This window comes from Pseudoxanthomonas sp. CF385, from assembly GCF_900104255.1.
Taxonomy (GTDB): domain Bacteria; phylum Pseudomonadota; class Gammaproteobacteria; order Xanthomonadales; family Xanthomonadaceae; genus Pseudoxanthomonas_A.
In genome coordinates this window covers 1-56621 of the sequence record NZ_FNKZ01000003.1, presented here as the reverse complement: position 1 = coordinate 56621, position 56621 = coordinate 1, and the positions used below count along the sequence as shown (strand labels likewise).

Sequence of the window (56621 nt, the reverse complement as noted above, 5' to 3'; positions counted from 1 at the left end):
CCGTTGCCGCGCCGCTCCGCGTGCGCCGGCCCCCGGTGGTCGCTTCGTGCGGCTCCGCACTTCTTCCTCTGGTTGCCTCTCCATGTTTCCCCTCGTAGCCCTGGTCGGTCGTCCCAACGTCGGCAAGTCCACCCTGTTCAACGCGCTGACCCGCAGTCGCGACGCCCTGGTGCACGACCAGCCCGGCGTGACCCGCGACCGCAACTACGGCGTCTGCCGCCTGGATGAGGAAGATCCCTTCCTGGTGGTCGATACCGGCGGCATCGCGGGTGAAGAAGAGGGCCTGGCCGGCGCCACTGCGCGCCAGGCGCGTGCGGCCGCGGAAGAAGCGGACCTGGTGCTGTTCATCGTCGACGGTCGCGAGGGCGCCTCCGCGCTCGATGACGACATCCTCGCCTGGCTGCGCAAGACCGCGCGCCCCACGCTGCTCGTCATCAACAAGATCGACGGCATCAACGAGACCACGGCGATCGCGGACTTCGCGCGTTATGGCTTCGCCGATGTCATCACCATTTCGGCCTCGCACCGCCAGGGCATCGACGACCTGCTGGAAGAAGTGCACGCGCGTCTGCCCGAAGAGGGCGCGACCGTCGGCCTGGACAACGATCCCGACCGCATGCGCGTGGCGTTCGTCGGCCGACCGAACGTGGGCAAGTCCACGCTGGTGAACCGCCTGCTGGGCGAGGAGCGGATGATCGCCTCCGAAGTGCCGGGTACCACCCGCGACTCGATCGCCGTGGACATGGAGCGCGACGGTCGTCAGTACCGCCTGATCGACACTGCCGGCCTGCGGCGCAAGGGCAAGGTGGAAGAAGCGGTCGAGAAGTTCAGCGTGGTCAAGACGCTGCAGGCCATCGAGCAGTGCCAGGTGGCCGTGCTGTTGCTGGATGCCACTGAAGGCGTCACCGACCAGGACGCCAGCGTGCTGGGCGCCGTGCTCGACGCCGGTCGCGCCCTGGTGGTGGGTATCAACAAGTGGGACGGGCTGACCACCTACCAGCGTGAGCAGGCCGAAGCCCTGCTGGCCCGCAAGCTCGGCTTCGTCGAGTGGGCCGAAGTGGTGCGCATCTCCGCGCTGCATGGTTCCGGCATGCGCGAACTGTTCAAGGCGGTCCATCGCGCGCACGCCTCGGCGACCAAGGAATTCGGCACCAGCGAAGTCAACAAGGCGCTGGAGATCGCGTACGAAACCAATCCGCCACCGAGCATCCGCGGACACGTCTCCAAGTTGCGCTACGTGCACCCGGGCGGCGCCAATCCGCCGACCTTCATCGTGCATGGCACGCGCCTGAAGGTGCTGCCGGAGTCGTACAAGCGCTATCTCGAGAACTTCTTCCGCAAACGCTTCAAGCTGGTGGGTACGCCGGTGCGCTTCATCTTCCGGGAAGGCGCCAATCCGTACGAAGGCAAGAAGAACGTGCTGACGGAGAAGCAGATCGCCAAGAAGCGCCGCCTGATCCGGCACGTCAAGCGCGGCAAGTGACCCCGTATCCCTCCCGCATCGCCGTCGATGACGCCATCGCGCTGATCCGGGAGGCTGCGCACTCGCACCGCACGGGCACCGAATCCCTCGCATTCAACCGGGCCGGTGGCCGCGTACTCGCGGATGCCGTCAACGCCCCGATCGCTCTGCCATCGTTCGACAACAGTCGCATGGATGGTGTCGCGTTCGCGCATGCCAGCCTGACGGCAGAGGGCACGACCTGGCTGCGCCTGGTCGGCGAACAGTACGCCGGCGTGCTGGGCGGGCTGCATGTCGGACCCGGCGAATGCGTGCGCATCACCACGGGCGCGCCCATGCCCGAGGGTACCGATACGGTGGCGATCCGGGAGGACATCGTCGAACGCGACGGCGGCATCGAGATCCCGTCCGGGCTGCGTGCCGGTGCGGACGTACGCCGCGTCGGCGAGGACGTCCCGGCGGGTGCCGGGGTGCTGCGTGCAGGTCAGGTGCTGACGCCCGCGCGGATCGGATTGGCCGCGGCGCTCGGATTGCCGACCCTGACGGTGGCGCGACGACCGACGGTGGCCGTGTTCACCACCGGCGACGAGCTGGTCGAGCCCGGTCTTCCGCTGTTGCCCGGACAGGTCTACAACAGCAACCGCGACCTGCTGATGGGGCTGTTGCGCGCCGAGGGGCTGGAGCCCACCGCATGGCCCACGCTGCCCGACGACCCGGAACGCATGCAGACGATGTTGGGCGATGCCGCGTCGGCGTTCGATGTCGTCATCACCAGCGGCGGCGTATCGGCAGGCCAGAAGGACCATCTTCCGGGTCTGCTGAAGGCCCACGGGCGCATCGGGTTCTGGAAAGTGCGGATGAAGCCCGGCATGCCCGTGCTGTTCGGCGCATGGGATCGCGCTTTGTTCCTCTGTCTGCCCGGTAATCCGGTGTCGACCCTGGCCACGTTCCTGACCCTGGGGCGTGCGCTGCTGGATGGGCTGCAGGGACGGGACGACCCACGACCCGTCTGGCAGGCGCGGCTGGGCGGGGACTGGCGCAAGGCGCATGCGCGGCTCGAGTTCCTGCGGGGCCAGTTAGCGCCCGATGGCGAGGGTGGGCTGCGGGTGGTGCCGAACGCGGCCGACGCGTCCCACCAGCTGCGTGCCGCCGCGGACAGCAACGCCCTGATCGTGCTGGCGGAAGGTCTGCGCGACTACGCCGACGGCGACATCGTCGACGTCCTGCCGTACTGAAGCGACACCGCGTTCCAGCCGGGACGCCGCCATCGTGTGCGCGGTGCGTGATAATCACGGCATGCCGATCCGAGACATTCCCCCCGCCGACGTCGCCCAGTGGCTGGCGGACGGTGCGATCTTCGTCGATGTGCGCGAAGACCATGAGCGCGCCAGCGGCCAGGCCGAAGGCACCCAGGGCGTCGCGAAGGCGCTCCTGCTGGCCGAACCCACTCGCCATCTTCCCGACCGCGACGCGGCCATCGTCCTGATCTGCCAGAAGGGCGGGCGCTCGATGGATGCCGCGCGGGCGCTCGAAGCCGCCGGCTACACGCGGCTCGCTTCCGTCACCGGCGGCACGTCGCGCTGGCAGGAGGAAGGGCGACCGACCGTGCGTCCCGACTTGCCTGCCGAGGCGGTGGACTTCAACGAACGCTATTCGCGGCACCTGCTGCTGCAGGAAGTCGGCGTGGAAGGGCAGCGGCGACTCGAGGGTTCGCGGGTGCTGATGATCGGTGCGGGCGGCCTCGGATCGCCTGCGGCGTTCTACCTCGCGGCCGCGGGCGTGGGCCATCTGCGCATCGCCGACGACGACGTCGTGGACCGCAGCAACCTGCAGCGGCAGATCCTGCATACCGAGGCACGCATCGGCGCGCCGAAAGTGGCCTCGGCGCAGGCGACGCTGGGCGCACTCAATCCGCGCACGCAGGTGGAAGCGGTGCAGACGCGGGTCACGTCCGAGAACGTGGAGCAGCTGCTGGAAGGCGTGGACGTCGTGCTGGACGGCGCGGACAACTTTCCGGTGCGCTACCTGCTCAACGATGCCTGCGTGAAGCTGCGCATCCCGCTGGTGTACGGCGCGGTGCAGCGGTTCGAAGGGCAGGTGAGCGTGTTCGACGCCGGTCGCCATCGCGGCGAACAGCCCTGTTACCGCTGCCTGTTCCCGGAGCCGCCGCCGCCCGAGTTCGCGCCCAACTGCGCCGAAGCCGGCGTGCTGGGCGTCCTGCCGGGCGTGATCGGCCTGTTGCAGGCGACGGAAGTGGTCAAGCTCCTGCTCGGCATCGGCGAACCGCTGTCGGGTCGCCTGCTGCAGTTCGATGCGCTGGCCATGCGCTTCCGCGAGACACGCTTGCGGCACGACCCGGAGTGCGTGGTCTGCGCCAAGGGTAGGGACTTCCCCGGGTACATCGACTACGCGGCGTTCTGCCGCGCAGGCTAGTCAATCCAGCGGACGCACCCGCAGGCCGTCGCGGAACTGGCGCGGCGTGATGCCGGTGTCCCGTTTGAACGCGGCGCTGAGATGGCTGTGGCTGGCGAAGCCGCAGGCGAGGGCGATGACGGTGATGTCGTCGTCGCGGTTGAGCAGATGCCAACGCGCACGACGCAAGCGCTGCGCCAGGATGTACTGGGCCGGTGTGGTGCCGAACGTGCGACGGAAGGCCACGAGCAACTGGTGCACGCTCATGCCGGCGAGCGCCGCGAGGTCCGACAGTGCGATGCGCTGGCCCAGGCCGTCTTCGATATGGTCGCTGAGCTGGCGCGCGACGCGTGGTGGCAGCGTCATGGGGCCCGGCACCTTCGCGGCAGGCAGCCGGTAACCCTCATACAGGTGCTGGCGCAGCAGCAGCTGCAGCCGTTCGGCCATCATTCCCGACAGGTCGTCGGCCTGCTGGCTCAAGCGGCCCAACCTTGAAACGCTGTAGTGGAGGAACTCGTCCCGGTGCCCCAAGCGCGGCATCAGGCCCTCCATGGGGACGCGGCGATCGATGCCCACATCGACATCGGCATCGGGCGACACGCGCAACTCGGCGTAGGTAATGACCTGTCCGGTCGCCTGGCTCGCGTAACGCTTGCCGGCCGGGACCAGCCAGATGTCGCCGGGTGAGGGTGGCATGTGGGTGGCGCCCACGCCATCGATCTCGGTATCGAGTTCGCGCATCGTGCCGCCGAGATGGACGATGACCGTATGCCGCGGCTGATCGATCGCCCACAGGGTGCGCTGGCGGATGTCCTCGCGGCAGAGCAGCAGTTCCACGCCGGGCCAATGGGATTGCGCGAGCACGCTGTACTGCACGCTGCCCGCCGATGCGGGATCGACGGCCGGGGCGCTCGCGTCACGCGGCTCACTAATGTGAGTTGAACGCGGAGAATTTGATAGCGGTTCGGACATCGTGAAAGCCCGCCGTGTGACTTTCGCCGCATCTTAGACGCGCCTCGCGGCGTTGTGCTACCGGCGCATCGAACGTAAGCCATCCACGCGGTCGAGGCGTTGTCTTCGTTCCCTAAGGAGCTGTCCATGATCGACCATTCCATCCAGGGCAAAGTCGCCCTCATCGCCGGCGGCGCCAAGAATCTGGGCGGCCTGATCGCCCGCGATCTGGCGCAGCACGGCGCCGCCGCCGTCGCCATCCACTACAACAGCGACGCGAGCCATGCCGACGCCGAGAAGACCCTCGCCGCGATCCGCGAGACCGGCACCCTCGCGGTGGCGTTGCAGGGCGACCTGACCACGGCCGCGGGCATGGAGAAGCTGTTCGCCGATGCCATTGCAGCCGTCGGCAAGCCGGACATTGCGATCAACACGGTCGGCAAGGTCCTCAAGAAGCCGATCACCGAGATCAGCGAGGCCGAGTACGACGAGATGACCGCGGTGAATGCCAAGGCGGCGTTCTTCTTCCTGAAGGAAGCCGGCACGCACCTCAACGACAACGGCAAGGTGGTCACCCTGGTCACCTCGTTGCTCGGCGCGTTCACGCCCTTCTACGCGTCGTACGCCGGCACAAAGGCGCCGGTGGAGCACTTCACCCGGGCCGCGGCCAAGGAGTTCGGCGCGCGCGGCATCTCGGTGACCGCCGTGGGTCCTGGCCCGATGGATACCTCGTTCTTCTATCCCGCCGAGGGGCAGGATGCGGTGGCGTACCACAAGACGGCGGCCGCTCTTTCGCCTTTCAGCAAGACCGGGTTGACCGACATCCAGGACGTGGTGCCTTTCATTCGCCACCTCGTGAGCGATGGCTGGTGGATCACCGGGCAGACCATCCTCATCAACGGTGGCTACACCACCAAGTAAGCCTTGCGCGGCGGGGCGCCCGGCGCCCTGCCGCACCCCGTTCACCGGCCGCCTCGTTTGCGCTACCTTCGCGTGGCGCGTATCCACTACCGGGAGTCGCAACATGCGGACCTTGATCTTCATCCTCGTGGGACTGGCGATCGCAGGTATCGCCATGGGCGTGGTCGGTGCCGCACGGCGCCGCATCGCGGCGGCAATCTTCACCGTGGGCTGGGCAGCCGCCGTGCTGTGGAACCTGCGCACCGGCATGTCGCACGGGTACTCGCTGCAGGAAGAGCTGCCCATCCAGTTGCTGATCTTCGTGGTGCCGGTGGCAGCGGCGTGGTGGCTGGCGCTGAAGTCGCGCAGGGGCTGACGTGCCAGGACCCACGGAATTCACGCCATGACCACCCATCCCCATCCGCTGCTGCGCGTAGCTGGGCAGCCGGCGAAAGTGGCCAACATCGAGCTGTTCTTCGACCTGGTGTACGTCTTCGCCGTCACCCAACTGTCCCACCATCTTCTGGAACACCTGACACCGCTGGGCGTGCTGCAGACCGCGATCCTCTGGTTCGCCGTCTGGTTGGGATGGCAGTACACGGCGTGGGTCAGCAACTGGTTCAATCCCGAACATCTCGTCATCCGCACCATGCTGATGGTGCTGATGGGGCTGGCATTGCTGGTGTCGGCGGCGATCCCCGAAGCGTTCGGCGAACGCGGGCTGCTGTTCGCGATCAGTTTCGTGGCCATCCAGGTGGGGCGCACGCTGTTCGTGCTCGGCAGTCTCGGCCGCGGGCACGCGTTGACACCCAACTTCCTGCGGATGTTGTGCTGGTTGCTGGTGTCGGCCACGCTCTGGATCGCCGGCGGCGTCAACGAGGGCTCGACGCGCCTGGCCCTGTGGCTGTTGGCGATCGCCTGCGAATACGTATCGCCGATGGCGGGTTTCTCCGTGCCGGGGCTTGGGCGTTCAAGGACTTCGGATTGGACGATCGATGGCGGCCATCTGGCCGAGCGATGCCAGCTCTTCGTCATCATCGCGCTGGGAGAATCGGTGCTGGCCACGGGCGCGTCGTTCGCGCACGCGCATCATCCCGGGCTCGCCGTCTGGATCGCGTTCGCGGTCTCCTTCGTGGGGTGCGTCGCGATGTGGTGGATGTACTTCGATACCTCCAGTGGCGATGCGGCGCACGTGATCGAGCACTCCGACGATCCCGGCCGCCTCGGCGCTTACTTCCACTATGTCCACGTCGTCCTGATCGCGGGCGTCATCGTCAGCGCGGTCGCGGATGACCTGGTGGTGGCGCATCCCCTCGATCCTGTTTCGGCGAAGTACGCCGCCGTCCTCGTCGGCGGGCCCCTGGTGTACCTGCTGGGCAACGCGCTGTTCAAGCGCGTCGTCTACGGTCGCTTCCCGCTCTCGCATCTGATCGGCATGGCGGTGCTGGTGGCGGCCTGGCCGGTGCTGCCCCGGATCAATCTGCTCGCGGCAGGCGCGGTGACCACGGCGGTTCTGGTGCTGGTGACGGTGTGGGCGGCGTTCTATCGCCGTCGTGGCCATCATGCAACGGTGATGGAGCACGGCTGAGACATTCGCGTCGGGCGACATCCGGTAGACTCGCGGCATGAGTGCAGAATCCGGTGCCAGCCAACTGGTGAGTGTCGTCGCCCTGCTGGGCGCGGCGGTGGTGACAGTGCCGATCTTCCGGCGCCTGGGTTTGGGCTCGGTGCTGGGTTACCTGGCCGCCGGCCTTGCGATCGGTCCGTTCGGACTGAAATGGTTCAACGATCCGCAGTCCATTCTGCACGTCGCCGAGCTGGGCGTGGTGATGTTCCTGTTCGTCATCGGCCTGGAGATGCGGCCCAGCCACCTGTGGAGCCTGCGCAAGCAGATCTTCGGCCTCGGCGCCCTGCAGATCACCGTCTGCACCGTGCTGCTGACCGGCGTGGGACTGGCGTTCGGCTATCCGCTGGCCGTCTCGTTCATCGGTGGCATGGGCTTCGTGCTGACGTCCACGGCCGTGGTGATGCAGCTGCTGGCCGAGCGGGGCGACGTCGCCTTGCCGCACGGGCAGAAGGTCGTCTCCATCCTGCTGTTCGAAGACCTGTTGATTGTGCCGCTGTTGGTGCTGGTCGCCTTCATGTCGCCCCAAGTCGTGCAGCCGGAGGAAGGGTCGCGCTGGATCGCCATCGGCATCGGCGTGGCCTCGCTGGCCGGCCTGATCGCGGCGGGCATCTGGCTGCTCAATCCCTTGTTCCGGGTGCTGGCGGCGGCGAAGGCGCGCGAGGTGATGACCGCGGCGGCGCTGCTCGTGGTGCTGGGCGCGGCGCTGCTGATGCAGCTCGGTGGCCTGTCGATGGCGATGGGCGCCTTCCTCGCCGGCGTACTGCTGTCGGAATCGACCTTCCGGCACCAGATCGAGGCCGACATCGAGCCGTTCCGCGGCATCCTGCTGGGCCTGTTCTTCCTGGGCGTGGGCATGGCGCTCGACCTGGGCGTGGTGGCGAGCAACTGGCCGCTGATCGTCAGCGCCGTGCTGGCGATGATGGTGGTCAAGGCCGCCTGCATCTACGCGGTGGCGCGGGTGACCCGCAGCCCGCACGCCGAAGCGCTGGACCGTGCGGTGCTGATGGCGCAGGGCGGCGAGTTCGCGTTCGTGCTGTTCGCGGCGGCCGCGGCCGCCGGCATCATCGACGCGACCGTCAATGCCAACCTCACCGCTATCGTGGTGCTGTCGATGGCGCTGACGCCGTTGTTCGTGCTGCTGCTGCGCCGCTTCACCCACCCCGCCGCGCCCTCGATGGAGGGGATCGAAGAGGCCAAGGGCCTGAGCGGGAGCGTGCTGATCATCGGCTTCGGCCGCTTCGGCCAGGTCATGAGCCAGTCGCTGCTGGCGCGCGACGTGGACGTGACCATCATCGATACCGACATCGAGATGATCCGCAGCGCCGAGGAGTTCGGCTTCAAGATCTATTACGGCGACGGTACCCGGTTAGATGTGCTGCGTGCTTGCGGCGCGCAGACCGCCCAGTCCATCGCGATCTGCATCGACGACAAGGAAGCGGCGAACCGGATCGTCGAACTGGTCAAGCACGAGTTCCCGCAGGCCCAGGTGCTGGTGCGCTCGTTCGATCGCGAGCATTCGCTGGCCCTGATCGGGGCCGGGGTCGACTACCAGATCCGCGAAACCTTCGAGTCCGCGGTGGAGTTCGGCAAGGCGGCGCTGATGAGTGTGGGCATCTCGCGCGAGGACGCGGAGACCATCGCCCTGGAAATCCGCCGGCGCGATGCCGAGCGTCTGGAACTGGAGATCGCCGGAGGCGATCTGCGGTCGGGTATCCCGGCGGTGTACGGCAATGCGAAGCCCACCAAGCCGACGCCGACGCCGTTCACCAAGCCCAAGCGCGAGGCGAAGGCGCTGAACGAGGAAGCCGCCGAAGTTATCGGCGAGGAAGAAGAGGAATAGCCGGCGCGCTCACTCTACGTCGGCGTCGAGGAAGGACCCGATGGCGGGCCAGTACGCCGGGTCCAGCGACAGGTCGTCGTGGCCGGCAGCAGGAAAGTCTTGTACCTGTGTCGGGCCCTTGAAGGCGGTCAGCAGCCGATCGGTATGCAGCGGTGGGACCACGGTGTCTCGCCCCGCGCGCAGGACCAGCAGTTTTCCCCGGTGACGAGGCAGGCGCGCCGTCGAATCGTAGCGATCATCGAGCAGCAGGCGTACCGGGAAGATCGGGTAGTGCGCCTGCGCGACCGCGACCAGGCTGTCGAAGGGCGTGATGAGGATCAAGGACGACACGTCGCGTTCGGCCGCGACATGGGTCGCCACGCCGCTGCCCAGGCTGCGGCCGGCCACGGCGACTTGGCCGTCGGGGTGCCGCGTCGCCACCTCGTCGTGCAAGGCCAAGGCATCCGCGAGCAGCGCGGTTTCCGTAGGCGCTCCATCGCTGGCGCCGTAACCGCGATACGCCACGAGGTAGACCGTGTGCGACGGCAGGGCGCGCGCGAACGCTTCACGGTTTGCGTCCACGGATTCGGCATTGCCACCGAAGTACAGCAGCGCGTGCGTTCGGCCGGGGTTGACCACCCAACCGCGCAGCACGGCATCCGGACGGGCCAGCGAAAAGTCCGTCTGGCCCGCATCGACCCGCGTGAACTGCGGGTAGTAGATCAGGCGTCGTTGCTGCAGGTACAGCAGGACGCACAGGGCGAGATAGGTGGCGAGGAGGGCGCCTGCGATCCAGGCCAGCATCCGCCGCGTCCTAGCCATGCCGTTCCTGCGCCGCCTTGAACGCGACGAGCTGCTCCGGCGTCGCCTCGCGCTGGTGGCGTGCCTTCCACTCGGCGAACGGCATGCCGTAGATGCGCTCGCGCGCCTGTTCCTTGTCCATCGGCACGCCCGCGGCATCGGCGGCGTCCTTGTACCAGTCGGCGAGGCAGTTGCGGCAGAAGCCGGCGAGGATCATCAGGTCGATGTTCTGCACGTCGTGCCGGTCTTCATTGAGGTGCTTGAGCAAGCGGCGGAAGGCGGCGGCTTCGAGGGCGGTCGTGTCGGTCATCGGTGTATCCGGAGAAAAGGGTGGAGGGCGCGACATCGGTCGCGGAACCGGCCCCCACGCGGTAGGCGTGGTGCGTGCGTCAAAGACACCCATGCCGGAATCGGGGACAATACGCGCCGACTCTACACCCCACGTTCCCATGACTGCCCGAATCCTGGACGGCCGCCGCATCGCCGAGAACCTGCTGGACGAACTCAAGGTCCGGGTGGACGCGCGCGTCGCCCGCGGCCAGGCGCGGCCCGGGCTGGCGGTGGTGCTGGTGGGCGGCGATCCGGCGTCGACCGTCTATGTGCGCAACAAGCGCCGGGCGGCGGAGAAGGTCGGGATCGAGGCCTTCGACTACGACCTGCCGGCGGGGACGACCGAGGCGCAGCTGCTTGCCCTGATCGACCAGCTGAATGCCGACCCCAAGATCCACGGCATCCTCATCCAGTTGCCGCTGCCGGGCATCCCGGACGCGACCCGGCTGATCGAGCGCATCGACCCGCTCAAGGACGTGGACGGCTTCCATCCGGCCAACGTGGGCCATCTGGCGCTGCGCCAGTTCGGTCTGCGCCCGTGCACGCCGCGTGGCATCACCACGCTGCTGGGCTATACGGACCAGCCCGTGCGGGGCCGCAACGCCACCATCGTGGGGGTCAGCAACCATGTGGGCCGTCCGATGGCGCTGGAGCTCCTGATCGCCGGCTGCACGGTCACCAGCTGCCACAAGTTCACCCCACGCGAGGTGCTGCAGGCCCGGGTCGGCGACGCCGACATCCTGGTGGTGGCGGCCGGCAAGCCAGGGTTGATCCCCGGCGAATGGGTGAAGCCGGGCGCGGTGGTCATCGACGTGGGCATCAACCGGCTGGACGACGGTCGCCTGGTGGGCGACGTGGGCTTCGAAGCGGCCGCAGAGCGGGCCAGCTGGATCACCCCGGTCCCCGGCGGCGTCGGACCGATGACGGTGGCCACCCTGATGCAGAACACCCTGGAAGCAGCCGAAGCGACAGGCTGAAAAGGCTTGGGAGAGCCGTGGGAGCGACGTAAGTCGCGATAGCGGCGCCAGGAAAGCCTCGCGACTTACGTCGCTCCCACAGCTGCCCCGATGATGCCTGCGGGAAAGCATTGTTCCGCCGATGACGGCAGGCGGAAGTCTCGCCAATCAGGGTATAATGCCGCGCTTCCCCAACTATCCGGGCCCGCCGATGCTGCGCATCCAGGCTGAAGCACTGACGTACGACGACGTCTCCCTCGTCCCCGCCCATTCCACCGTCCTGCCCAAGGATGTCAGCCTGGAAACGCGCCTGACGCGCGACCTGCGGCTGAAGCTGCCGATCGTCTCGGCCGCCATGGATACCGTCACCGAGGCCCGCCTGGCCATCGCCATGGCCCAGCTGGGCGGCATAGGCATCCTGCACAAGAACCTGACCGTCGAACAGCAGGCCGCCGAAGTGGCCAAGGTCAAGAAGTTCGAAGCCGGTGTCATCAAGGAGCCCTTCACCGTCGGGCCCGAAACGACGATTGCCGAGGTGCTCAAGCTCACCCGCGCCCGCAACATCTCCGGCGTGCCGGTGGTGGATGGCGGCCAGCTGGTCGGCATCGTCACCAGCCGCGACATGCGCTTCGAGACCAAGCTGGACGATCCGGTCCGCCACATCATGACCAAGAAGGATCGCCTGATCACCGTGCGCGAAGGCGCCAGCGACGGCGAAGTGCTGCAGCTGCTGCACAAGCACCGCATCGAGAAGGTGCTGGTGGTCAACGACGGCTTCGAGCTGCGCGGGCTGATCACCGTCAAGGACATCCAGAAGAAGACCGACAACCCCAACGCCGCGAAGGACAGCGCCAGCCGTCTCGTCGTCGGCGCCGCGGTCGGCGTGGGCGGTGATACCGACCAGCGCGTCGAAGCCCTGGTCGCCGCGGGCGTGGACGTGATCATCGTCGACACCGCGCACGGCCACTCGCAGGGCGTGCTGGACCGCGTCACTTGGGTCAAGAAGCGCTTCCCGTCGCTGCAGGTCATCGGCGGCAACATCGTCACCGGCGATGCCGCGCTGGCGCTGATGGACGCCGGTGCCGACGCGGTGAAGGTCGGCGTGGGCCCGGGCTCCATCTGCACCACCCGCATGGTGGCCGGCGTGGGCGTACCGCAGATCACCGCGATCGACATGGTCGCCGAGGCGCTGCAGGACCGCATCCCGCTGATCGCCGACGGCGGCATCCGCTATTCCGGCGACATCGGCAAGGCGATCGCCGCGGGCGCGTCCACGGTGATGATCGGCGGCCTGTTCGCCGGTACCGAGGAAGCCCCGGGCGAAGTCGAACTCTTCCAGGGCCGCAGCTACAAGAGCTACCGCGGCATGGGCAGCCTGGGCGCGATGGAGAAGGGGTCCAAGGACCGCTATTTCCAGGACGCCAGCGACGCGGACAAGCTGGTGCCGGAAGGCATCGAAGGCCGCGTGCCGTATCGCGGCTCGGTCGGCGGCATCGTCCACCAGCTGGTCGGCGGCCTGCGCGCCACGATGGGTTACGTGGGCTGCGCCACCATCGAGGACATGCGCAGCAAGCCGAAGTTTGTGGTCATCACGGGCGCCGGCCAGCGCGAGAGCCACGTCCATGACGTGCAGATCACCAAGGAACCACCGAACTACCGGATGGGCTGATCGTTGCCAGAGAAGGGAGACGCCAGCGTTTCCCTTCTTCGTTTATAGCCGCAGGACACCATGACGAATATCCACACCGACAAGATCCTCATCCTCGACTTCGGCGCGCAGTACACGCAGCTGATCGCCCGCCGCATCCGCGAGATCGGCGTCTACTGCGAAATCTGGGCGTGGGACCACGACCCGGAGGAAATCGCGAAGTTCGGCGCCAAGGGCATCATCCTGTCCGGCGGCCCGGAATCGACGACCCAGCATGGCGCGCCCGCGGCGCCCCAGCAGGTCTTCGACAGCGGCCTGCCGATCCTCGGCATCTGCTACGGCATGCAGACGTTGGCCGCACAGCTGGGCGGTGCGACGGAAGCGGCCGATGCGCGCGAATTCGGCCATGCCGAAGTGCAGCTGGTCGCGCACGACGCATTGCTGGGCGGCCTGAGCGACCACCAGGGCGCGCCGCGCATCGACGTGTGGATGAGCCACGGCGACCACGTCGCCAAGGCGCCGCCGGGATGGACGATCACCGCCACCACCGACCGCATCCCGGTCGCGGCGATGGCGCTGGAAGAGAAGCGCTGGTACGGCGTGCAGTTTCATCCGGAAGTCACCCACACCAAGCAGGGCCAGACGCTGCTGCGCCGATTCGTGGCGGAGATCTGCGGCTGCAAGACGTTGTGGACGGCCGCCAACATCATCGAGGACCAGATCGCCCGCGTGCGCGAGCAGGTCGGTTCGGATGAGGTCATCCTCGGTCTGTCCGGCGGCGTCGATTCGTCCGTGGTCGCGGCGCTGCTGCACAAGGCGATTGGCGAGCAGCTGACCTGCGTGTTCGTCGACACCGGCCTGCTGCGCTGGCAGGAAGGCGACCAGGTAATGGCGATGTTCGCCGAGCACATGGGCGTGAAGGTCGTGCGCGTGAACGCTGCGGACCGCTACTTCAAGGCATTGGAAGGCGTCGCCGATCCGGAAGCCAAGCGCAAGATCATCGGCAACCTGTTCGTCGAGATCTTCGAGGAAGAATCGAACAAACTGAAGAATGCCAAGTGGCTGGCGCAGGGCACGATCTATCCGGACGTGATCGAGTCCGCCGGCAGCAAGACCGGCAAGGCGCACGTCATCAAGAGCCACCACAACGTCGGCGGCCTGCCCGAGCACATGAAGCTGGGCCTGGTCGAGCCGTTGCGCGAGCTCTTCAAGGACGAAGTGCGTCGCCTCGGCGTCGAGCTCGGCCTGCCGCGTACGATGGTCTATCGCCATCCGTTCCCGGGCCCCGGCCTGGGCGTGCGCATCCTGGGCGAAGTGAAGCCGGAGTACGCCGAGCTGCTGGCCAAGGCGGACGCGATCTTCATCGACGAACTGCGCAAGGCCGACCTGTACGACAAGACTTCGCAGGCATTCGCGGTGTTCCTGCCGGTGAAATCGGTGGGCGTGGTCGGCGATGCGCGCGCTTACGAATGGGTGATCGCGCTGCGTGCGGTCGACACGATCGACTTCATGACCGCGCATTGGGCGCACTTGCCGTACGACTTCCTCGGCACCGTGTCCAACCGCATCATCAACGAGCTGCGCGGCGTTTCGCGCGTGGTCTACGACATCTCGGGCAAGCCGCCGGCCACCATCGAGTGGGAGTGATGGCGGCCCGCGACGACGAGCACTGGATGCGCCACGCGTTCACGCTGGCGGACCGGGCCGAGCGCGAGTTCGACGAGATCCCCGTGGGCGCCGTGCTGGTCGGCGCCGACGGCCAAGTGCTCGGCGAAGGCTGGAACCGCAACATCCTCGATCACGACCCCACGGCGCATGCCGAGATCGTGGCGATGCGCGAAGCGGGCAGGGCGACGGGCAACCACCGCCTGGTCGACTGCACGCTGTATGTCACCCTCGAACCCTGCGCAATGTGCGCGATGGCGCTGGTGCACGCGCGCGTGGCGCGCGTGGTCTATGGCGCCACCGATCCGAAGACGGGCGCCTGCGGCAGCGTGTTCGACCTGATCGCCGATCCCCGCCACAACCACCGGATCGAGGTCGAAGGCGGCGTGCTGGGCGAGGAGGCAGGACGCCGCTTGACCAACTACTTCCGCGCCAAGCGCGGGCGCCCGCTGGTCTAGGCCTGCGAGGCAGGGATCTTCCGCTTCACTTTGCGGTGGTCCATTTCTTCGTTGATGGCGGTGACCGCCAACGTCGACTCGCGCGCCAGCAGCAGGCTGGCCGCCAGCATGGCGACCACGCCCAGCGCGGCGAGCCAGGTGGGCAACGAGCCGAGGCGATGTCCGGTGAACGTGTCTACCGCGACCGCCAGGCTGGTGCCGACGAAGCAGCTGATCGCCGCGTACAGCAGCTGGCCCGCGCGCAGGATGATCAGGCTGCGCAGGCGTTGCAGCCCGATCCGCTTCTCCAGCAGGCCGCGCTCCGTGTCGTCCTCCACGTCCGCCAGTTCGCGCAGCAGCGTGCGGGCGCGATCGATGATGCGGGCCAGGCGATTGTTGGCCGAGAGCAGCAGGGAGGCCGTCGCCGTGAGGAAGAACGCCGGTGCCAGCATCGCGGTGAGGACGGCGTGATCGGTCGAAGGATTCATGGGCCGGTCGCGGGAGGGGTCTGCGTTATCATGACATGATGCGGCAGGCCCGCATTCCCGGCGAGGATGTCCGGGCTTTCCTTCCGCCACGGACCACCGCATGACCTCGAACCACGCGCACAACGACCGCCTGATCTGGATCGACCTGGAAATGACCGGGCTGGATACGGACCGCGATTCGATCCTCGAGATCGCCACGGTGGTCACCGATTCCAAGTTGAACGTGCTGGCCGAGGGCCCGGAATTCGCGATCGCGCATCCGGTCGCGGTGCTGGAAGCCATGGACGACTGGAACCGCAACCAGCACGGCAAGTCAGGCCTGTGGAAGCGCGTGGTGGAAAGCGAGGTGACGCTGGGGCAGGCCGAGGCGCAGACCGTGGCGTTCCTCAACGAATGGCTGCCGGCGGGCGCCTCGCCGATGTGCGGCAATTCGATCTGCCAGGACCGCCGCTTCCTGCATCGCCTGATGCCGCGCCTGGAGAAGTACTTCCACTACCGCAACCTCGACGTCAGCACGCTCAAGGAGCTGGCGCGCCGCTGGGCGCCGCAGGTGCTGGAGGGCGTACGCAAGCAGGCCAGCCATACCGCGCTGAGCGATGTGCGCGATTCGATCGACGAACTGCGCCACTACCGCAAGCACATGGCGGCGCTGGCCGGCGAGTAAGCCGGCAGGCGTTTACGGGGCCGGCTTGGCCACGTCGCCGTCGTCGACCACGCCCTTGGTGACGATATCGCCCAATGGGGCGCCGTCGCCGTTGTGGTGGTACACGTGCAGGTCTCGCTGTGGATAGGGGATGTTGAGCCCCTGGCCGATGATCTCGGTGCGTACGGCTTCGGTGAGATCGCTCTTGGTCGGGCCAAAATCCGGCGTCTTCGTCCACGCCAGCAGGATCAGGTCCACGCTGCTTTCGCTCAGCTTGTTGACGACCACGCTCGGCGCGGGTTCGTCCAGCACGTGGGGATGGTCCTGGGCGATCTTCAGCAGGATGGCCTTCGCCTGCTTGAGGTCGTCGTCGTAGCCCACGCCCACCGGGATGTCGATGCGGCGGCGAGGCTTGGCGGTGAAGTTGATGATCGGCGCGGTCGTGATCAGGCTGTTCGGCAGCACGATCAGGCGGTTGTCGAGCGTGCGCATCCGCGTCTGGAAGATGCGGACTTCCTCGACGATGCCTTCCAGCCCGGCCGCCTGCACATAGTCGCCGTCGCGGAACGGGCGCAGCACGATCAGCATCACGCCCGAGGCGATGTTGGACAGCGAATCCTTCAGCGCCAGGCCCACGGCCAGGCCGGCGGCGCCGAGCACCGCCAACATCGAGGTGGGGTTCACGCCCAGCGACGTGAGCGCGGTGATGATGACGAGCACCATCATCGCGGCGTAGCTGGCGCGACGAAGGAAGCCGCCCAGCGTGGCGTCCGCATGGGTGCGTCCCAACACGCGCTCCAACCCGGCGCTCAGACGCTTGGCCAGCCACATGCCGACCAGGAAGATGACGACGGCTGCGAGCAGCTTCATGCCCCAGGCCTGCCAATCGAATCTCTGCAATGCGCTGACGATCGCGGCCGGCTCCATCGGGATTTCAGGCAGGGTCTGCGGCGTTTTCGCGGGGGCGGACATCGGAACTCCTGAAATGCAGCACGCCCCGTCAGGGGCGTGCAGTATGTTTCAACGATGGTAACCGTCTTCGCGTGAAGAAGGGACGGCTGTATCAGCCCGCCTTGGTCTTCGCCAGGCGCAGCCAGGTATCCACAACCGTGTCGGGATTCAGCGAAACGGACTCGATGCCTTCGGCCATCAGCCATTCCGCCAGGTCCGGATGGTCGCTGGGACCCTGACCGCAGATGCCGATGTACTTGCCCTTGGTGCGCGCGGCCTTGATGGCCATCGACAGCATCTTCTTGACCGCGGGATTCCGCTCGTCGAAGAGGTTGGCGACGATCGAGGAGTCGCGGTCCAGGCCCAGGGTCAGCTGGGTCAGGTCGTTGGAGCCGATCGAGAAGCCGTCGAAGATGTCGAGGAATTCCTCGGCGAGCAGCGCGTTCGACGGCACTTCGCACATCATGATGATCTTCAGGCCGTTCTCGCCCTGGCGCAGGCCGTGCTTGGCCAGCACGTCGATGACCTTGCGGCCTTCCTCCAGCGTGCGCACGAACGGGATCATTACCCACAGGTTGTCCAAGCCCATCTCGTCGCGCACGCGGCGGACGGCCTGGCACTCGAGGGCGAATGCCGGTTCGAACGACGCATCGACGTAGCGGCTCGCCCCACGGAAACCGATCATCGGGTTCTCTTCGTGCGGCTCGTAGCGGCTGCCGCCGATGAGGTTGGCGTACTCGTTCGACTTGAAGTCCGACAGGCGCACGATCACCGGGTTCGGCGCCACCGAGGCGGTGATCGTGGCGATGCCTTCGGCCAGGCGATCGACATAGAAGCTCACCGGATCGGCATAGCCCGCGGTCTTGGCGTCGATCTTCTTGCGGACGTCCAGGTCCTGGCGGTCGTATTCCAGCAGGGCGAGCGGATGCACGCCGATGTGGCTGGCGATGATCATCTCCAGCCGCGCCAGGCCGATGCCGGCGTTCGGCAACTGGCCGAAGTCGAACGCGCGCTCCGGGTTGGCCACGTTCATCATGATCTTCAGCGGCGCCGCCGGCATCGCCGCCAGGTCGGTGGTGGTGCGCTCGAAGGGCAGGGCGCCGGCATAGATGAAGCCGGTGTCGCCTTCGGCGCAGCTGACGGTGACTTCGGCGCCGTCCGTGATGTGGTCCAGTGCGTTGCCGGTACCGACGACGGCGGGCACGCCCAGCTCACGCGCGATGATCGCGGCGTGGCAGGTACGGCCACCGCGATTGGTGACGATGGCACTGGCGCGCTTCATCACCGGTTCCCAATCCGGGTCGGTCATGTCGGCGACCAGCACGTCGCCGGGCTGCACGCGGGCCATGTCGTCCAGCGAGCGCACCACGCGGGCCACGCCGCTGCCGATCTTCTGGCCGATCGCACGGCCTTCGGCGATCACCTCGCCGCGCTTCTCCAGCGCATAGCGTTCGATCTGCGTCGCCTTGGCGCGCGACTTCACCGTCTCAGGGCGGGCCTGCACGATGAACAGCTTGCCGGTGACGCCATCCTTCGCCCACTCGATGTCCATCGGGCGGCCGTAGTGCTTCTCGATGACGAGCGCCTGCTTGGAGAGCTCGTGCACGTCTTCATCGGTGATCGAGAAGCGATTGCGCTGGTCGGCCGGTGTGTCCTCGATCCTCACGCGTTCGCCGGGCACGTCGGAATAGACCATGCGCAGCAGCTTGCTGCCGAGCGCACGGCGCAGGATCGCGGGCTTGCCCTGCGCCAGCGTGGGCTTGTAGACGTAGAACTCGTCCGGGTTCACCGCGCCCTGCACGACCATCTCGCCCAGGCCGAAGGACGAGGTGACGAACACTACGTCGCGGAAGCCGGACTCGGTATCCAGCGTGAAAAGTACGCCGGAAGCGCCCACGCCGGAGCGCACCATCAGCTGCACGCCGGCGGACAGGAACACGTCCTCGTGCTTGAAGCCATGGTGCACGCGGTAGGCGATGGCGCGGTCGTTGTAGAGGCTGGCGAAGACTTCCTTGACCTTGTGCACGACGTCGTCGGCGCCGGTGACGTTGAGGAAGGTTTCCTGCTGGCCGGCGAAGCTGGCATCCGGCAGGTCTTCCGCCGTCGCCGACGAGCGCACGGCCACGGCCACGTCACCACCGCCGTTCTCGGCGCAGAGCTTCTCGTAGGCGGTGCGGATATCGCGGTCCAGGTCAGGCTGCAGCGGGGCGTCGATGACCCAGCCGCGGATTTCCTTGCCGGCCGCGGTCAGGGCGGGCACGTCTTCCACGTCCAGCGTGGCCAGCTTGTCGAAGATGCGCTGGGAGAGGTCGTTGTGGGCGATGAAGGCCTTGAACGCCTCGGCCGTGGTCGCATAGCCGCCGGGGACCGAGACCCCCAGGTTGGCCAGGTGCCCGATCATCTCGCCCAGCGACGAATTCTTGCCGCCGACGCGGGCCAGGTCGGCCAGGCGCAGCTCGTGCAGCCACAGGATGTTCTCGTTCAAGCGCATTGCTCCGAAATGGACCGCGCCGCGCCGAGGACCGTCGGCGTGGGGCCGTGTCTAGGGGGAAGAAGCGATATGATGCAGTGCATACCAATTGCAGACAAGCTTGATTTGACAGGGGTTTCCATGGTGAAGCGGGGGAAGAGTGGCCATGTCTGAATTGCGCCCGGTGTTCTACGTGTCCGATGGCACCGGTATCACGGCCGAGACCATCGGCCACAGCCTGCTGACCCAGTTCGCGGGCATGCGGTTCCAGACGGACCGGCTGTCATTCGTCGACGACGAGGAGAAGGCGAGGGACGCTGCGGACCGCATCCGCCGCACGGGCGAACGCCTGGGCGCACGGCCCATCGTGGTGAGCTCCTGCGTGGATCCGGCCCTGAGCGCGCTGATCGCAGAGAGCGGGGCGTTGATGTTGGACGTGTTCGCACCCTTCATCGAGCCGCTGGAACGCGAACTCGGCGAACAACGCCAGTCGCGCGTCGGCCAGGCGCATGGCCTGGTGGATTTCGAGACCTACCACCGTCGTATCAACGCGATGAATTTCGCGCTGACCCACGACGACGGCATGGCGGTGAATTACGACGAAGCCGACGTGATCCTGGTCGCGGTATCGCGCGCGGGCAAGACGCCGACCTGCGTCTACCTGGCCCTGCATTACGGCATCCGCGCGGCGAACTACCCGCTCACCGACGGCGATCTCGAAACCGATCGCCTGCCGGCGCGGCTGCGTCCTTACCGTCGCAAGCTGTTCGCGCTGACCATCGATCCGGAGCGGCTGCAGCAGATCCGGCAGGAGCGGCGTCCCAATTCGACGTACTCGAAACTGGAGACCTGCAAGCGCGAGGTCGCGGCCGCGGAGGCGATGTTCCAGGTGGAGCGCCTGCCCACGCTGAGCACGACGAACAAGTCGATCGAGGAGATCTCCAGCAAGGTGCTCTCCACGCTGGGCCTGCAGCGCGAGATGTACTGAGCGGGGAGGGTGCGGCGACAACCCGGAAATCCACGGGCGTCAGATCCTTAACTTAGGCCGCACGATGGTGCGCGTCAATGCTGCCGCGCGGGGATTTCCACGTGTAGGATCAGGCCATGTCCCAGGCCCTGGCCCGCACCGCACGCATCCCCCGGCTCAGCCGTTTCGGCTGGCTGATGGCGCTGTACGCGGAGAACCATGCGCGGCTGCTCCGCCTGTTCGCGCCGGACCATCTGGCGCCCGGCGTCTACATGTCCTCGATCGGCGATGGGCTGGATGTCCGCCTGGAAGTCATCGAAACCCACCGCTACACGGTGGAACTGCGGCTGACCTACGACCTGTGCGATCCGCTGACCGGCGAGCCGGATCCGTCGGCCTTCGTCCGGCTGTACCGGGACGCGCACCAGGCCGAGGCGACGCACTGCTACGTGGGCCGGCGCTGGCAGGACGTGATCGGGTTGTATCCGCCCCCGGCCGAGGTGATCAGCCACCGCATGCGGATGAACACCTTCCTCGGCAAGTGGCTGGAGTATCTGGCGGAGCAGGGGCATGGCGTGGCGACGCTACGGCCCATCGAGCCCGCGCGCGCCATCGCCTGAGTCCAGCAGTCAGGCCACCCGCATGAAGCGGATGGCATTCAGTCGCCGCAGCCCGTGGTTGGCATCCCGCGACAGGTTCATCACGTCGACGGCCCCCAGCGTCTCCAGCTCCAGCAGGCGTTGGGCGACGGCGTCGAACGCGACGTCGTCCAGTCCCAACGATCCTGCGGTCCAGCGCGTATCGCGATGGATGGGCAGTTGCGAAACCAGTTCATCGGCGAGCGAATCGTGGGTCATGACGGCAGGCTCCGGGCAAGGGGGCACCAGCTTCGACTGCACTTGTCTCAGGACGTGCGCCCGGCCAGGGACGACGCGAAGGCGGGGCACACTCCGCTTCTACGCCGTTCGTCGTCAGATTCTTGTAAATGCCTGCGAAAGCGGCGTTACGATCGATCAGGCAAAAAAAAGGCCCGGTTTCCCGGGCCTTCGATAAAAGTGGCGTCCCCACGGGGATTCGAACCCCGGTCGCTACCGTGAAAGGGTAATGTCCTAGGCCTCTAGACGATGGGGACACACGAAAGTTTCGCCAGATTTTCATTCCAGACGGCCTATTGTCCGGAAGTTGGTGGAGCCAGGCGGGATCGAACCGCCGACCTCCTGCATGCCATGCAGGCGCTCTCCCAGCTGAGCTATGGCCCCACGTGCTGGCAGGAGCGGAATAATAGCCAGCCTCTTTCCGATGCGCAAGCATTCGTTACGAAAATATTCACGACTGGCGAACGTTGCGGCATGCGGGTGAAATACCACGCTTGAAGAACGACGGGACCACACGCGGCGCATGATCGGTTTGTCGGTGAAGGAGTGGGCGGCGTGGGCGCCGGGCCTGGTGGATCAGACCGCGTGGACGGCATGGGCACAGGCGCCGTGGCTGCCCGCGGGAGACGGAACGCCGGCGTTGTCCGAAGTGCCGGCCATGCAGCGCCGGCGGATCGAACGGCTGGGGCGCATGGCCATCCAGACCGCGTTCTGGTGCCAGCGCGCCGACGAGGGTGGCGTGCCGCTGGTCTTCGCCTCGCGGCACGGCGATGTGGCGCGTTCGATGGAACTGCTCGAGGCGCTGGTGGCGGGGGAGTCGCCTTCGCCGACGACGTTCGGCCTGTCGGTGCACAACGCCATCGCCGCGCTGTATTCCATCCTGCGGGGCGAGCGTGGCAACTACGTGGCCACGGCGGGCGGCAAGGCCACCGTCGAGACCGCCTGCATCGAAGCCGCGGCATTGCTCGCTGACGGAGCCCCGGAGGTGCTGCTGGTCGTCTACGACGCACCGCTGCCTGCGGTATATGCCGGTTTCGCGGACGAGCCGGATGCCGGGTTCGCGTGGTGCTGGCGGCTGGTCGCCACCGACACCGCGTGGCCGACCCTGCGCCTGACGTGGACGGCCGACGGCGCGGATGATGCCGCCACCGCGTTGCCCCACGGGCTGGACGTGTTGCGCTTCCTGCTCGCCGGCGATGCGGCGCTCGAATGGCGCGGCGATGGCGTCCACTGGCATTGGCGACGCGATGCGTGAGCGGTTGGGCCACGCCTGGCGTGTCGCGGGAACGGGACTGAGCTTCCTCGCGTTCGGCGTGGGCGGCCTGTTCCTGGGCGTCTGCGTGCTGCCGCCGCTGCTGTGGCTGGTACGCGATCCCGACCGCCGCCGACGCTGGTCGCGGCGTCTCGTGCAGCGCAGTTTCGCCGCCCATGTGGAACTGATGCGCCGGCTGCGCGTGATGACGTATGAGATCCGGGGGCGGGAGCGGCTGGCGCGCGACGGGTTGCTGGTGCTCGCCAACCATCCGACGCTGATCGATGTCGTGCTGCTGATCTCCCTGCTGCCGAACGCCGATTGCGTGGTGAAGTCGGCGGTGGCGCGCAATCCGTTCATGCGGGGGCCGGTCCGGGCCGCGGGTTACGTGTCCAACGACGACGGTGCGGGCCTGGTCGAGGACTGCATCGCCGCGGTCCGTGCGGGCGGCACCCTGGTGATCTTTCCCGAAGGCACGCGGACCACGCCGGGGCAGCCCCTGAAACTCCAGCGCGGTGCGGCGAACATCGCCGTGCGCGGCGCGCTGGACGTCACGCCGGTACGCATCACCTGCACGCCGCTGACGCTGGGGAAAGGTGAGAAGTGGTATCGTGTGCCGCCGATGCGGTTCCATATGGTGATCGATGTTCAGGAAGACCTGCCGATCGCCCCGTTCCTGAACGGAACGGAGGGGGGGGATCCGTCGGCGGGGGGAGAGGCGCTGGCAGCCCGGCGACTCACGGACTATCTGGCCAACTACTTTGCGGGAGATCCATCGCGTGCAGGCACTTGAGCACGAGATCAAGGAATTGATCATTTCTTCGTTGTCGCTGGAAGACATCACGCCCGACGACATCGATACCACCGCGCCGTTGTTCGTGGAGGGGCTGGGCCTGGATTCGATCGATGCGCTCGAGCTCGGCCTGGCGCTGCAGAAGCGTTACGGGGTCAGCCTCTCGGCCGACTCGCAGGAGACCCGCCGGCACTTCGCCAGCGTGCGCGCACTGGCGGATTTCGTCGTCGCCCAGGGCAAGGCCTGAGCAACGGCAGGACTGGCAAGATGACCAAGAACGAACTCTTTGAACGGATCGTCACGATCCTGCACGACAGCTTCGAGATCGAACCGGCGCGTATCACGCCCGAGGCGAGGCTCTACGACGACCTCGACATCGACAGCATCGATGCGGTGGACCTGATCGTGCAACTCAAGCCGCTGCTGGGGCGGAGCCTCCAGCCGGACGCGTTCAAGTCGGTGCGCACGGTGCAGGACATCGTCGACGTGCTGTACGGACTGATCCGCGACGAAGCCGCCTGACGCAGGTCGCCCCGTGTCCCGGATTGGCGCGGCCATCTTCGTGATGCTGTCAGTGGCATATCCCCTGGTGGTGTACTGGGCGATGGGCCGCTTCGAGCCCCGCTGGCTGGCGGTGCTGCTGCTCGTGCTCGCTTTGCTGCGGGCCCTGGCGACGCGGCAGGCCGTCTGGCTGGCGGCTGCGGGCGGAGCCGCACTGCTCGCGACCCTGGCGACGGTGTTCAATGAAGCCCTGCCGCTGAAGCTTTATCCCGCGTTGGTGAACGCGGTACTGCTGGTGGTGTTCGCCACCAGCCTGGCGTTCCCGCCGTCGGCCGTGGAGCGCATCGCCCGGCTGACCGAGCCGGACCTGCCGCCGGAAGGCGTGGCCTACACGCGGCGGGTGACCCAGGTGTGGTGCATGTTCTTCGTCTTCAACGGCACGCTGGCGCTGATTACCGCCCTATGGATGTCCGACCGTGCATGGGCGCTTTACAACGGACTGATCGCGTACGTCTTGATCGGCGCATTGTTCAGCGTCGAATGGCTGGTGCGCCGGCGGGTGCGGGCGAGGCATTCGCATGGCTGAGTGGCATCCGCTCACCGAGGTGGCCTTGCAACCGCTGGCCGGGCGCACGTTCGCGCGCACCGGTGGGGCCCTGATCGACCACGCTTCATTCCATCGCGAGGTCCTGCGCTGGCACGCCGCGTTCGACGCGCTGCCGGGCCACGCGTTCGCGCTTCATTTCGATGACGCCACGCGCTTCGCCTCGGCGCTGTTCGGCGCCTGGCATGCCGGCAAGACCGTGGTGTTGCCGGGCGACGCCCTGTCCGGTACGCAGACGCGGCTGCAATCGCGTGTGGACGGATTCGCGGGCGATTGGCCCGGTGCGTCCGCCCTGCGTGAAAGCGAGGCCGGCGAGGGGCCGCTCACGCCCCTGGATCCGGACGCGACCCGGCTGGTCGTGTTCACCTCCGGCAGCACCGGCGAACCTGTGGCGATCGAGAAGCGTCTTCGCCAGCTCGATGCCGAAGTGCACGCGCTGGAATCCGCACTCGGTGAAGGGATGGGCGATGTCGCGATCCACGGCACCGTGTCGCATCAGCACATCTACGGCCTGCTGTTCCGCGTGCTGTGGCCGCTGGCGGCGGGGCGGGCGATCGTGCCACGGGCGTTCTTCCCCGAGGATCTGCTGGCGGCGATGGAGGGCCATGAGGCGATCCTGGTCGCGAGCCCCGCGCATCTGAAGCGCCTCCCGGCGCAACTCGACTGGCCCTCGGTGCGCGGCCGCCTGCGCGCGGTGTTCTCGTCCGGCGGTGCGCTGCCTGCGGAAGCCGCGCATGAGGTGGCGCGCCTGCTCGGCGTGCCGCCGGTGGAAATCCTCGGCAGCAGCGAGACGGGTGGCATCGCCTGGCGCCGCTGGGACGAAGAACAACCCGCCTGGAAGCCCCTGCCGGGCGTCGACTGGCGGCTGGCGGAGGGCGTGCTGGAAGTCCGGTCGCCGCATCTGGCCGAACCGGCGTGGTGGCGCAGTCAGGATCGCGCCGAGGCCGACGGCGCCGGTGGCTTCCGGCTGTTGGGCCGTGCCGACCGGATCGTGAAGGTGGAGGAGCGCCGCGTATCGCTGGATGCGCTGGAGCGCCAGATCCAGGCCCATCCCGCGGTCCGCGAGGCGCGTGTCCTGCTACTGGGCGGCCAACGCAGTGCGCTGGCGGCCGTCGTCGTGATGGACGCGGATGCTACCGGCGTGCCTGACGATGCCGCCGGCCGCCGGGCCCTGGCGAACACGCTCTCGCGCCATCTGGCCGGCGCGCAGGATGCGGTCACCCGGCCGCGCCGCTGGCGGTTCGTCCCGGCAATGCCGACGAACGCCCAGGGCAAGGTCACCGAAGCGGCGCTGACGGCGCTGTTCCGTCCGGAGCGTCCGCCGGCGCACTGGACGTTGCGCGAACCCGCGCATGCGCGCGTCGAGTTGCCGCTGGACGCATCGCTGGCCGTGTTCGAAGGCCATTTCGCCCAGGCCGCGATCCTGCCTGGCGTCGCGCAGTTGGACTGGGCCGTGCAGCTGGCGCGCGAGGTGTTTCCGTTGCCGGCGACGTTCCTGCGCATGGAGGCGCTGAAGTTCCAGCGCGTCGCGCGGCCCGGCGACCTGATCCGGCTGGATCTGGAGTGGCAGGCCGAACGCAGCACCCTGGTGTTCCGCTACGTGTCGGAACACGGCCCGCACGCCAGCGGGCGCGTGGTGTTCGCCGATGGGGAATGACGTCATGGCCGCGGCGAACGGGTTCCGTCCGCTCGTGGTGATCCCGGTCTTCGACCATGAGCACGCCATCGCGATGATGGTGGACGGCGTGCGGGCGTCCGGCGTGCCGTGTCTGCTGGTCGACGACGGTTCGGGGCAATCCTGTGCAGGCGAGCTGGATCGTCTGGCGACGCTGCATGCCCCCGACGTGACGCTACTGCGCCTGCCGGTGAACCAAGGCAAGGGCGGGGCGGTGCTGGCGGGCTTCCGCGAGGCGGGCGCGGCGGGCTACACCCACGTGCTGCAGATCGATGCCGACGGCCAGCACGACCCGCGCGACATCCCCGGCTTCCTCGAGGAAGCGCGCGCGCATCCGGATGCCGTCATCTGCGGTGTGCCGCTGTACGACGCGAGCGTGCCGAAGGGCCGCCTGTACGGTCGTTACCTGACCCACGTCTGGGTCTGGATCAACACCCTGTCGTTCACGATCCGAGACTCCATGTGCGGGTTCCGCGTCTATCCGCTGCCCCCGGTGCTGCGCCTGATGGACGAAGAGACCATCGGTCGCCGGATGGATTTCGACGTCGAAGTGCTGGTGCGGCTGTTCTGGCGCGGCATCGAAGTGCGCAGCCGGCCCACGCGGGTGACGTATCCGCTGGACGGCGTCTCCCACTTCGACGTCTGGCGCGACAACGTGCGGATCAGCCGCATGCATACGCGGTTGTTCTTCGGCATGGTTGCGCGCCTGCCGCGCCTGCTGGCGCGCAAGCTCGAGGGCGGGCGCGCGTGAGCGATCGTTCGCACCACTGGGCCGACATCGGCGAATCCACGTCCGTGCGCGGCATCCTGCTGTTGTGTTTCGTGCACCGCTGGCTGGGCCGTTGGCCGTTCCGGGTCTGCGTGTATCCCGTGGTGTTCGTGCACTGGCTGCTCAACGGCACCGCGCGCCGTGCGTCGCGCCAGTACCTCGCCCGCGTGCATGCCCATCTCGGTGTGCCGGCGCGACGGCCGGGCGCCTTGCAGAGCCTGTACCACTTCGCGGTCTTCGCTGAGACGCTGCTGGACAAGATCCTGGCGCTGGGCCAGCGCTACCCCGTCGACAAGGTCACGATGGAACGCCAGGGCGTGCTGGCCCGCGTGCGGGCGGGCGAGGGCGGCCTGCTGGTCACCGCGCACCTGGGTTGCCTGGAGTTGTGCCAGGTCATGGCCGACCAGGTGCCCGGATTCCGCCTTACCGCGCTCGTCCATACGGCGCATGCCGAACGCTTCAACCGGCTGATCCGGCGCCTCGATGCCGGAAGCAAGGTGGAGCTGCTGCAGGTCACCGACCTGGGTCCCGCCGATGCGGTGAAGCTGGCCGAGCGGGTGGCGCGGGGCGAGTTCGTCGCCATCGCCGGCGACCGCGTGCCGGTGCGGGGCGGGCGTTCGGTGAAGGCGCCGTTCCTCGGCCACGAGGCTCCTTTCCCGATCGGCGCCTATGTGCTGGGCGCGGCGCTGCGCTGCCCGGTGTTCACGATGGCCTGCACCCACGTCGGGGATGGCTACCGCGTGCGCTTCGAATCCTTCGCCGAGCGGATCGAACTCCCGCGCGGATCGCGCGACGAGGCGCTGGCGCGCTACGCTGCGCAGTTCGCGGCGTGGATGGAACGGCAGGTCCGCGATTCGCCGTACGACTGGTTCAATTTCTACCCCTTCTGGGATCAGGTAACGCATGACGCCCGCCATGAATGAATCCGCCGCGCCCGTCTTTGGCGACGCGCCCCTGCGCATCGAGGACGTCGTGGCGCTGTCGCAGCGCCGAGCGCCGCCCGTACTGTCGCGCGAGCCCGCGTTCCGTGCACGTATCGCCAAGGGCGCCGATTTCCTCGACCGCCTCCTGCACGAAGAGGGCGTCATCTACGGCGTCACCACGGGCTATGGCGACTCCTGCACGGTGAACATCCCGCCGGCACTGGTCGCCGAGTTGCCGCATCACCTGTACACCTACCACGGCTGCGGGTTGGGGCGTTTCCTCGACGCGACCGAGACACGCGCCGTGCTGGCCGCGCGACTGGCCTCGCTGGTGCGCGGCATGTCCGGCGTCAGCCTGCCGTTGCTGGAAGGATTGGAAGGCTTGCTGCGGCACGACGTGCTGCCGCTGATCCCGGCCGAAGGCTCGGTCGGCGCCAGTGGCGACCTCACGCCGCTGTCCTACGTGGCGGCCGTGCTGTGCGGCGAACGCGACGTGCTCCACGACGGCCGCATCCGGCCCGCGGCGGAGGCGCTGGCCGAGATCGGCCAGGCGCCGCTGACGCTGCGACCGAAGGAAGGCCTGGCCATCATGAACGGCACCGCCGTGATGACGGCGCTGGCCTGTCTGGCCTTCGATCGCGCCGAGTATGTCTCGCGCCTGGCCACCCGTCTGACCGCCTTCAACGTGTTGGCCAGCAACGGCAACGCCCACCATTTCGACGCGGTGCTGTTCGCGGCCAAGCCGCATCCGGGCCAGGCGCGTGTCGCGCAGCGCCTGCGCGAGGATTTGCACAGCGACCGTCCGCCACGCAATGAGCAACGCCTGCAGGATCGCTATTCGCTGCGCTGCGCGCCGCACGTCATCGGCGTGCTGGAAGATGCGTTGCCGTTCCTGCGCCAGTTGATCGAAACCGAACTCAACAGCGCCAACGACAATCCGCTGATCGATCCGGAGCGCGAGCAGATCCTGCATGGCGGCCATTTCTACGGCGGCCACATCGCCTTCGCGATGGATGCGTTGAAGAACACGGTCGCCAACGTCGCCGACCTGCTGGATCGCCAGTTGGCGCTGATCGTCGATGCCCGTTACAACCATGGTCTGCCGGCCAACCTGTCCGGTGCCACCGGGCCACGTGCGGCGATCAACCACGGCTTGAAGGCGCTGCAAATCAGCGTGTCGGCCTGGACCGCCGAAGCGCTGAAGCTGACGATGCCGGCGTCGGTGTTCTCGCGTTCCACCGAGTGCCACAACCAGGACAAGGTCAGCATGGGCACGATCGCCGCGCGCGACTGCCTGCGCGTGCTCGAACTGACCGAACAGGTGATCGCGGCCATGCTGATCGCGGCGCGCCAGGCGGTGGGCCTGCGCCAGCGCGTCGGCCTGCAGTCGACCTTGGGCGAGGCTCCGGCGGGGATGTACGAAGATCTGTGCGCGCGGATCGCCCTGGTCGAGGAAGATCGCGCCCTGGACGGCGAACTGCGCCAGCTGGTGGTCGACATCCGCGAAACACGCTGGAATGTCTATGCCGGTTGAGCCGCGCGAGGACCTGCGCATCGAGGTGGCGCTGGCCCCGGCGTTCCACGATTGCGACGCCATGCAGGTGGTCTGGCACGGGCACTACTTCAAGTACCTGGAGATCGCCCGTTGCGCCTTGTTGCAGCGCTTCGATTACGACTATCCGCAGATGCAGGCGTCGGGTTACATGTGGCCCATCGTCGATGCGCGGGTGAAGTACATCCGGCCGTTGCGCTATGCGCAGCCGTTGCGGGTGTCGGCGCGGGTGACGGAGTGGGAGAACCGGCTGAAGATGGAATACGAGATCCGCGACGCCGCGACCGGCGAGGTCCTGACCCGTGCGCATACGCTGCAGGTCGCGGTCGACGCGGCTTCAGGCGAGATGCTGTATCAGTGCCCACCCATCCTGTGGGAACGTCTGGGAGTCCCCGCGCCATGACGCTGCGCCGCATGTTGCTTCCCGTTCTGCTGGTTCTTCCTCTGGTTTCTGTGCCGGTGGCAGGCGCCACTGCCGCAGCCGATCCGCTGGCGCAGGTGCGCACGCAGGTCGCGCAGGTGCCCCTGTTGCGCGGAAATTTCTCGCAGGAAAAACAGGTCGCGGGTTTCCGCAATCCGCTGCGCTCCAGCGGACGCTTCGTGCTGGCACGCGAGAAGGGCGTCATCTGGACGACGGTCGCCCCGTTTCCATCCGAGATCGTCATCACCCGCGACCGCATCGTCAGCCGCCAGCGCGACGGCCGTGCACGGGTGGAGGTGGACGGGCGCCAGCAACCCGGGCTGCGTACCGTGAACGCGATGATGTTCGCCCTGATGAGCGGCGACATGAAGGCGTTGACCACGACCTTCGACGTGAAGAACGAGCCGGCCGAAGGCAAGGGCTGGCGGATGACGCTATCGCCGCGTTCGCGTCAGCTGGCGCAGGCGTTCACGTCGGTGCGCCTGGCGGGCGATCGCTATGTACGCGAGGTGGAATTGCGCGAAGCCAATGGCGATATCACCCGGCTGAGCTTCGATGGGATGACCGAGACGCCCGCGACACTGACGCGCGACGAGGCGGTCCGGTTTGACTGAGCCGCAGGAGCCGCAGGCAGCGGACCGCAGGCTGCGCGGATGGCGCTGGCTGGCGTTGGCGTGGCTGCTGGCGCTGGTGGGCGTGGCCTGGCACCAGTGGGGCTTCTGGCAGTCGCCGCGCATCGACAGCGACATCCTCGCCCTGCTGCCGCAGGATGCGGGCGATCCCGCGGTGGGCGATGCGACGCGCCGGATCGCCGGCAACAGTTCGCGCGACGTCGTCGTGATGCTCGGAGCAGAGGATTCTGAGGCGGTACTGCGCGCCCGCGATGCATTCGAAACCGTCGTCCAGGCATCCGCGCAGCGTGGCGTGGACCTGCTGGTGGCGGAACGTTCGCCGGAAGACTGGTTCGCCCAAGCGCGCGACATGCTCGCGCCGCATCGCGATCGTTTTCTGACGTCAGCGCAGCGGCAGCATCTCGAACAGACGTCGCCGGACGCCCTGGCCGAATCGGCGCTGGCCGCGTTGTACGGTCCGATGGGCGCGCCGCGCCTGACCGAGTGGCGCAGCGATCCGCTGGGCCTGTGGCCGCAGTGGTGGCAGGCCCAGGCGACGGCGTCCGGGATGGCGCTGGACGGCGATGGCTTGCTGCAGGCCGAAGACCGTCATTGGGCGGTGCTGCAGTTCACCCTGCGGGAGTCCGCCTTCAAGCTGGATGGCGAACGCCGCTTGCAGGATCTGCTCGATGGCGCATCTGCCGCGGCCATTGCCGCGGCGCCCAGCGTGAAGGTGTTGAAGGCGGGTGTGCCGTTGCATGCGGAATCCGCGGCGGTGCAGGCCAACCGCGAGGTCAACACCATCGGCTGGGGTTCGCTCGCCGCCGTGCTGCTGCTGGTGTGGTTGGCCTTCCGTTCGTTGCGGCCGCTGCTGCTGGTCGCGCTGTCGTTGCTGGTGGGTTGCGCGGTCGCGCTGACGGTCACCGTGCTCGTGTTCGGCAAGGTCCACCTGCTGACGCTGATCTTCGGCGCGAGCCTGGTGGGCGTGGCGGAGGATTACGGCATTCACTGGTTCGCGTCGCGGCAGGGCGAACCCAAGGCGCGCCGCTGGTCGCTGCTGCGCCACCTGCTGCCCGGGCTGTGGCTGGCGCTGCTGACCAGCGCGATGGCATATCTCGCGCTGGGCCTCGCGCCGTTCCCGGGGCTACGGCAGATGGCGCTGTTCTCGGTGGTCGGTCTGACGGCGGCCTTCTTCACGGTGATCTTCGCGTTCCCCTGGCTCGATGGCGGTGAGGTCCGGGCGACGGCGTTCTCGCGCTGGCTGGGCGGCACGCTCGCCGGCTGGCCGCGACTGGCCACCCGTCGCGGCGGCGTGGTGCTCGCCGCCGTGGTGCTGCTCATCGCAGTGCCCGGTTTGATCCAGGTACGCGGCAATGACGACCTGCGCAGCCTGCAGTCGTCGCCGCCCGAACTGATCGCCCAGCAGCGCGACGTGGGACGCCTGCTGGGCATGCCGAGCCCGGCGCAGTTCTACCTGGTGCAGGGGCGCGATGCCGAGCAGGTGCTCCAGCGCGAAGAGCAACTGGTCGCGCGCCTGCGCGAAGCGGAAACGAAAGGCCTGGTAGGCGGCCATCGCGCGCTCAGCGACTGGCTGCCGTCGCAGCGTCGGCAGGATGAGGATGCGGCGCTGACCGCGCGCGTCGAACGCGAAGTATTGACGCGTTTGTCCGCCGCCACCGGCGAGACGCTGGCGCGCGGCGAATTCGCAGCGCGATCGCTGAGCCTCGATACGTTCCTCGCCTCGCCGGCGGCCTTGCCGGTGCGCCATCTGTGGCTGGGCCAGGTGGGGCAGGGCATGGCCTCGGTGGTGATGGTCAACGACCTGTCTCGCCCGGATGCGCTCGCGACCTTTGCGGCCCAGGCCGACGACATCGAAGGTGTGCGCTGGGTCGACCGCACCGCGGATATCTCGCGCCTGCTGCAGCACTACCGCCGCATGATGACGGGCCTGCTGCTGGCGGGCGTGGTGGTCGTGTTCGGTGTTCTCGCCATCCGCTACCGCTGGCAGGCGTGGCGGGTGATCACGCCGACATTGCTGGCCGGCGTGCTGACCGTGGCGCTGTTGGGATGGCTGGGACAGCCTCTCCAACTGTTCAACGTACTCGCGCTGATGCTGTTGCTCGGCATGGGCATCGATTACGGCATCTTCCTGGTCGAACACCGGGGCGATGCCAGTGCATGGCTGGCGGTCTGCGTCGGCGCCGCCAGCACCTGGCTGTCGTTCGGCCTGCTGGGCCTGTCGGCGACGCCCGCGCTGCGCGCCTTCGGCCTGACCCTGTTGTTCGGCATCGGCCTGGTCTGGCTGCTGTCGCCCCTGTTCCGGCCTCCGCCGGACCACTCCCCCACGCATGGAAACACCGCTGCATGAAGACGGAACGCACTGAAATCCTGATCATCGGCGCCGGCCCTGCGGGCTCGGTCGCCGCGGCGATGCTGCGCCAGCAGGGCCGCAAGGTCCTGATCGTCGAACGCGAGCAGTTCCCGCGCTTCTCCATCGGCGAAAGCCTGCTGCCGCAGAGCATGGAATACATCCAGGCCGCCGGCCTGCTGCAGGACGTGGTCGAAGCGGGTTTCCAGTACAAGAACGGCGCCGCATTCGTGCGCGGCGAGCGCACCACCGAATTCGACTTCCGCGACAAGTTCTCGCAAGGCTGGGGCACGACCTACCAGGTCCAGCGCGCCGATTTCGACCACGTGCTGGCGAAGGGCGCCGAGCGCATGGGCGCCGAAGTGCGCTACCGCCACGAGGTGCTGTCGGCCGAACCGGGCGAGACGCCGCGCGTCACCGTGCGCGCGCCCGATGGCGAGGAGTACGTGATCGAGGCGGACTTCATGCTGGACGCCAGTGGCTTCGGCCGCCTGCTGCCGCGCCTGCTGAAGCTGGAGTCGCCCTCCAATTTCCCGGTGCGTGGCGCGATCTTCACCCATGTACGCGACCACATTCCCGTCGACGCCGGCTTCGACCGCAACAAGATCCTGATCACCACGCATCCGGAGCATGTGGATGTCTGGTACTGGACGATTCCGTTCTCCAACGGCTGCTGTTCGCTGGGCGTGGTGGCGGAGCAGCCGTTCCTCGACCGCTACACCGGCACCGAACTGGAGCGCCTGCAGGCCATCGTCGGCGAGGATCCGAACCTGACGCGGCTGCTGAAGAACGCCGAGTGGGCCGTGTTGCCGGTACGGCAGATCACCGGCTACTCCGCCAACGTGCGTTCGTTGTGGGGCCCGGGCTATGCGCTGCTCGGCAATGCGGGCGAGTTCCTCGACCCGGTGTTCTCGTCCGGCGTCACCATCGCGTTCAAGTCCGCGCAACTGGCCAGCGACTGCCTGCGGCGCCACTACGCAGGTGAGGCGGTGGATTGGGAAGCCGATTTCGCCGAGCCGCTGCGGGGCGGCGTGCAGACGTTCCGCCGCTTCGTGGAGTCGTGGTACGCCGGTGGCTTCCAGAAGATCATCTTCCACCCGGATCCGCAGCCCGACATCCGCCGGATGATCTGCTCGATCCTCGCCGGCTACGCCTGGGACAAGAAGAATCCCTACGTCGCCGAAACGCAACGCCGCCTGCAGGTGCTGGAGCAACTGTGCGGCGCTTGATCGCCGTGCTGCTGACCGTCCTGCTGACGGCCTGCGCGTCGCAGGCCTCGCGGCCGCCCGGCATCGTGTTGCCGCCGTTGCGGCTCGCGCCGGCGGCGCTGGGGCAGGACCTGGCGGTGCAGCAGCGCCTGGTGTTCCGCTTCGGGTCGCACGTGCGCGAACTCGATGCGTTGCTGGAAGTCGACGCGCAGGCGCTCCGCCTGGCAGTGCAGGCCATGGGCCGTACCGGCGTGACCCTGCAGTGGGACGGCGCTCAGCTGTCCGAGCAACGGGCGGCCTGGTTGCCGGCCGCGGTGCGCAGCGAGCGCGTGCTGGACGATGTGCAATTCAGCCTGTGGCCGGCCGAAGCCGTCCGCGCCGCGCTGCCGGCCGGCTGGACGCTCGCCGAGCACGGACAAACGCGCGAACTCAGCCACGAAGGACGCGTCTGGCTGTCGCGTGAACGCGTGAATGCGACCACGCTGCAGGTTCGCAACCTGGCCGATGGCTATGATCTGACGATCGAATCGGTGGCCGGCGGAGACGTGCTTCCTTGAGCGGCGACGCCATCTTCCTGAACGACCTCGGCATCGTGTGCGCGCTGGGCGCGGACACGTCGACCGTGCGCGAGGCGCTGTTCCGCGACGACGCGCCGGCGGGCGTGGCCCTCGACGATACGCTGATCGCCGGGCGCCGCCTGGCGCTGGGCCGGGTCGCGGCACCGCCGCCCTCGCTCGACCATCATCCCGTGCAGTTGCATGGACGCAACAACGCGCTGCTGCGTGCGGCGTACCTCCAGATCCGTGAGCGCGTGCAGCAGGCGATCGAGCACTACGGGCCGACCCGCGTGGCCGTGATCGTGGGCACCAGCACTTCCGGCATCGGCGAAGCCGAGAAGGCGATGGCGCACTGGCGCCAGCAGGGCGAATGGCCCGCCGGTTTCCACTACGTGCAGCAGGAGATCGGCGCACCGTCGCGTTTCCTCGCTGCCGAGGCAGGGGTTCGCGGGCCGGCGTGGACCCTGTCCACTGCATGTTCCTCCAGCGCGAAGGCGATGGCCTCGGCCGCGCGCCTGCTGCGTACCGGCGTGGTGGATGCGGTGATCGCCGGCGGCGCGGATTCGCTGTGCGAATTCACCGTGCGCGGCTTCATGGCGCTGGAATCGGTGTCTGCAGAGCGCTGCAATCCGTTTTCGCAGCATCGTCATGGCATCAATATCGGTGAAGGTGCGGCGCTGTTCCTGATGACGCGCGAGCCGGGCCCCGTGCGGTTGGCGGGGTGGGGCGAGACGTCCGATGCGCACCACATTTCCGCGCCCGCACCGGAAGGTCACGGCGCGATCGCGGCCATCGCGCAAGCGCTGGAGCGCGCGGGGCTGGAGGCGGGAGATATCGACTACGTGAACCTGCACGGCACCGCCACGCCGCAAAACGACGCGATGGAGAGTCGGGCGGTCGCGGCGGCCTTCGGCACCCGCGTGCCGGTCAGTTCCACCAAACCGTTGACGGGTCATACGCTCGGCGCCGCCGGTGCGATCGAGGCCGGCCTGTGCTGGCTGGCGATGGTCGACAATCCCGGTCATCGCCTGCCGCCGCACTGGTGGGACGGCGTGCGGGATGCGGACCTCCCGCCGCTGGCATTCGTCGCCCCCGGCGAACGCGCGTCGGGACCGCTGAAGCATGTGCTGAGCCAGTCGTTCGCGTTCGGGGGCAGCAACGCCGTGCTGGTGTTCGGAGGGGCATGAGGATGGACGTGCTGTACGACATCGAACGCGTAGTCCCGCATCGCGGGACGATGCGGCTGGTCGACCGCCTGGTGGCCTGGGACGAGGACACCGTGACCGTCGAGCTGCGCGTGCCGGAAGAAGGGCCGTTCAGCCACGACGAAGGCGTCCCGGCCTGGGTGGGCGTGGAGTACATGGCCCAGGCCATCGCGGCGTGGGCCGGCTGCCATGCGCGCCGCGCCGGCCGTGAACCCTCGATCGGGTTCCTTCTGGGCACGCGCCGCTACGAAAGCCGGGTGACCTGGTTCCGGGCCGGGGCATTACTTCGGGTGGAGGCGCGGCGCGAGCTGCTGGGCGACAATGGGCTGGGAATGTTCAGCTGCCGGATCCTGGGGGACGGCGAAGAACTGGCAACCGCCAACGTCTCGGTGTTCGAACCGCCAGACGCGATGGCCTATCTGGAGAGCGTGCAGTAATGAGGGGAGAGACAACGGTCCTGGTCACCGGGGGGAGCCGGGGCATCGGCCGGGCGATCGTGCTGCGGTTGGCGCAGGATGGATTCGACGTGGTCGTGCATTGCCGCAGCCGGGTGGAGGAGGCCGAGGCCGTCGCTTCGCAGGCGCGCGCACTCGGGCGCGACGCCCGCGTGCTGGCCTTCGACGTGGCCGACCGCACGGCCGCAGCGCAGGCGCTCGAGGCCGACATCGCCGAGCACGGCAGCTACTACGGCGTGGTCTGCAATGCAGGCATCGCGCGCGACACCGCCTTTCCCGCGATGAGCGGCGAGGATTGGGACGCCGTGCTCCGCACCAACCTCGACGGCTTCTACAACGTCCTCAATCCGCTGGTGATGCCGCTGGTGCGCCGGCGCAAGCCCGGCCGCATCGTCACGCTGTCGTCGGTGTCGGGACTGGTCGGCAATCGTGGGCAGGTCAACTACAGCGCGGCCAAGGCCGGCATCATCGGCGCGACCAAGGCGCTGGCGCTGGAACTGGCCAGCCGCGAGATCACCGTCAACTGCGTGGCGCCCGGCCTGATCGATACCGAGATGGTCAGTGGCGAAGTGGTGGACGAGGCCTTGAAGATGATCCCGATGAAGCGCGTGGGCAAACCGGAAGAGGTCGCGGCCGTGGTGTCGTTCCTGATGTCGCCGCAGGCCTCGTACGTCACCCGTCAGGTGATCTCGGTGAACGGAGGGCTGGTCGGATGAGCCGCATCGATCGACGCGTGGTGGTCACCGGCGCAGGCACGATCAGCCCGCTGGGACATGACTGGGACAGCGTGCACCTGCGCCTGCGCGAGTGCCGCAATGCCGTGCGCCACATGGAGGATTGGGACAAGTTCGAAGGCTTGAACACGCGGCTGGCCGCGCCCGCCGAACCGTTCGAGCTGCCCGCGCACTACAACCGCAAGACCACCCGCAGCATGGGCCGCGTGGCGGTGATGGCGGTACGCGCCACCGAGCTCGCGCTGGAGCAGGCGGGACTGCTCGGCCATCCGGTGCTGAAGAGCGGCAAGGTCGGTGTTTCGTACGGTTCGTCGGCCGGCAGCCACGAAGCGATCGGCGACTTCGGCCGCATGCTCAATGCGTACACGACCGAAGGCATCAATGCCACCACGTACCTGAAGATGATGAGCCACACCGCACCGGTGAACATCGGCGTCTTCTTCGGCCTGACCGGTCGCGTCTATACGACGTCCAGCGCCTGCACGTCGGGCAGCCAGGGCGTCGGCTGCGCCTACGAGGCGATCCGCAACGGCAAGCAGGTGGCGATGATCGCCGGCGGCGCCGAGCAGCTGGATGCCACGGCAGCGGCGGTGTTCGACACGCTGTTCGCCACCAGCGTGCGTAACCACGAGCCGGAGAGCACACCGCGCCCCTTCGATGCGAATCGCGACGGCCTGGTGCTGGGCGAGGGCGCCTGCACGCTGGTGCTCGAGGAACTGGAGCATGCGCTTGCGCGCGGCGCGACCATCCTCGGCGAAATCGTCGGCTACGGCACCAACAGCGATGGACAGCATGTCACCCAGCCCAGCGCGGACACGATGGCGCAGGCGATGCGCCTCGCGCTGGAGGATGCGGATCTGTCGCCCGATGCGATCGGCTACGTCAATGCGCACGGCACGGCGACCGACCACGGCGACATCGCCGAGACGGCCGCCACCGCGGCGGTGTTCGGCAACCGCATGCCGATCAGCTCGTTGAAGAGCTACGTGGGCCACACGTTGGGTGCGTGCGGCGCCTACGAGGCGTGGATCACCCTGCAGATGATGCGCGAGGGCTGGTTCGCCCCCACGCTCAACCTGGAGACGCGCGATCCGCGCTGCGCCGACCTGGACTACATCACGGGCGAGGGCCGGGATCTGCAGACGGACTACGTGATGAACAACAACTTCGCCTTCGGTGGCATCAACACGTCGATCATCTTCAAGCGCTGGTGATCCACGGGCAGGGGTGCCCGACCGGCGCAGTTCGCAACCAACAGGGGATTTCGTGATGCGCAAGCGTGTCTTGGGGTGTGCATGGGGAATGCTGGCGATGGCGGCGGTGCCGGCCATCGCCGCCGACGGTCCGGTGCAGATCGCCTCCATCGTCCCGTATCTCAACGAACAGGTCGGATCGGCGAATGTGCGCCAGTGCGACTGGAACGCGCGCCTCAGTGCGATGATCGTGGAGCGTTCGCGCGGTGCCGTCGTGGTGGGCGCGCAGGACGACGTGGCTACGCTGCCGGGCAACACGCTGACGATCAAGATCACGCGCGCCCACACCGCGGGCGGTGGCAGCATCTCGGGACCCAAGTGGGGTCGCATCCGCATGGAGTTGCGCGAGGACGGCGTGGTGACCGGCAACCACACGATCCGGCGTGTCAGCAACCGCCCCTTCACCTTGTCCGCATGCGGGCCTTTGGAGAAGGTTGCGGATGCATTGGCGGACGATGTGGTGGCGTGGCTGCGGAAGCCGGCGGTCGATCCGGATTTCAGCTGGGAGGCCGATGTCGAAGCGGCCGAGCCCGGCACGGAGTGACCGGGTCACGTGGAGTCCACGACCTGCACGGACCCGCAACGGAATCCATGACATCATCGGCGCCGAGGATCGTTACCCCACCCGCATGGAGACATTGATGAAGCACATCCTGACCGCATCGCTGCTGAGCCTGCTGGCCGCGCCCGCCTTCGCTGCCGATACCCGCCTGGAACTGCCGTTGCAGGACCTGGTGAACTCGCCCGAAGCCAAGGCCGCCGGCATCGATGGCAGCGTGCGCTTTTACCTCGCGGGCCAGAAGACGCCCACCGTGGTGTCCCGGTTCGGCGAGGACGTGACCAACAAGAAGACCAACGGCGTGGGCAAGTCCGATGCCGAGTCCTGCCGCTGGGTCGCGCTGTCGGCGCTGAAAGCCCTGCAGGAAGGCGCCAAGGACCGCGGTGCGAATGCGGTCATCGACATCGTCAGCTATTTCAAGAAGAACGAATTCCGCAGCGCCACCAACTACGAGTGCCATGCGGGCGGCATCATGAGCGGTGTCGCCTTCAAGGCGACCTACGCCAAGGTCAAGTAAGAAATTTCGTTCAACGGCGGCCGCCTTCGGGCGGCCGCAGGCGTTTCAGTCGCCCGGCAGGCGTGCACGTCGCAGGCGCAAGGCGTTGCCCACCACAGAAGCCGAACTGAGGCTCATCGCCAGCGCGGCGAGCATCGGCGACAGCATCGGTCCACCGAACAGACCCAGCAAGCCCGCCGCCACCGGCACCCCCAGCGCGTTGTATGCGAAAGCGAAGGCGAGGTTCTGCCGCATGTTGCGTACGGCCGCCTCGGACAGCGCCTTGGCCCGTGCGATCCCGCGCAGGTCGCCTTTCACCAGCGTGACCTGCGCGCTCGACATCGCCACATCGGTGCCGGTCCCCATCGCGATGCCGACGTCTGCGGCGGCGAGGGCAGGGGCGTCGTTGATGCCGTCGCCGGCCATCGCCACGTGTCGGCCTTCCTGCTTGAGACGCGCCACCAGGGCGGCCTTGTCGGCCGGTCGCACGTCGCCATGGATCTCATCGATGCCGAGGCGAGCCGCGACGGCACGCGCCGTGCGTTCGCCGTCGCCCGTGGCCATGACGATGCGCAGGCCGCCGTCGCGCAGCACGCGCAAGGCCTCCGGCGTGCTGGCCTTGATCGGGTCCGCGACGGCAATGCTGCCGGCGGGCGCGCCGTCTACCGACAGGAACATCACGCTGCCACCTTCCTCGCGGACGCGGTCGGCATCGGCCTGCAGGGCCTGGAACGGTACGCCTTCCTCCTGCATCAGCACGGTATTGCCGAAAGCGAGGCGATGCCCGTCGACGACACCGCGCACGCCGATGCCGCTGCTGGATTCGAAGTCCTGTGCGGCGGAAAGCGCCAGTCCGCGCTGTCGGGCCTCCTGTACGACCGCCTGCGCGAGCGGATGCTCACTGCCCGCGTCCAGGCTGCCAGCCAGGCGCAACACGGTGTCCTCATCGAACGGTGCGAGCGCGTGGACGGCCTTGAACGCCGGGCGACCCTCGGTCAACGTGCCGGTCTTGTCGACGATCAGCGTGTCGACCTTGCGCAATGTCTCGATCGCCTCGGCATCGCGGAACAGCACGCCGGCCTGGGCAGCACGTCCGCTGGCGACCATGACCGACATCGGCGTCGCCAGGCCCAGCGCGCAGGGGCAGGCGATGATCAGTACGGACACGGCATTGAGTACGCCATGCGTCCACGATGGCGCCGGGCCGAAGAAGCCCCAGCCCAGCAAGGTCGCGAGCGCCGCGCCGAGCACCGCCAGCACGAACCAGAACGACACCCGGTCCGCCAGCTTCTGCAGCGGCGCCCGACTGCGCTGCGCCTGCGCGACCAGTTGCACGATCTGCGCCAGCACGCTGTCGCTACCGACCTTCTCCGCGCGGATCACCAGGCTTCCCGCACCGTTGAGGGTGGCACCGATCACCCGGTCGCCCGGGCCGCGCTCGACCGGCATCGGCTCGCCGGTGAGCATGGATTCGTCGATGTGGCTGCGGCCTTCGATCACCGCGCCATCGATGGGGACTTTTTCGCCGGGGCGCACGCGCAGGCGATCGCCCACATGGACGTGCGTCAGCTCGACGTCTTCCTCGTTGCCATCGTCGCGCAGCCGCCGCGCGGTCTTCGGCGCCAGGCCCAACAAAGCCCGGATCGCGGCCGAGGTCTGCGAGCGTGCTTTCAGTTCCAGTAGCTGGCCCAGCAAGGTGAGCGAGACGATCACGGCCGCCGCTTCGAAGTAGGCGCCGACATGGCCGTGCTCACGGAACGATGGCGGAAACACCTGCGGCGCGAGCACGGCGACCACGCTGTATCCGTGTGCCGCGGCCACACCGGTGCCGATCAGCGTCCACATGTTCGGACTGCGATTCCGGATCGACTGCGCCCAGCGCTGGAAGAACGGCCACGCGGCCCACAGCACGACCGGCGTGCTGAAGGCGAACTCCAGCGAGGTGCGGACCGTCGGCGATATGGCGGTGACATACATGCCGCCCATCGCCAGCAGCAGCGTCGCCGCACTGAAGGGCAGGGTCCACCAGAAGCGCCGACGGAAATCGGTCAGTTCGGGGTTTTCTTCGTCGTCCAGCGACGGCAGCATCGGCTCCAGCGCCATGCCGCACAGCGGACACGTGCCGGGGACATCGCGAACGATCTCCGGATGCATGGGGCAGGTGTACTGCGTGCCCGCTGGCACGACGATGGAAGGTGTCGAAGCCTCGGGTTGCAGGTAGCGCGCCGGATCGGCGAGGAACTTCGCGCGGCATCCCGCGGAACAGAAGTGGTATGTGCTGCCGGCGTGTTCCGCATGATGCGGTGTGGTCACCGGATCGACCTGCATGCCGCAGACCGGATCGGTGGTGCCCGCGGCGTCTTTCGCATGGCCCGTATCGCCGGAACAGCATGCAGGCGTGGCCGCTGGTGTGGCATGCGCGTCGTGAGGGTTTGGCGCGTGGGTCATGCCTCGCCCCCGAGCGCCGACAGGATGGGGCACTGGTCCAGTGCGCCGTGGCCCGGGCACGCGCTCACCAGCGTCTGCAGGCCGTCGCGCACGCGCGTCAGTTCTGCGATGCGCTGTTCGACGTCGGCCAGCTTGCTCGCCGCCGCTGCACGGATCGCGGCCATGTCGCCGTCGTCGGCTCGACTCAGCGCGAGCAGGTCGCGGATCTCTTCCAGCGTGAAGCCCAGGGTCTTCGCGCGGCGGATGAAGGTCAGCCGCAACACGTCGTCGGCCTCGTAGTGCCGGTAACCGCTGGCGGTACGAGTCGGGGGCGGCAGCAACCGCTGCTTTTCGTAGTAGCGCACGGTGTCGATGGGGACGCCCGTGCGTCGGGACAACTGGCCGATGTTCATGCTGGAACTCCTCGAAGTGCCGGCAGTCTGCACCCTGGAGTACGCTCCAGAGTCAAGCATAGGACCGGCATCCGTGCCGGCCGTGCCATCAGGGCGTGTGTTCGGCGTAAGGCTTCGTGCTTCCATCCTTGCCCAGGGCGAGCACGGTGTACGGAGGCGCGTCGACGCCGTCCACTTCCATGCCGGGCGAGCCCAGCGGCATGCCCGGCAGGACCAGGCCGCGGATGGCGGGCTTCTCGCGCAGCAGGCGACGGATGTCCGATGCGGGCACGTGGCCTTCGACGACATAGCCTTCGATCTCTGCGGTGTGGCAGGACGCATGGGCGGGGACAATGCCCAGTCGCTCCTTCACCGGGCTCATCGCGTCTTCGACACGATCGTCCACGGTGAAGCCTTCCTTGCGCAGGTGCTCGACCCACAGATGGCAACAGCCGCAGTACGCGTCGCGGTGGACGACGATCTTCGGCGCGGCCGCGTCGGTGGTCTTGCGGGGTGGCGCGGCATGCGCGCTTTCGACCGGCGTCGGCACCGCCTGCGAACAGGCGGTGAGGAATGCGGCGAGTAGCCATGAGGCGATGGCGCGGGGCAGGGGCATGCGTTGTTTCATGGTGTGCTCCATCAGAACCAGATCCGGATGCCCGCCACGATGCGGGTGTCGCGCGTGGGCTCGTCGGCCGAACGCTTGAGATCGGCGGTGTCGCCGAGCGCGCGTTCGTGCACCACGCCAACGTAGGGCGCGAAGCGGCGGGTGACTTCGTAGCGCAGGCGCAGGCCTGTTTCGATGCTGGTGAAACCGCTGGCGATGCCGTATTCGATGTCGTCGCGTGCGGCGAGATCCACTTCCACCAGGGGCTGCAGGATCAGCCGATTGGTGATGCGCAGCGTGTACTCGGCTTCGATGTTGGCGGCGACCTGGCCACCTTCGCCGACATATGCCGTCGCCGACACCTCGAACCGGTAGGGCGCCATCCCCTGCACGCCGACGGCCGCCCAGGTGCGCGCGTCACCGGGCTTGAAGTCCTGCTTCACGCCGGCCACCACGTCCCACCAGGGCGACACGCTGTGTCCGTACAGCACCTCCAGGTCGGCGCTTTCGGTATGGCCACCGACGCGCTCGCCTTCGCTGCGCAGCCACAGGCGATCGGTGTCGGTGCCGAACCACGCGCTGCCTTCCCACGCCTGGCCGGTGCCCTCGTCGGCATCCCAGGCTTCAAGCCGGTTGAAGGTCACCTTGTGGTTGAACGCCGGCGCATGCTGCATGGCATGGTGGTCGATGTCGGGGAACGCGGCCGCCAGGTCCTCGGCGGTGACCGGTGGCACCGGTTCGCGCGGCGTCGACATCGCAGCGTGATCGTGCTGAGCGTGTAGTGCATGCGCCTCCGGTTTCACCGCCGATTCTTCGGTCGGTGGCGCATGCTGAGCATGATCGTGCTGCTGCGCGAAGGCCGGAACACTCGTGCCCGCCAGCAGGGCGACGGCGCAGGCGAGATGGAGTCTGGCAGGGAAGGAGGTCTTCATGCTTCGATCCTCACTTCCCGCATCATGCCGGCTTCCATGTGGTACAGCAGATGACAGTGGAAGGCCCACCGACCGAGGGCATCGGCGCGTACGCGGTAACTGCGCCGTGTACCCGGCGGCATGTCGATGGTGTGCTTGCGCAAGTGGAAGCCGCCTTCGGCATCCTCCAGGTCGCTCCAGACGCCATGCAGGTGGATCGGGTGCTGCATCATCGTGTCGTTGACCAGCACGATGCGCAGGCGCTCGCCGTACTTCAGCCGCAGCGGGTCGGCGCTAGCGAACGGAATGCCGTCGAACGACCAGGCGAACTTCTCCATGTGCCCGGTGAGATGCAGTTCGACGGTACGCCCCGGTTCGCGACCATCCGGATCGTCGAACAGACTGCGCATCGCGCCGTAGGTCAGCACCTGTCGCCCGTTCCCGCGCAGGCCAATGCCCGGATCGTCGAGCTTGGGGTCGCTCGCGGACGACTGCATGTCGACCAACGGATTGCCTTTCTCGCTGGCGGGGTGGTTCGGCGCGTTCGATGTCGCGCCATGCGCACCGTGGTCCATCGTGCCCATGTTCGCGCCGCAACCGCCTTCGCCCATCATGGCGCCGCAGCCGCCTTCCATGCCTTTCGCCGCACCGTGGCCGCCCATGTCGTGGCCCATGTCGGCCATCGTCAGCAGCGGGCGCGGATCGCGAGACGGGATGGGCGCCTCCAGTCCGTCGCGGACGGCGAGCGTGCCGCGCGCGTAGCCGGTGCGCCCCATGTCCTGCGCGAAGATCGTGAAGGCATCCTGCCCGGTGGGTTCGACGAGCACGTCGAAGGTCTCCGCCACCGCGATGCGGAACTCGTCCACGCTGACCGGATGGATGTACTGCCCGTCGGCGGCGACGACGGTCATCTTCAGGCCTGGGATGCGGACGTCGAAGTAGGTCATCGCGCTGCCGTTGATGAAGCGCAACAGCACCTTCTCGCCCCGTTTGAACAGGCCTGTCCAGTTGCCCGCCGGCGCGGCGCCGTTCACCAGGTAGGTATAGGTATGCGCGTTGATGTCGGAGATGTCGGTCGGCGTCATCCGCATCCGCCCCCACATGCCGCGATCCTCGATCGTTTCCGCCAGGCCGTCGCGCTTCGCGTCGCGCACGAAATCCACCAGCGTGCGCTGGTAGTAGTTGTCGTGCTCGGGCATCTTCTTCATGCGCCGGTACAGCGCGGCCGGCTCCAGGTCCGTCCAGTCCGACAGCAGCACGACGTGCTCGCGATCGTGGTGGTAGGGAGGCGGATCGTGCGGATCGACGACCAGCGCGCCGTAGAGGCCCGCCTGCTCCTGGAACATCGAGTGGCTGTGGTACCAGTAGGTGCCGGACTGCTTCACCTGGAAGCGGTACTGGAACGTCTCGCCCGGTGCGATGCCGTTGAAGCTCAGGCCCGGCACGCCGTCCATGTTCGAAGGCAGAAGGATGCCGTGCCAGTGGATCGAGGTCATGTCGCGCAGGCGGTTGCTGACGCGCACGGTCACGGTGTCGCCTTCGCGCCAGCGCAGTGTCGGTGCGGGCAGGCTGTTGTTGACGGTGATCGCGGGGCGCGTGCGGCCGGTGATGTCGACCGGCATCGCGCCGATGTTCAATGCGAAGTCGGTGCCGGTGACGAGTGCAGCGCCGCCGCGGCGCGCGGGCGTGCCGGCGGAAGCGGGCAGGCGCGCCAGGCCGAAGCCCAGCGCGACGCCGCCGGTCGCCAGGCCGCTGACGAACTGGCGGCGCGTGGGCCGGAACATGCCGAGGCGTCCCGGCGTGGGGTCATCGTGGTTCATTCAATCTCATCCTGGGTGCCGACGCCTGGCGCCAGCCATGCGACGGCGACCGTCGTGATCGCGGGCCGGTGCGCGCAAGGCGACCGGCATTCGGACAGCGCCGCAGGTGCGGCGTCAGGCGGCCAGGATGGGAGGTCGATGCCGGTGCGAGAGGCGCGCGGAGGCATGTCCGTCCGCGTGATACTCGGGCACCGCCGCATGCAGCGGTGCGGCCTGTCCCAGCCAGAGCCGCCAGACCAGGGCGGGCGCGTGCTGGGTGCAGAAGCCGTCGCAGGCGCCCGCCTTGCAGCAATCGGGCACGCCGTCCTGCGGATCGTGGTCGCCGGCGTCCTGCATCGCCGTGCTGTCCGCGGCGTCCATGTCCTCGTGGCACGGCGGCGTGGAGGCATCGTGATGCGCCACCGCCGCGGGTGCAGCGCCGTCCATGGGCATGCCGGCGGCCATGTGCGCGGACGCGCTGCCGTTCACCAGCAGGAGCAGGCAGAGCAGGGCACGCAGCAGGGGCGCGAATCGGGCCATGTCGCCATGATACGCCATCGTTGACGGGCATACCTTGGCGTAGGGTCAAGGCTTGGCCGGAGGAGTCCGCACCACGCCATGACAGGACACGATATCCTTGCAGGGTTTCTTCGGCATTGGGCAGCGTGGCATTCGGATGGCGGGCACGGTGATGACGGGCAGGGTGCCGGCAGGCGTATCTGAGGGTCGTGTTCCGGGCGAGGTCCGTGCCCGGATCATCGTCGCCGACGTCGGCGGTACCTACGCGCGCCTGGGCTGGACCGACGGCCGCGACGCGGACCAGGTCCACGACTATCGCCGCTATGCCTGCGCGGACTATCCGGATCTCGCTTCGATCCTGCGCGACTACGCCGCGGGCGGAACCTGCCAGGGGGCGGTGATCGCGATCGCCGGCGTGCTCGAAGGCGACCGGCTGATCAATTCCAATCTGCCGTGGGCGGTGTCGGTGGAACAGACGCGCCAGGGCGCGGGCCTGTCCTGGGTGCAGCTCATCAACGACTTCGAGGCCGTGGCCAACGCGATGCCGATGCTGGCGCGCGACACGCTCTCGCCACTGACCCACGTCACCGATCGCGGTGCGAACTCGCCGGCGCTGGTGATCGGTCCGGGTACGGGGCTGGGTGCTGCGTTGTGGATGGAAGGCCATCCGCCGCGCGTGCTGGCGACGGAGGTCGGCCAGGCGGCGCTGGCCGCCGGCAACGCATTGGAAATGGATGTGGTTCGCCGCCTGCTGCGCGAGCGCGGCCATTTGAACAACGAGCACGTGCTGTCAGGCACCGGCTTGATGAATCTTTACCGTTGCCTGTGCGAACTGCGCGGCGGTTCCGCGGTGCATGCCGATGCCGGTGCGCTGGTCGCCGCCGCGGAATCCGGCGACGGGCTGGCCCTGGAAACGTTGCAGGTGTTCTGCGGCTGGCTCGGCAGCCTCGTCGGCGATCTCGCGATCATCTTCGGCGCGAAAGTCGTGTACCTCGCCGGCGGTGTCACCGCGCACATTCCCACGTTCCTCCACGACGGCCATTTCCTGCAGCGCTACCTCAACAAGGGCGTCATGACCGAACGCCTGGAACAGGTGCCTGTCTGGCGGGTGGAGCACGGGCAACTGGGATTGCTGGGCGCTGCGGCGTGGTATCAGCAGCATCGGGCGTAGCTCCTTCCTGTTCGACAGGAGCCCAGACGCAGGCGCGCGTTGTTCAAACTGTCTTGGCGTCGCCTTCCATGTCCGATGGCCGATCGGTGGTCCGATCACCTACCGCGGCGTTCCATTCCTCACTTTCGCCTTGAAGACGGGGCCGTCTGCCACGGAAGAACGTTGCACGAGTTGATGGGGGAGCACGCGATTGACGACGACGCGGGTGGCCGCCCCCCGCCTGATCTCGCGCAGGAGGATGTCGATGGCTGTATCGGCCATGGCGGCAACGGGCTGGTGGACGGTCGTGAGCTCCGGCCACACCATCGTCGCGGCGGAGGTGTCGTCGAATCCGACGACGGATAGATCCCTCGGTACGTCCAGGCCGCGACGATGGGCCACCGATACTACGGCGGACGCCATGTCGTCGTTGCTGGCGAAGATCGCGCTGGGTGGACGGCGTAGCGCGAGAAGCCGCTCTGCGGCGTCCAGGCCGGAGCGATAGGTGAAATAGCCGGGCTGGACCAGCGTGTCGTCGTACGCGATGCCGGCGTCGGCCAAGGCGTCCCGGTAGCCCTGCCAGCGGTGCGCGCTCGCGGTCTGGTTGGGGTCGCCGGTGATGTAGCCGATCCGCGTATGGCCCCGTTCGATGAGATGCGAGACCACATCCCGGCTTGCGCAATGGTCGTCGATGCGTACGCAGGAGAGGGTGTCGCCGAAGTGGCCCGATGCGATCGATACGACGGGCACACCCGCCTGCAGGAATTCGGACACGATGGCCTTCGACTCGCAAAGCGGGGGAGGGAGAATGACGCCCGCCACGCTGTTCGCCAGTTGTTTGGCCGCTGTCCGGCTCGCCTTGTCGTCCAGGCCGTCCCAGGTAGCGATCACCAGTTGTGCGGCCGCACGCGCCGATCCGCGCAGGGCGCCGACGAGCAACTCACGCAGGTAACTCGAGCTGGGATTGGTGTAGATCAGCGCGATGCACGTGTGCTGTGCCGCCGCCAGGGAGCTGGCGGCGAGGTTGGGACGGTAGCCCAACTCGCGCACGCTGCGCATGACGCGTTCGCGATTGGCGTCGCGTACGCCGGCGTGTCCGTTGACAACGCGGGATACGGTCATTGGCGAAACGCCCGCGTGGCTCGCCACTTCGTCGATGGTGACGGCACCTCCCTTGCGGCGAATCGTCTTCGAGGTCTTCTTCACGCAGTGAACTCCATTGCAGGGGACGACGACCGCTTCGCGAAACTGTCATTACTTGCGAGCGAAGCGACCTGAAATCGTTTTCTCGAGCGGCATTTCTGCCACGCATCCTCGCGTCATCCACAGGCGGCGGCAACTTTGCTGCGGTGCATGGTGACAAGCACGAACGCCCGTGATTAGTCTGCGCTCCAACGCGATGGTAGCGCTACCACCAAGAGCTCCTGTCGGGAGAGCCCCACCTCCATCGCGTCGTCGTCCGACCACGCTTGAAAGCCGGTATGCGGAATGGCCCATGGGTCTCGCCGCCACCGGACTGGAAGACGGGCCTTGCCCGTGGCCGCCCCCGGGAGGGGCGATACATCCATACGATCGTAAGCGAGAGGGGAGATCCATGAGCGCGTGCTGTTTCCGTAGAACTTCAGACCTGAGGGCAAGTTCATGAGCCGGAAGTTGGCGAAATTCAAATCGAAGGCCATGTTCACCTTCGTCGGGGGCGTGCTGGTCATCAACCCCGCGTTCGGACAGGAGGCACAGCCTCAGCCCGCCCCGACCACCCAACAGGTCCAGGCCAGCACCGATGCCACCACCCTCGACGCGGTCGTGGTGACGGGCATGCGGAACAGCCTGAGCCAGGCGATGGAAATCAAGCGGGATGCCGCAGGTGTCGTGGACGCGATCAGTGCGGAGGACATCGGCAAGTTCCCGGACACGAACCTCGCCGAGTCGCTGCAGCGCATCACCGGCATCTCGATCGAGCGGCGCGACGGCGAAGGCGCGCAGGTCACCGCACGCGGCTTCGGTCCGCAGTTCAACATGGTGACCCTCAATGGGCGCCAGATGCCGGGTGCCGACGCGTTCGGTGCGTCCGGCCAGGTCGCCATCGGCGGCGTGGACGGCGGAACGCGCGCGTTCAACTTCGCCCAGCTCGCCGCGGAAGCGATCAATGGCATCGAGGTCTACAAGACCAGCCAGGCCCAGGTGCCCAGCGGCGGCATCGGCGCGACCATCAACATCCTGACCGCACGGCCATTCAACTACGACGGCGTCGTCGCGAATGCGGGCGTGAAGGCCGTATCCGACCAAAGCGAGCCGTTCGACAACAGCATCACCCCGGAACTCTCGGGCATCTTCAGCTACACCAATCCCGACAAGACCTTCGGCGTCAGCCTGAGTGCCAGCCACCAGAAGCGCAAGGGCGGCTCGGTACAGGCCACCGAGAACTACTGGAACATCCAGCCGTGGACCGGGACCATGCCCGGCAACCCGACGGTGGTCAACGCGCCTGCCATCGGTGCGCTGTACGGACGCCCCAACGACTTGCGCTATGCGTTTTCCGAATTTGATCGCGAACGCGTGAATGGCCAAGCGGTGGTCCAGTTCGCGCCGACCGACAGCCTGACCCTGACGCTCGACTACACCTACTCGACGAACGAAATCACCGAGAACCGGGGCGAGCAGGCGATGTGGTTGCAGAACAGCAACTACACCGACATCGAGTTCGACACCAGCGGCGCGGTGGCCACGCCGATCTACATCCGCGAGATCGCCGGCACCAAGGATTTCGGCATCGAACAGCAACGCAGCATGCAGAAGTACAAGCTGGGCTCGCTCGGATTCAACGCAGCTTGGGACGTCAGCGACAACTTCCGCTTGAACTTCGATGCGCACAGTTCGAAGAACGAAAGCCGACCCAACGACCCGCTCACGGGCGGCGGCTCGATCTTCATGAGCATCGCCGGCACCAACAACTGCACGACGGGGCCGCATTGCGGTGGCTCGTGGGTGCAGGAGCTGGTCTTCAACAACGGCCTGCCGGTGGGAACGCAGACCTGGTATCCGTCAACGGCGGACGCCGTCGCCGGCACCAACGGCGTCGTCAATCCCGGTTTCGTCGAAGGTGAAGTCGGTTCGCAGGTGCTTCGCATCAATGCGCAGACCCAGGTCAGCGAGATCAAGCAGGCCCGCATCGACGGCGAGTGGAGCTTCGATCGCGGTCGATTCCAGTTCGGCGTGGATACCAACAAGTCGACCACGCATCGCATCCAGGCGGCGGAAGCTTATTCGACCCTCGGCGACTGGGGCGTGGCCAACGTCGACTCCGATACGGCGGCCGGACTGATGGACCTCCTGCAGCCGGTCAATATCGGCAGCATGTTCGACGACTACAACGTGTCCAGCTGGCCGGTATGGCGTGGCAATGCGGGGGAACTCGCCCAGTGGGCGGCGGGCGAGTACGGCGTGGGCCTGGGCGTCAGTCCGCAACGCGCGGCGGACAACCGGGTGGAGGAAAAGACGCATTCGGCCTACTTCCAGGTGGAACTGGAAGGCGACCTCGGCGGCATGCGCACCAACACGCGGCTTGGCGTACGCTACGAGACGACGGACGTCGTGTCCACGTCCGTCATCGCGATCCCCGAGGCCATCGAGTGGCAGGCCAACAACGACTTCCGCATCGTACTGTCGGACGAGCAGCAGCCCTTTAGCGAGCGGGCGAACTACAGCTATATCCTGCCCAACCTCGATTTCAGCATCGATTTCACCGATGAACTGAAGGGGCGCGCCTCGTTCGGCAGGAGCATCGCCCGTGCACCGTACGGCAACCTCTACGCCGGCCCCGGCGCGCAACAGCCGTTCGGTTCGGTCCTGATCGATCCGTCGGTGCGGGCGAGCGGCAATGCGCAGAATCCGAGCCTGAAGCCGCTCGAATCCGACAATCTCGATCTGGCGGTGGAGTGGTACTTCGCCGATGCGAGCTATGTGTCGTTGACGTACTGGAACAAGCAGGTGGCCAACTTCATCGGCAACACCGTCGGCCAGGAATCGCTGTATGGCTTGCGGGACCCGACCTCCGGCCCGGACGCGCAGGCGGCGCTCGCCTTCCTCACCAGCGCGGCGTGCGTGACCCAGGTCGGCGCGGCCAACGCGGCGGCATGCTCGGCGAACGATACATCGCTGTTCACCGCCCTCGCGCTGTTGCGCAACGACCCAGCAGGCCTGGCGGCGTTCAATGGCACCGGTGCGCAGTCGCTCGCGACCGAAGCGGCGTACAACCTGTACGGCGAGGCCGATGATCCGCTGTACCAGTTCAACGTCAACCGGCCGATCAACCAGAACGACGCGAAGCTGCACGGGTGGGAGATCGGCGGGCAGTACTTCTTCGGCGACAGCGGCTTCGGTGTCCTGGCCAACTACACCGTGGTCAAGGGCGACGTGGGCTACGACAACGGCGGCGACCCGGCCATCGACCAGTTCGCGCTCACCGGCCTGAGCGATACGGCCAACGCCATGCTCATGTACGAAAAGTACGGCTGGTCGGTCCGCCTGGCCTGGAACTGGCGTGATGAGTATCTGATCCTGGCCAACCAGGGCGCGAGCCGCAATCCGTACTACGTGGAGGAGTACAAGCAGTGGGACCTGAGCGTCAACTACACGCTCAACGACCACTGGTCGTTCGGACTGGAGGCGATCAACCTGACGGGCGAGGACGTCCGCTGGCGCGCGCGCACCGACCAGATGATCGTCAAGCTGGCCGACCAGGACCCGCGTTTCATGCTGGGCATGCGTTACAAGTTCTGAGTTAGGCGATAGCCACCCTCTCTGGATGTCGCCGAGCGGGACCGCTGCGCGAGCAGCGGTCCTTTTTGTGGATGGCCCGCGGCCACTGGCGCGGATGCGCGGTCCGGCCGTCGGGGATACCATCTGGCAGATCGCCAACAGCGTCTTGACCGGCCCCGGAGAGAAGATGGCCCGCTACGAGCTTCTCAACAATGTTGCGCACAAGGATCTTCGCGTGGCGACCGGGTTCGGCCCGGCGTTCGGCGATGACGTCGGCATGCTGCCCGCGTTCCCGAGCGAGTTCGCCGAGTTGCAGCGCGAATATCCGATCTTCCTGCGGAGGGACGCCGGCACGGGCCCCTGGCAGTCCGTCGTGCTCCTGGGATTCGAGCAGCGCGAGAATCTTTTCCTGCAGGGTGGGCGTTGGAATGCCTCGTACCTGCCCGGGGCGGCGGCGAAAGGCCCGTTCCTGATCGGATTCCAGGAGCAGCGTATCGATGGCGAGCTCAAGCTGGAACCCGTCATGCATGTGGACCTCGAGCATCCACGCGTGAACTTCACGGCGGGCGAGCGGGTGTTCCTGCCACAGGGTGGCAATACGCCCTATCTCGAGCACGTCGCGGATGTCCTGCGCGGCATCCGGGATGGCAGCGACTTCGGGGCGGACATGTTTCGGGTACTGGATGAGCTGGGCCTGATCCATCCGGTCAACCTCGATGTCCAACTCGACGACCGGCATCGCGTGACGGTGAACGGGCTGCATGGAATCGACCGGGAGAGGCTCGCAGGACTGAGCGGGGCCGATCTGTTGGGCTTGAACAGGGCAGGCTATCTGGAGGGCGTGTACCTGATGCTGGCTTCGCTTCACAACATGCGTCGCCTAATGGCGGAGAAGCAGCGTCGCCTTCGGGCGGAAGACGTTGCCCCTCTGTCCAATGCGGGCTGAGGCTATGCCGGACAGCGGGACGACGATGCGGGTACTGGACGTCACAGACGCCGATGCACTGCCGCTCGAGGACCTCGTGGCGCAGGGCCAGCCGGTGGTGCTGAGAGGCATCGCAAGCGGGTGGGAACTCGTGAAGACCGGGTTGCAGTCCGCGGAGGCGGCGATGGCCTACCTGCGCAGCTTCGATGCCGGCGTGCCGATCCAATACTCCTATGGCGGACCCGACATCGGCAGCCGACCGTTCTACAACGATGACTTCACACGCCTGAATTTCGAGGTTCGCCGAGGGTCCCTCGCCGAGGTCATGGACGGCATCGCGGCTCATCGCGAGGATCCTCAGCCGCCCACCTACTACGTGGCCTCGCTGCTGGTCGATCGCGCATTGCCGGGCTTCGCGACGTCGAACGGACTGCCCCTGGCGCGCTACGGCATCGATGCGCCGCCGAGTATCTGGATCGGCAATCGCGTCGTCGCGTCCTGTCATTTCGACGCCCCTGACAACCTGGCGTGCAGTGTCGTAGGTCGGCGCCAGTTCACCCTGTTTCCGCCGGATCAGATCGGAAATCTCTATCCCGGGCCACTCGACCCGACGCCGGGCGGGCAGGTGGTCAGCGTGGTCGATTTCGATCGCCCCGATTTCGAGCGCCACCCGCGGTTCCGGGATGCGCTCTCCACGGCGCAGACCGCGACACTCGAACCGGGCGACGCCATCTTCATCCCCAGCATGTGGTGGCACCACGTGCGCAGTCTCGCGCCTTTCAACGTGCTGGTGAATTACTGGTGGCGCCGCTCGCCCGACTTCCTTTCCTCGCCGTTGCCGGCGCTCCACCATGCATTGTGGACGCTGCGCGATCTTCCCGAGCGCGAGAAAAGTGCGTGGGCTTCGATCTTCGAGCACTACGTGTTCGGTCCGGCCGATCGCGCGGGGGCACATCTGCCCGAGCAGGCGCGCGACCTGTTGGGTGCCATCGACGAGACGCGGGCCAGGCGCATCCGCGCCATGCTCATCAACCGCCTCAACCGCTGATCCGGGAGCGACGCATTGCTTACGCCAGACGCGCCAGAAGGACATATCCGCAACGTGGTGATCGCCGGCGGCGGCACTGCCGGCTGGCTGGCCGCCTGTGCGCTGTCGCATCAGTTCCGCGACCGCCTGCGGATCACCCTCGTGGAATCGGAGCAGATCGGCACGGTCGGCGTGGGCGAATCGACGGTACCGCCCATCCGCACCTTCCACCGCTTCCTGCAGATCGACGAACAGGAGTTCCTGCGTGCGGTGGCCGGCACGTTCAAGCTCTCGATCTCCTTCGAAAACTGGCGGCGGCCGGGTGAGCGCTACATCCATCCGTTCGGCATCACGGGGCAGGGCACGTGGGCGGCGGCGTTCCATCACTTCTGGCTGGACAGCCAGCGTCGAGGCATGTCCTCGGAGCTGGGCGACTTCTGCCTGGAAACCGTCGCGTCGCGTGGCGACCAGTTCTCGCTGCAGACGCAGCCCCAGGTCAACTACGCGTACCACTTCGATGCGGGGCTCTACGCAAAATTCCTTCGCCGCATCGCCGAGGGATACGGGCTCCTGCGCGTGGAAGGCAAGATTCGCGAGGTCAGGCAGCATGTTGGCGAGGGTTCGCTACAGTCGCTGGTCCTCGAGGATGGTCAGGTCATCGAGGGCGACCTGTTCATCGACTGCACTGGATTCCGCGGCCTGCTGATTGAACAGACGCTGCAGACCGGTTATGAGGACTGGAACGAGTGGCTGCCCAGCGATCGCGCCGTGGCGGTGCAGACCGAATCCATCGGGCCGCCGGTCCCCTACACGCGGGCGATCGCGCATGAGGCGGGGTGGCGATGGCATATCCCGTTGCAGCATCGCGTGGGCTGCGGCCTGGTGTTCTCCAGTCGGCACATGTCCGACGACGAGGCGCGCGCAAAACTGTTGCGGGATGTGGGTGCGCCAGCGATCCGGGATCCGTGGCTGGTGCCGTTCCGCACCGGGCGGCGCTTGAAGGCATGGAACAAGAACGTGGTGGCGCTGGGGCTGGCCAGCGGGTTCATCGAACCCCTGGAGTCGACAAGCATCCATCTTGCCATCAGCGCCGTGGTGCGCCTGGTCCAGATGTTCCCGTTCGATGGCATCGCCCCGTCCCTGGTGGAGCTCTACAACGACGTCAGTCGTGCGGAGATGGAACATGTCCGCGACTTCATCATCCTCCACTACCACGCCACGCAGCGGGATGAGCCCATGTGGAAGGCATGCCGGGAGATGGCGCTGCCCGAGTCGCTTGAGATACGTCTGTGCGCGTGGCGTGAGCGCGCGCATGCCTGGCAGGATCCCGACGAACTCTTCCGCGTCGACTCGTGGACGCACGTGTTGCTGGGCCAGGGCATCTCACCGGGGCCGCCCCATCCGCTGGCGCGCGCGTTGGCCGACAACGATCTGCGCTCGCTCCTGAGTTCCATTCGGCAGCCCATCGAGCGTGCCGTGGCGACGATGCCGTCGCAACAGGCATTCATCGATCGCTATTGCAAGGCCGGACCGGACGTATGGGGCAACCGATCCATGCCGCGCTGACGGGTGCCGAGCGGGATCCGTCCATGCTGATGCACCGTCACCCTCAAATCCGGATCACGCAGCAGGTGATCGGGCGCGAACACGCGCCGCTGCTGATCATCGACAACCTGCTGGCGGATCCTGAGCGCATGGTGCGCAAAGCCGCCACGCGCCAGTACATCAAGATGGCCACGATGTTTCCCGGCATTCGCGCACCGGCACCGGCTTCATACGAAACGTTCCTGGAATCGACGCTCAATCCCCTGCTGCGCGAGTGCTTCGGCCTGGAGCCGGGCCGCTTCGTCTTCCCGATGTGCCACTTCTCGTTGGTCACCCAGCCCGCCACCCGCCTGCACTTCCTGCAGCGCATTCCGCACATCGATTCGGTCAACAGGGATGGTCTTGCCACCGTGCACTACCTGTTCCGGGAAGGGTGGGGCGGAACGGACTTCTACCGCCACCGGAAAAGCGGATTCGAATACGTCGATGAGCAGCGTCATGGCGCGTACTTCGAATGCCTCGCACAGGAGGGCCGAGTCGACGAAGACGAGCAGGCGGGATACATCGACGGCGACACGTCCTTGTTCGAGCGCGTGGCGGGCGTCGAGGGTGTGTTCAATCGGCTCATCGTGTACCGGCGGAACTCGCTGCATTCGGGGCGCATTGCGAATGATCGGGTGCTTCCTGCGGACCCCGCCACGGGGCGCTTGTCGATCAATGCATTCATTGACGTGGTGCACTGAGTGGTCGTGCGGCGAGCGGACTCAAGCCCTTGTTTTCGATGGGATTCTGCGGTGCAGCACGCTTTTTCTTGTGGCGCTGGTTAGAGTGGCGTCGCAAAGGCTCCGGGCGACCGGACCGCGTTTCTGAGGAGGCGATTCTGGGACTCGCCTTTTTTTACCCAAGGAAATGGTAGCGCTAACTTTTTCTGCTGGAGGCGTAGGTTCAATGTCTTTTACCGCCGGCATCGACGCAGGCACGCAGAGCCTGAAGGTGGTGGTCTACGACCCGGCCACGCGCACGCTCGTGGCCACGGCCAGCGCACCGCTGGACTTGATGAGTGGCGAGGACGGCAGCCGCGAGCAGCACGCGGCCGACTGGGTCGCGGCGATGCAGAACTGCTTCGACCGCATCGATCCGGCCGTGCGCGCGCGCATCGCCGCGCTGGCGGTGTCCGGCCAGCAACACGGCTTCGTGCCGGTGGATGCCGATGGCAATGTGCT

55 protein-coding genes and 2 tRNA genes are annotated in these 56621 nt (G+C 67.3%); 41 read left to right on the top strand and 16 right to left on the bottom strand.

All coding sequences use genetic code 11. The features are described 5' to 3' along the window. Positions 1-82 precede the first annotated feature (82 nt). The 3 genes from der to moeB all read left to right on the top strand — a co-directional run bounded on the left by der (position 83) and on the right by moeB (position 3895). Positions 83-1483 carry a ribosome biogenesis GTPase Der gene (gene der / locus BLT45_RS15670; protein ID WP_093302456.1) on the top strand — a complete coding sequence of 467 codons (1401 nt, stop codon included), beginning with the start codon at positions 83-85 and terminating at the stop codon, positions 1481-1483. Continuing rightward, positions 1480-2697: a molybdopterin molybdotransferase MoeA gene (glp, locus tag BLT45_RS15665; protein WP_093302450.1), complete on the top strand. Its 1218-nt coding sequence runs from the start codon at positions 1480-1482 to the stop codon at positions 2695-2697. Before der ends, glp begins: the two co-directional genes overlap by 4 nt. 61 nt (positions 2698-2758) lie before the next feature. Beyond that, entirely contained in the window at positions 2759-3895 is a 1137-nt protein-coding gene (gene moeB, locus BLT45_RS15660) for a molybdopterin-synthase adenylyltransferase MoeB (RefSeq protein ID WP_093302444.1), read from the top strand. Here moeB and BLT45_RS15655 read toward each other — a convergent pair whose 3' ends face one another. Beyond that, positions 3896-4738 carry a helix-turn-helix transcriptional regulator gene (locus tag BLT45_RS15655; protein WP_175455888.1) on the bottom strand — a complete coding sequence of 281 codons (843 nt, stop codon included), beginning with the start codon at positions 4736-4738 and terminating at the stop codon, positions 3896-3898. A 234-nt stretch (positions 4739-4972) separates the two neighbouring features. On the opposite strand from BLT45_RS15655, the gene BLT45_RS15650 reads away from it, so the two are divergent. The 4 genes from BLT45_RS15650 (at position 4973) to BLT45_RS15635 (ending at position 9192) form a co-directional block, all read left to right on the top strand. Next, on the top strand, positions 4973-5746 hold the full coding sequence (locus BLT45_RS15650; RefSeq protein WP_093302435.1) for an SDR family oxidoreductase: 774 nt from the start codon (positions 4973-4975) through the stop codon (positions 5744-5746). A 103-nt stretch (positions 5747-5849) separates the two neighbouring features. Continuing rightward, positions 5850-6101: a hypothetical protein gene (locus BLT45_RS15645; protein WP_093302429.1), complete on the top strand. Its 252-nt coding sequence runs from the start codon at positions 5850-5852 to the stop codon at positions 6099-6101. A gap of 27 nt (positions 6102-6128) precedes the next feature. Next, positions 6129-7313: a low temperature requirement protein A gene (locus tag BLT45_RS15640; RefSeq protein ID WP_093302424.1), complete on the top strand. Its 1185-nt coding sequence runs from the start codon at positions 6129-6131 to the stop codon at positions 7311-7313. Between the two features lie 37 nt (positions 7314-7350). Further along, complete coding sequence (locus BLT45_RS15635) at positions 7351-9192, top strand: monovalent cation:proton antiporter-2 (CPA2) family protein (RefSeq protein ID WP_093302418.1); 1842 nt, start codon at positions 7351-7353, stop codon at positions 9190-9192. Between the two features lie 9 nt (positions 9193-9201). Here BLT45_RS15635 and BLT45_RS15630 read toward each other — a convergent pair whose 3' ends face one another. Then, complete coding sequence (locus BLT45_RS15630; protein WP_093302414.1) at positions 9202-9975, bottom strand: alpha/beta hydrolase; 774 nt, start codon at positions 9973-9975, stop codon at positions 9202-9204. 10 nt (positions 9976-9985) lie between these two features. Beyond that, a complete protein-coding gene (locus BLT45_RS15625; RefSeq protein ID WP_093302411.1) occupies positions 9986-10282 on the bottom strand; it encodes a DUF1244 domain-containing protein in 297 nt (98 codons plus the stop codon). A 139-nt stretch (positions 10283-10421) separates the two neighbouring features. On the opposite strand from BLT45_RS15625, the gene folD reads away from it, so the two are divergent. From folD to tadA, 4 genes are all read left to right on the top strand, one after another. Then, the gene (gene folD / locus BLT45_RS15620) at positions 10422-11279 is read left to right on the top strand and encodes a bifunctional methylenetetrahydrofolate dehydrogenase/methenyltetrahydrofolate cyclohydrolase FolD (protein ID WP_254771925.1); all 858 of its coding nucleotides are present in this window, start codon (positions 10422-10424) and stop codon (positions 11277-11279) included. A 190-nt stretch (positions 11280-11469) separates the two neighbouring features. Next, the gene (gene guaB, locus BLT45_RS15615) at positions 11470-12927 is read left to right on the top strand and encodes an IMP dehydrogenase (RefSeq protein ID WP_093303439.1); all 1458 of its coding nucleotides are present in this window, start codon (positions 11470-11472) and stop codon (positions 12925-12927) included. Between the two features lie 60 nt (positions 12928-12987). After that, complete coding sequence (gene guaA / locus BLT45_RS15610; protein WP_093302401.1) at positions 12988-14553, top strand: glutamine-hydrolyzing GMP synthase; 1566 nt, start codon at positions 12988-12990, stop codon at positions 14551-14553. Continuing rightward, the gene (gene tadA, locus BLT45_RS15605) at positions 14553-15029 is read left to right on the top strand and encodes a tRNA adenosine(34) deaminase TadA (RefSeq protein WP_093302398.1); all 477 of its coding nucleotides are present in this window, start codon (positions 14553-14555) and stop codon (positions 15027-15029) included. Before guaA ends, tadA begins: the two co-directional genes overlap by 1 nt. Here tadA and BLT45_RS15600 read toward each other — a convergent pair. Next, a complete protein-coding gene (locus tag BLT45_RS15600; RefSeq protein WP_093302394.1) occupies positions 15026-15496 on the bottom strand; it encodes a DUF2721 domain-containing protein in 471 nt (156 codons plus the stop codon). The genes tadA and BLT45_RS15600 overlap by 4 nt on opposite strands. Positions 15497-15596: 100 nt before the next feature. On the opposite strand from BLT45_RS15600, the gene orn reads away from it, so the two are divergent. After that, positions 15597-16160: an oligoribonuclease gene (orn, locus tag BLT45_RS15595; protein WP_093302389.1), complete on the top strand. Its 564-nt coding sequence runs from the start codon at positions 15597-15599 to the stop codon at positions 16158-16160. A 12-nt stretch (positions 16161-16172) separates the two neighbouring features. Here the strand turns inward: orn and BLT45_RS15590 are convergent, their stop codons facing one another. After that, complete coding sequence (locus tag BLT45_RS15590) at positions 16173-17066, bottom strand: mechanosensitive ion channel family protein (RefSeq protein WP_254771931.1); 894 nt, start codon at positions 17064-17066, stop codon at positions 16173-16175. A 136-nt stretch (positions 17067-17202) separates the two neighbouring features. Further along, entirely contained in the window at positions 17203-19575 is a 2373-nt protein-coding gene (gene ppsA / locus BLT45_RS15585) for a phosphoenolpyruvate synthase (RefSeq protein ID WP_093303429.1), read from the bottom strand. A gap of 151 nt (positions 19576-19726) precedes the next feature. On the opposite strand from ppsA, the gene BLT45_RS15580 reads away from it, so the two are divergent. Both BLT45_RS15580 and BLT45_RS15575 read left to right on the top strand, forming a co-directional pair. Beyond that, positions 19727-20548 carry a posphoenolpyruvate synthetase regulatory kinase/phosphorylase PpsR gene (locus BLT45_RS15580; RefSeq protein WP_093302382.1) on the top strand — a complete coding sequence of 274 codons (822 nt, stop codon included), beginning with the start codon at positions 19727-19729 and terminating at the stop codon, positions 20546-20548. A 116-nt stretch (positions 20549-20664) separates the two neighbouring features. Beyond that, positions 20665-21147 (top strand): DUF1249 domain-containing protein, encoded by a 483-nt coding sequence (locus BLT45_RS15575; RefSeq protein ID WP_093302377.1) that lies wholly within the window; start codon positions 20665-20667, stop codon positions 21145-21147. 9 nt (positions 21148-21156) lie between these two features. Here BLT45_RS15575 and BLT45_RS15570 read toward each other — a convergent pair whose 3' ends face one another. The 3 genes from BLT45_RS15570 to BLT45_RS15560 form a co-directional block, all read right to left on the bottom strand. Further along, positions 21157-21384 carry a hypothetical protein gene (locus BLT45_RS15570; RefSeq protein WP_093302371.1) on the bottom strand — a complete coding sequence of 76 codons (228 nt, stop codon included), beginning with the start codon at positions 21382-21384 and terminating at the stop codon, positions 21157-21159. 199 nt (positions 21385-21583) lie between these two features. Continuing rightward, positions 21584-21659: transfer RNA gene (locus BLT45_RS15565), tRNA-Glu, on the bottom strand. A 51-nt stretch (positions 21660-21710) separates the two neighbouring features. Then, positions 21711-21786 (bottom strand) — tRNA-Ala (locus BLT45_RS15560). Positions 21787-21925: 139 nt separating this feature from the next. On the opposite strand from BLT45_RS15560, the gene BLT45_RS15555 reads away from it, so the two are divergent. The 20 genes from BLT45_RS15555 to BLT45_RS15460 all read left to right on the top strand — a co-directional run bounded on the left by BLT45_RS15555 (position 21926) and on the right by BLT45_RS15460 (position 39359). After that, on the top strand, positions 21926-22657 hold the full coding sequence (locus tag BLT45_RS15555) for a beta-ketoacyl synthase chain length factor (RefSeq protein ID WP_093302365.1): 732 nt from the start codon (positions 21926-21928) through the stop codon (positions 22655-22657). After that, a complete protein-coding gene (locus BLT45_RS15550; protein WP_093303424.1) occupies positions 22638-23447 on the top strand; it encodes a 1-acyl-sn-glycerol-3-phosphate acyltransferase in 810 nt (269 codons plus the stop codon). The genes BLT45_RS15555 and BLT45_RS15550 overlap by 20 nt, the downstream gene beginning before the upstream one ends. Further along, positions 23434-23694, top strand: a complete 261-nt coding sequence (locus BLT45_RS15545) for a phosphopantetheine-binding protein (protein ID WP_056878692.1) — start codon at positions 23434-23436, stop codon at positions 23692-23694. The genes BLT45_RS15550 and BLT45_RS15545 overlap by 14 nt, the downstream gene beginning before the upstream one ends. A 20-nt stretch (positions 23695-23714) precedes the next feature. After that, the gene (locus BLT45_RS15540) at positions 23715-23969 is read left to right on the top strand and encodes an acyl carrier protein (protein ID WP_093302360.1); all 255 of its coding nucleotides are present in this window, start codon (positions 23715-23717) and stop codon (positions 23967-23969) included. Positions 23970-24012: 43 nt separating this feature from the next. Continuing rightward, on the top strand, positions 24013-24534 hold the full coding sequence (locus BLT45_RS15535) for a COG4648 family protein (protein WP_093303420.1): 522 nt from the start codon (positions 24013-24015) through the stop codon (positions 24532-24534). Next, entirely contained in the window at positions 24527-26209 is a 1683-nt protein-coding gene (locus BLT45_RS15530) for an ApeI family dehydratase (protein ID WP_093302355.1), read from the top strand. The genes BLT45_RS15535 and BLT45_RS15530 overlap by 8 nt, the downstream gene beginning before the upstream one ends. Beyond that, the gene (locus BLT45_RS15525) at positions 26199-26978 is read left to right on the top strand and encodes a glycosyltransferase family 2 protein (protein ID WP_254771923.1); all 780 of its coding nucleotides are present in this window, start codon (positions 26199-26201) and stop codon (positions 26976-26978) included. Before BLT45_RS15530 ends, BLT45_RS15525 begins: the two co-directional genes overlap by 11 nt. Continuing rightward, the gene (locus tag BLT45_RS15520) at positions 26975-27919 is read left to right on the top strand and encodes an LpxL/LpxP family acyltransferase (RefSeq protein ID WP_093302344.1); all 945 of its coding nucleotides are present in this window, start codon (positions 26975-26977) and stop codon (positions 27917-27919) included. The genes BLT45_RS15525 and BLT45_RS15520 overlap by 4 nt, the downstream gene beginning before the upstream one ends. Continuing rightward, positions 27912-29453, top strand: coding sequence for an HAL/PAL/TAL family ammonia-lyase (locus BLT45_RS15515; protein WP_093303417.1), 1542 nt, complete (start codon positions 27912-27914; stop codon positions 29451-29453). Before BLT45_RS15520 ends, BLT45_RS15515 begins: the two co-directional genes overlap by 8 nt. Beyond that, positions 29443-29874 carry an acyl-CoA thioesterase gene (locus BLT45_RS15510; RefSeq protein ID WP_093302339.1) on the top strand — a complete coding sequence of 144 codons (432 nt, stop codon included), beginning with the start codon at positions 29443-29445 and terminating at the stop codon, positions 29872-29874. The genes BLT45_RS15515 and BLT45_RS15510 overlap by 11 nt, the downstream gene beginning before the upstream one ends. Beyond that, on the top strand, positions 29871-30506 hold the full coding sequence (locus tag BLT45_RS15505) for an outer membrane lipoprotein carrier protein LolA (protein ID WP_093302335.1): 636 nt from the start codon (positions 29871-29873) through the stop codon (positions 30504-30506). Before BLT45_RS15510 ends, BLT45_RS15505 begins: the two co-directional genes overlap by 4 nt. Next, positions 30499-32871: an MMPL family transporter gene (locus tag BLT45_RS15500; protein ID WP_093302330.1), complete on the top strand. Its 2373-nt coding sequence runs from the start codon at positions 30499-30501 to the stop codon at positions 32869-32871. Before BLT45_RS15505 ends, BLT45_RS15500 begins: the two co-directional genes overlap by 8 nt. Further along, positions 32868-34100, top strand: a complete 1233-nt coding sequence (locus tag BLT45_RS15495; protein ID WP_093302325.1) for an NAD(P)/FAD-dependent oxidoreductase — start codon at positions 32868-32870, stop codon at positions 34098-34100. Before BLT45_RS15500 ends, BLT45_RS15495 begins: the two co-directional genes overlap by 4 nt. Then, positions 34088-34636: a DUF3261 domain-containing protein gene (locus BLT45_RS15490; RefSeq protein WP_093302320.1), complete on the top strand. Its 549-nt coding sequence runs from the start codon at positions 34088-34090 to the stop codon at positions 34634-34636. The genes BLT45_RS15495 and BLT45_RS15490 overlap by 13 nt, the downstream gene beginning before the upstream one ends. Beyond that, positions 34633-35823, top strand: coding sequence for a beta-ketoacyl-ACP synthase (locus BLT45_RS15485; RefSeq protein WP_093302315.1), 1191 nt, complete (start codon positions 34633-34635; stop codon positions 35821-35823). The genes BLT45_RS15490 and BLT45_RS15485 overlap by 4 nt, the downstream gene beginning before the upstream one ends. Next, on the top strand, positions 35820-36278 hold the full coding sequence (locus BLT45_RS15480; protein ID WP_254771922.1) for a hotdog family protein: 459 nt from the start codon (positions 35820-35822) through the stop codon (positions 36276-36278). Before BLT45_RS15485 ends, BLT45_RS15480 begins: the two co-directional genes overlap by 4 nt. Continuing rightward, positions 36278-37012, top strand: coding sequence for a 3-oxoacyl-ACP reductase FabG (gene fabG, locus BLT45_RS15475; RefSeq protein WP_093302304.1), 735 nt, complete (start codon positions 36278-36280; stop codon positions 37010-37012). Before BLT45_RS15480 ends, fabG begins: the two co-directional genes overlap by 1 nt. Next, complete coding sequence (locus tag BLT45_RS15470; RefSeq protein ID WP_093302299.1) at positions 37009-38244, top strand: beta-ketoacyl-ACP synthase; 1236 nt, start codon at positions 37009-37011, stop codon at positions 38242-38244. Before fabG ends, BLT45_RS15470 begins: the two co-directional genes overlap by 4 nt. Positions 38245-38299: 55 nt before the next feature. Continuing rightward, positions 38300-38827, top strand: a complete 528-nt coding sequence (locus BLT45_RS15465) for a hypothetical protein (protein WP_139188036.1) — start codon at positions 38300-38302, stop codon at positions 38825-38827. Positions 38828-38924: 97 nt separating this feature from the next. Further along, a complete protein-coding gene (locus BLT45_RS15460; RefSeq protein WP_175455887.1) occupies positions 38925-39359 on the top strand; it encodes an excinuclease ATPase subunit in 435 nt (144 codons plus the stop codon). A 45-nt stretch (positions 39360-39404) separates the two neighbouring features. Here the strand turns inward: BLT45_RS15460 and BLT45_RS15455 are convergent, their stop codons facing one another. The 6 genes from BLT45_RS15455 to BLT45_RS15430 all read right to left on the bottom strand — a co-directional run bounded on the left by BLT45_RS15455 (position 39405) and on the right by BLT45_RS15430 (position 46014). Next, positions 39405-41786 (bottom strand): heavy metal translocating P-type ATPase, encoded by a 2382-nt coding sequence (locus BLT45_RS15455; RefSeq protein ID WP_093302288.1) that lies wholly within the window; start codon positions 41784-41786, stop codon positions 39405-39407. Beyond that, on the bottom strand, positions 41783-42178 hold the full coding sequence (locus BLT45_RS15450) for a heavy metal-responsive transcriptional regulator (RefSeq protein ID WP_093302283.1): 396 nt from the start codon (positions 42176-42178) through the stop codon (positions 41783-41785). The genes BLT45_RS15455 and BLT45_RS15450 overlap by 4 nt, the downstream gene beginning before the upstream one ends. Positions 42179-42266: 88 nt before the next feature. Further along, positions 42267-42773, bottom strand: coding sequence for a DUF411 domain-containing protein (locus BLT45_RS15445; RefSeq protein ID WP_254771921.1), 507 nt, complete (start codon positions 42771-42773; stop codon positions 42267-42269). Positions 42774-42796: 23 nt separating this feature from the next. Then, positions 42797-43696, bottom strand: coding sequence for a copper resistance protein B (locus BLT45_RS15440; RefSeq protein ID WP_093302278.1), 900 nt, complete (start codon positions 43694-43696; stop codon positions 42797-42799). Beyond that, positions 43693-45495, bottom strand: coding sequence for a copper resistance system multicopper oxidase (locus tag BLT45_RS15435; protein WP_093302270.1), 1803 nt, complete (start codon positions 45493-45495; stop codon positions 43693-43695). Before BLT45_RS15435 ends, BLT45_RS15440 begins: the two co-directional genes overlap by 4 nt. A gap of 114 nt (positions 45496-45609) precedes the next feature. Continuing rightward, on the bottom strand, positions 45610-46014 hold the full coding sequence (locus tag BLT45_RS15430) for a CopL family metal-binding regulatory protein (RefSeq protein WP_175455885.1): 405 nt from the start codon (positions 46012-46014) through the stop codon (positions 45610-45612). Positions 46015-46165: 151 nt separating this feature from the next. On the opposite strand from BLT45_RS15430, the gene BLT45_RS15425 reads away from it, so the two are divergent. Further along, complete coding sequence (locus BLT45_RS15425) at positions 46166-47164, top strand: glucokinase (protein WP_093303407.1); 999 nt, start codon at positions 46166-46168, stop codon at positions 47162-47164. Positions 47165-47263: 99 nt separating this feature from the next. Here the strand turns inward: BLT45_RS15425 and BLT45_RS15420 are convergent, their stop codons facing one another. Next, complete coding sequence (locus BLT45_RS15420) at positions 47264-48349, bottom strand: LacI family DNA-binding transcriptional regulator (RefSeq protein ID WP_093302261.1); 1086 nt, start codon at positions 48347-48349, stop codon at positions 47264-47266. 435 nt (positions 48350-48784) lie between these two features. Between BLT45_RS15420 and BLT45_RS15415 the strand changes: the two genes are divergently transcribed. From BLT45_RS15415 to BLT45_RS15390, 6 genes are all read left to right on the top strand, one after another. Continuing rightward, positions 48785-51922: a TonB-dependent receptor gene (locus BLT45_RS15415; protein ID WP_093302256.1), complete on the top strand. Its 3138-nt coding sequence runs from the start codon at positions 48785-48787 to the stop codon at positions 51920-51922. Between the two features lie 166 nt (positions 51923-52088). Next, positions 52089-52847, top strand: coding sequence for a SapC family protein (locus BLT45_RS15410; RefSeq protein ID WP_093303403.1), 759 nt, complete (start codon positions 52089-52091; stop codon positions 52845-52847). Positions 52848-52851: 4 nt separating this feature from the next. Next, a complete protein-coding gene (locus tag BLT45_RS15405) occupies positions 52852-53874 on the top strand; it encodes a cupin-like domain-containing protein (protein ID WP_093302250.1) in 1023 nt (340 codons plus the stop codon). Between the two features lie 15 nt (positions 53875-53889). Next, entirely contained in the window at positions 53890-55419 is a 1530-nt protein-coding gene (locus tag BLT45_RS15400; protein ID WP_254771920.1) for a tryptophan halogenase family protein, read from the top strand. Further along, a complete protein-coding gene (locus tag BLT45_RS15395) occupies positions 55392-56141 on the top strand; it encodes a DUF6445 family protein (RefSeq protein ID WP_254771919.1) in 750 nt (249 codons plus the stop codon). Before BLT45_RS15400 ends, BLT45_RS15395 begins: the two co-directional genes overlap by 28 nt. Before the next feature lie 205 nt (positions 56142-56346). After that, on the top strand, positions 56347-56621 hold a 275-nt coding region (locus tag BLT45_RS15390), incomplete at its 3' end, for an FGGY family carbohydrate kinase (protein WP_254771918.1).

Excerpts from the sequence above, each read along its gene's own strand:
- der (WP_093302456.1), top strand. The coding sequence starts at position 83 with ATGTTTCCCCTCGTAGCCCTGGTCGGTCGTCCCAACGTCGGCAAGTCC.
- moeB (WP_093302444.1), top strand. The coding sequence starts at position 2,759 with ATGCCGATCCGAGACATTCCCCCCGCCGACGTCGCCCAGTGGCTGGCG.
- BLT45_RS15650 (WP_093302435.1), top strand. The coding sequence starts at position 4,973 with ATGATCGACCATTCCATCCAGGGCAAAGTCGCCCTCATCGCCGGCGGC.
- BLT45_RS15645 (WP_093302429.1), top strand. The coding sequence starts at position 5,850 with ATGCGGACCTTGATCTTCATCCTCGTGGGACTGGCGATCGCAGGTATC.
- BLT45_RS15640 (WP_093302424.1), top strand. The coding sequence starts at position 6,129 with ATGACCACCCATCCCCATCCGCTGCTGCGCGTAGCTGGGCAGCCGGCG.
- BLT45_RS15635 (WP_093302418.1), top strand. The coding sequence starts at position 7,351 with ATGAGTGCAGAATCCGGTGCCAGCCAACTGGTGAGTGTCGTCGCCCTG.
- BLT45_RS15630 (WP_093302414.1), bottom strand. The coding sequence starts at position 9,975 with ATGCTGGCCTGGATCGCAGGCGCCCTCCTCGCCACCTATCTCGCCCTG.
- BLT45_RS15625 (WP_093302411.1), bottom strand. The coding sequence starts at position 10,282 with ATGACCGACACGACCGCCCTCGAAGCCGCCGCCTTCCGCCGCTTGCTC.
- folD (WP_254771925.1), top strand. The coding sequence starts at position 10,422 with ATGACTGCCCGAATCCTGGACGGCCGCCGCATCGCCGAGAACCTGCTG.
- guaB (WP_093303439.1), top strand. The coding sequence starts at position 11,470 with ATGCTGCGCATCCAGGCTGAAGCACTGACGTACGACGACGTCTCCCTC.
- guaA (WP_093302401.1), top strand. The coding sequence starts at position 12,988 with ATGACGAATATCCACACCGACAAGATCCTCATCCTCGACTTCGGCGCG.
- tadA (WP_093302398.1), top strand. The coding sequence starts at position 14,553 with ATGGCGGCCCGCGACGACGAGCACTGGATGCGCCACGCGTTCACGCTG.
- BLT45_RS15600 (WP_093302394.1), bottom strand. The coding sequence starts at position 15,496 with ATGAATCCTTCGACCGATCACGCCGTCCTCACCGCGATGCTGGCACCG.
- orn (WP_093302389.1), top strand. The coding sequence starts at position 15,597 with ATGACCTCGAACCACGCGCACAACGACCGCCTGATCTGGATCGACCTG.
- BLT45_RS15590 (WP_254771931.1), bottom strand. The coding sequence starts at position 17,066 with ATGGAGCCGGCCGCGATCGTCAGCGCATTGCAGAGATTCGATTGGCAG.
- BLT45_RS15580 (WP_093302382.1), top strand. The coding sequence starts at position 19,727 with ATGTCTGAATTGCGCCCGGTGTTCTACGTGTCCGATGGCACCGGTATC.
- BLT45_RS15575 (WP_093302377.1), top strand. The coding sequence starts at position 20,665 with ATGTCCCAGGCCCTGGCCCGCACCGCACGCATCCCCCGGCTCAGCCGT.
- BLT45_RS15570 (WP_093302371.1), bottom strand. The coding sequence starts at position 21,384 with ATGACCCACGATTCGCTCGCCGATGAACTGGTTTCGCAACTGCCCATC.
- BLT45_RS15555 (WP_093302365.1), top strand. The coding sequence starts at position 21,926 with ATGATCGGTTTGTCGGTGAAGGAGTGGGCGGCGTGGGCGCCGGGCCTG.
- BLT45_RS15540 (WP_093302360.1), top strand. The coding sequence starts at position 23,715 with ATGACCAAGAACGAACTCTTTGAACGGATCGTCACGATCCTGCACGAC.
- BLT45_RS15535 (WP_093303420.1), top strand. The coding sequence starts at position 24,013 with ATGCTGTCAGTGGCATATCCCCTGGTGGTGTACTGGGCGATGGGCCGC.
- BLT45_RS15530 (WP_093302355.1), top strand. The coding sequence starts at position 24,527 with ATGGCTGAGTGGCATCCGCTCACCGAGGTGGCCTTGCAACCGCTGGCC.
- BLT45_RS15525 (WP_254771923.1), top strand. The coding sequence starts at position 26,199 with ATGGGGAATGACGTCATGGCCGCGGCGAACGGGTTCCGTCCGCTCGTG.
- BLT45_RS15515 (WP_093303417.1), top strand. The coding sequence starts at position 27,912 with ATGAATGAATCCGCCGCGCCCGTCTTTGGCGACGCGCCCCTGCGCATC.
- BLT45_RS15510 (WP_093302339.1), top strand. The coding sequence starts at position 29,443 with ATGCCGGTTGAGCCGCGCGAGGACCTGCGCATCGAGGTGGCGCTGGCC.
- BLT45_RS15505 (WP_093302335.1), top strand. The coding sequence starts at position 29,871 with ATGACGCTGCGCCGCATGTTGCTTCCCGTTCTGCTGGTTCTTCCTCTG.
- BLT45_RS15495 (WP_093302325.1), top strand. The coding sequence starts at position 32,868 with ATGAAGACGGAACGCACTGAAATCCTGATCATCGGCGCCGGCCCTGCG.
- BLT45_RS15480 (WP_254771922.1), top strand. The coding sequence starts at position 35,820 with ATGAGGATGGACGTGCTGTACGACATCGAACGCGTAGTCCCGCATCGC.
- fabG (WP_093302304.1), top strand. The coding sequence starts at position 36,278 with ATGAGGGGAGAGACAACGGTCCTGGTCACCGGGGGGAGCCGGGGCATC.
- BLT45_RS15470 (WP_093302299.1), top strand. The coding sequence starts at position 37,009 with ATGAGCCGCATCGATCGACGCGTGGTGGTCACCGGCGCAGGCACGATC.
- BLT45_RS15465 (WP_139188036.1), top strand. The coding sequence starts at position 38,300 with ATGCGCAAGCGTGTCTTGGGGTGTGCATGGGGAATGCTGGCGATGGCG.
- BLT45_RS15460 (WP_175455887.1), top strand. The coding sequence starts at position 38,925 with ATGAAGCACATCCTGACCGCATCGCTGCTGAGCCTGCTGGCCGCGCCC.
- BLT45_RS15455 (WP_093302288.1), bottom strand. The coding sequence starts at position 41,786 with ATGACCCACGCGCCAAACCCTCACGACGCGCATGCCACACCAGCGGCC.
- BLT45_RS15450 (WP_093302283.1), bottom strand. The coding sequence starts at position 42,178 with ATGAACATCGGCCAGTTGTCCCGACGCACGGGCGTCCCCATCGACACC.
- BLT45_RS15445 (WP_254771921.1), bottom strand. The coding sequence starts at position 42,773 with ATGCCCCTGCCCCGCGCCATCGCCTCATGGCTACTCGCCGCATTCCTC.
- BLT45_RS15440 (WP_093302278.1), bottom strand. The coding sequence starts at position 43,696 with ATGAAGACCTCCTTCCCTGCCAGACTCCATCTCGCCTGCGCCGTCGCC.
- BLT45_RS15435 (WP_093302270.1), bottom strand. The coding sequence starts at position 45,495 with ATGAACCACGATGACCCCACGCCGGGACGCCTCGGCATGTTCCGGCCC.
- BLT45_RS15430 (WP_175455885.1), bottom strand. The coding sequence starts at position 46,014 with ATGGCCCGATTCGCGCCCCTGCTGCGTGCCCTGCTCTGCCTGCTCCTG.
- BLT45_RS15425 (WP_093303407.1), top strand. The coding sequence starts at position 46,166 with ATGACGGGCAGGGTGCCGGCAGGCGTATCTGAGGGTCGTGTTCCGGGC.
- BLT45_RS15415 (WP_093302256.1), top strand. The coding sequence starts at position 48,785 with ATGAGCCGGAAGTTGGCGAAATTCAAATCGAAGGCCATGTTCACCTTC.
- BLT45_RS15410 (WP_093303403.1), top strand. The coding sequence starts at position 52,089 with ATGGCCCGCTACGAGCTTCTCAACAATGTTGCGCACAAGGATCTTCGC.
- BLT45_RS15405 (WP_093302250.1), top strand. The coding sequence starts at position 52,852 with ATGCCGGACAGCGGGACGACGATGCGGGTACTGGACGTCACAGACGCC.
- BLT45_RS15395 (WP_254771919.1), top strand. The coding sequence starts at position 55,392 with ATGGGGCAACCGATCCATGCCGCGCTGACGGGTGCCGAGCGGGATCCG.